Origin of the sequence: Flavobacterium sp. (genome assembly GCF_031537875.1) — a bacterium.
Lineage (GTDB): Bacteria > Bacteroidota > Bacteroidia > Flavobacteriales > Flavobacteriaceae > Flavobacterium.
Genome location: NZ_JAVKNB010000010.1, coordinates 403,701 through 445,473 on the forward strand (window position 1 = coordinate 403,701; position 41,773 = coordinate 445,473).

Sequence of the window (41,773 nt, forward strand, 5' to 3'; positions counted from 1 at the left end):
AAGTTGAATTTATTATTTACTTAGATTATGGAAACAATTAGGAATAAACCAGTATTACTATTTGAGTAGTAGGGGAGTGTCATTAAATTTGATACTCCTAAGAATAGTACTTAAATATAGATCTCAAACCTTAATACCCAACCTTAATGAAAACATATTCAAATATGTGTGCAATTTTTGTACACATACAATTATTGATACTAGTAATTGTTAGTCTCTCATTTTCTAGTTGTGAAAATGAAAAAATTGAAAATTCTTTAGTAAATGAAGAATTTAAAATTGTGAATGGTCGTTTTGCTTTTCCTTCCAAATCTTCACTATCTTCAAAAATGGAGGAATTAAAAAATGTAGATATTACACTTGCAGAAAAATTTTTCGAAAAATATTATAAAAATGGTTTTCGTTCAAGTAAACCTATGGTTAATATTAAAAATAATGAACTAGTAACTATTTTAGAGAATGAATTTTTAGCAAAGAAACCTCTAACAAAAATCACTTCAAAAACTACCACAGATCCCGAAGAAGATAATAGTATTTCAGACCCTTATTTTGCAGCAGTTGTAAATCAAAATAATGAAATTATCGTAGGTGATTCTCTCTATAAAATTGTTAAAGATGTAGGAACACTTTCTGTGAAATTGAAAGATTCAACAGCCCTATATGATTATTTAAAACTAAATAATATTACCAACAAATCAAAAACAGCTCGCCTAATTGACCCTTGTGAATTGGCACAAAATAATGGAGGATATACTGAAGTTAATTCTAAAATAACAAGATATATAAATCCAGATGTTCCATCTTGTGGTAGTAATTACCCGGATACTCCAATGCCACAAATTCCAATACCACAAATTTCTCCTGAACAACAATTACAAAATCAAATAAATAGTTTACCTATATGTGAATTGGGGGATACCAGCTGGTTTCAAAGTTTATTTGGCACCAATTTATCTTGTATTGACTCTTTTGATAGCAGGCATCGAATTAAAACCGAGTTTTGGAATCAAAATTGGGGAGTATATAATTCGATTGGAGTTCAAGTTAGAACTCAAGTTAAAACTCTTTGGATTTGGTGGGCATCTGATGCAGATGAGATTTATTTAGGTATAAATATGGTATATTTAAAATTCAATTTTCCACAACCTAAAATAGAATCTTATAATCCTTTTCCAGATAATACAACTTATACACCCAATGTTTATATGTACAACAATAACTATCAAATGAAAAATAATAGTGGTTATTATAGTTTAGTAAATTTATCGGGTAAACCAGAGCTCCCTTTTTTTAAATTTGGAAATGATAATATTCTAAACATTTATATACGTCAATTGCCTAATCCTAATATTCAAATAAACAGTCAAGATAATATTAAACAACTATATCAATTAGGTTTGGATTATTTGGGGAAGTCCTTAAATTCTAAAAAAGATTTTGTAGTAACTCATCAAAAAAATCAATACGAAGTTGAAGTTATTTATTTTGGAGAACAATATAAATCAAAAAACACTAATATAGTTAAGAGAACTTTTGACAGTCAAACAAAGGAGATTTTAATTAGTTATACAACGGACGGTAGTTTTCAAACGAATCTAAGTAGTTTTTCTCTAAAAACTTCTAATTCAGGAAACTTTAGAGATTATACCGATTATAAATTAGATTTTTATGGTTTAGCACGTATGGGTAGCACGTGGAAGGGTAGTAGAGCTAACAAAAATCTTAAATAATATGAAAAAGAATATATTTCTAGTATTGTGCCTTTATTTAGTTAATAATTGTGGGTATTCCCAAAAAAAAGATTCTGATAGCAGATGGTATTTTACCTCTGATTTAGAATTGATTAAACACGGTAAATTAGATTACAATTATAGTGGTTACGATAATTCTAATACTAAATATAGTGCTATAACCAATATTAATCCAAATGCTGTAGCATTTGGATTAACTGGTACAATTAATTATAAAATCTTCAATCGTTTTAGTTTAGGACTCGCTACTGGATTGAAAAGATATAATAAACCCAATTTTTCGATGGTTGAACTAGGGGTTATTTTAAAATATTTTTTTTCAGAAGATTTCGGACTCTATGCATACGGTTCTCTTACTTCTGAAACAAGTCTAATTAAGAATCAATTTAATTCGGGAACAAATGCTCGTTTTGGGATGGGTATTCCGATTGTTAGAAATGAAAGTTATGATATCAATTTAAGTTTTTTTAAAGAGCAAAATTTCTTGAGACTTGATGAATCAAGACCTTTGATAGGAGATATAGCTAATGAAAATCCAAGTACTCTAATTTATAGAGGATCATACGGAATGGGTATTGGTATAAGTTTTTAATTTAAAAAATAAATTACATGAAACAATTTAAATCAATAATAAGTCTAATTTTAATTTGTATTATAACATCAACTTTACAAGCTCAAGATAGTAGTTCGGTTTCAACAACTACTATTTTTAAAGTTAATTTGGTATTACCAGGTATAGTTTATGAACGAAGTATAAGTCCCAAAAACACTTTAAACACAACATTGTTTTCTGGATTTGCAATTAATGGAAGTAGTAATTCAGGTCCAAAGTGGCATTTTTTACCTACACTAGCAGAAGAATTTAGAAATTACTATAATCTTGATATTAGAAATAAAAAAGGGAAATCGATTTATAAAAATTCTGGAAGTTATGTAGGAGTAAGAGGCTATCATATTTTTGAGTCAGTTTCGACAAATTCGAACAATGGCTATTATGAATCAACTACTGGAGCCTCAATTCTTTGGGGATTCCAAAAAACATTCAAGCGCAATTTTAATATAAATTTTAACACGGGTGTTAATTATGATTTTAGATCAGAAAAAATGGGAGCTCCAATTTTAAATATTACTTTAGGTTGGGTAATCGGGAAATAAATTGTTTATGAAATATATTTTTTATTTTTTATTACTTGTAGTATCATTAAATACAAATGCACAGCGTGTTAGAGCTTTTACAGGATTAGGAGTTTATTTGGACAATGATTTCAATAATTCTACTTTTCTAGGAGCAAAGATAGGAACTGAATTCAAAATCACTTCTTTTTTGAAGCCTGAAATAGAAATTAATTATCATATAGGGACATTACAAGATGTTGAGATTCGTGACAGTCAAGGTAATTTGTCTAACTTTTTTGTTAAAAAAGTCTCGGCTATCAATTATGGTTTCTGTCCAAAGATATCTATTGGCGATTCTGATAATGAAAAAGGAACGGGACATTTCCTGATTTTACCAAGATATACTATTTCTAAAATTGAGGCTACTGGAAATTATACAACAATAAACCAATCCAATTTGTCTAAATCTATTGAAGAGAAAGAAATAATTACAAAATGGGAACATTCATTAGGAATTGGAATTGGAATTGATGTAGGGGTTTCAAATAATTACGATACGCTCGCTCTGAATTTATATTATAATGGAATAGATATGGGAAGTGCTTTGAATAGCTTAAGGCACAATGGAACTGCAAAATTTTCTACCAAAAATGTAATTGGCTTTGGTATAAACTATTATTTTAGTTTTAAGAAGAGATTGGAAGTAAAGTAAAATTATAATTTTTAGGTTTAAATTTCAGTATTGGCTAAGTAATAGTAAGATAATTTAACAAGAAATCCTTACAAAAAATGTGAGGATTTCTTTTATTTATACCAATTTTTAATCAATGGCTCTTTTTGTAATATCTCCAAATGCATCAATACGGCGGTCTCTAAAGAAAGGCCAATTTTGACGTACATTTTCTTGTAAATCCAAATCCACTTCGGAAATTAAGATTTCTTCTTTATCGTGTGAGGCTTGCGCCAAAATTTCTCCTTGTGGTCCTGCAATAAAAGAAGATCCCCAAAACTCGATTCCAGCAGTATCAGGTAAATATTGTTCTAAACCAATACGGTTAGCAGCTGCAACATAAACGCCATTCGCTACTGCGTGACCTTTCATTACGTTCATCCAAGCGCCGTGTTGATTGACTCCGTACTCTTCTTTTTCTAGTGGATGCCAACCAATTGCAGTTGGGTAAAATAAAACTTCAGCACCTTGCAAAGCGGTTAAACGGGCTCCTTCCGGATACCATTGGTCCCAACAAATTAAGGTTCCAATTTTTCCTTTATTGGTACGGAAGGCTTTGAAGCCTAAATCACCTGGTGTGAAATAGAATTTTTCGTAGAAATGAGGGTCGTCGGGTATGTGCATTTTTCGGTACAAACCAGCTTCTGAACCGTCCGTATCAATAATATAAGCACTGTTATGGTAAATTCCCGCCATTCTTTTTTCGAAGAAAGGAACAATAATTACCACACCTAATTCTTTGGCTAATGCGCTAAACGCAATAAACGAAGTACTGTATAAAGGTTCTGCTAGCGCAAAATTATCTACATCTTCACTCTGACAAAAATAATGGCTGCTGTATAATTCCGGAAGCGAAATCACTTCAGCACCTTGACTTGCTGCATCGCGAACCCAACTCAAACATTTCTTCAAGTTGTTTTCGGCAACATCATTCAGATTCAATTGAATGACCGCAATTTTGTATTTTTTGTTTGGCATGGTTTAAAAAATTAGACCGCAAAAATAGTTATTTTTATAAAGAGTACACGAAAAGGAATTCAGAAAAATTAACGCTCTTTTTTTGTTTCTAAGTAATAGTCCGAATATTCAAAATCGCTTCGTACCTTTGCACTTTAGAATTGAAGAAATGTTAGCAATAGGAAAATACAATACGCTTACCATATTACGGGATACCAAAGTAGGTTTGTTTTTGGGAAATCCCGAAAAAGATCCTGAAGGAGTTCACGATGTTCTTTTACCTAATAAATACGTTCCAAACGAATTTGAAATAGGAGAGGAGTTAATTGTTTTTGTGTATTTAGATCACGAAGAACGCCCCGTTGCCACTACTTTAGCGCCTTATATTTTATTGAATGAATTTGCGCTTTTGCGTGTCAATTACATCAATCAAATAGGTGCTTTTATGGATTGGGGAATGGAAAAAGATATCTTAGTTCCGTTTAAAGAGCAAGCGCGCCCAATGGAAAAAGGGAAACGCTATTTGGTGTATTTGTACATGGACGAAAAAACCAATCGTTTGGTGGCTTCAAGTAAGACCAATCAATTTTTAAGTAACGATCATTTAACGGTTGAAAAAGGAGAAGAAGTGGATTTGATTGTTTCCCACATCACTGAAATCGGAATCAATGTGATTATCAATGAACAACACAAAGGGTTATTGTACAAAGATGAAGTGTATGATGATAGTATTCGTACTGGAGACCGAATGAGAGGTTATATCAAAAACATTCGTCCTGATAATAAAATAGATGTTGCGTTACAAGTGCAAGGATATCAAAGTATTGAACCGAATGCGGAGAAAATTTTAGATGAATTGAGAGCAAGTCGTGGATTTTTACGTTTGAATGATAATTCGCATCCAGAAGATATTAAAACGGTCTTAAAGATGAGTAAAAAGACCTTTAAAAAAGCAATCGGCGCTTTATATAAAGACAAATTAATCGAAATTAAAGACGACGGAATTTACTTGGTTAAAGAGTAATTTCAAATAGTATATCATTACCAAAAGGCAATTCATTTTATTGAGTTGCCTTTTTTTGTATTGAACCACGAACTTTAAGTTTTCTTTTTAGTAGAGAATATAAAAAATGACTTATTTTTACACTCAAATCAAAGAAACATGAGTAAAATAGATTGGCAAACCGTTAGAGAGTTTGAAGATATTACCTATAAAAAATGCAATGGAGTAGCGCGAATTGCATTCAACCGTCCAGATGTGCGTAATGCATTTCGACCTAAGACCACTTCTGAATTATTACAAGCTTTTCATGATGCGCAAGAAGATACTTCGATAGGCGTGGTTTTACTTTCAGCCGAAGGACCTTCTTCAAAAGACGGAATTTGGTCTTTTTGTAGTGGAGGAGACCAAAAAGCGCGCGGACACCAAGGTTATGTGGGGGAAGACGGTTACCATAGATTGAATATTTTAGATGTGCAACGATTGATTCGTTTTATGCCTAAAGCTGTTATATGTGTTGTTCCAGGTTGGGCTGTAGGTGGCGGTCATAGCTTGCACGTGGTTTGTGATTTGACCTTAGCGAGTAAAGAACACGCTATTTTTAAACAAACGGATGCCGATGTTACCAGTTTTGACGGGGGATACGGTTCTGCTTATTTAGCCAAAATGGTGGGACAGAAAAAAGCCCGTGAAATCTTTTTCTTAGGTCGTAATTATTCGGCACAAGAAGCGTATGAAATGGGAATGGTTAATGCGGTTATTCCACACGACGAATTAGAAGATACGGCTTACGAATGGGCGCAAGAAATCTTGGCTAAATCACCAACGTCTATCAAAATGTTGAAATTCGCCATGAATTTAACAGATGATGGTATGGTTGGTCAGCAAGTTTTTGCAGGCGAAGCGACTCGTTTGGCTTATATGACGGAAGAAGCTACAGAAGGTAGAAATGCCTTTTTGGAAAAAAGAAAACCGAATTTCGAGAAAAAATGGTTGCCGTAATTGGGTTTTTAAGTTGAGCATTACATGTGTAAACTTTATTAGCCTATTTTTTTAAACTTATAAACAAAAAAATGAAACACTGGATAGAAGCTGCTCGATTGAGAACCTTGCCCTTATCGGTTTCTGGAATTATTGTAGGGAGTATGTATGCGTTGGCTAATCCAACGGATAATGTGTTGACTCCAACCGAAGTATTTAATTGGAGACTTTTTGCGTTTGCTATCTTAACGACCTTAGGATTGCAAATCCTTTCTAATTTTGCCAATGATTATGGCGATGGAATGAAAGGAACTGATAATGAAGACCGAGTGGGGCCTAAACGAACCATTCAAAGTGGAGTTATCACACCTCAAGCAATGAAACGTGCTATTATCTTGACTTCAGGATTGACATTATTGTCGGCTATTGTGTTGATTTACTTGGCTTTTGGAGCACATAATTTAGGCTATTCCTTATTTTATTTAGTATTAGGAATTTTAGCGATAGCTTCAGCAATACGTTATACGGTGGGTAATTCTGCTTACGGGTACCGTGGTTTTGGAGATGTATTTGTGTTTGTGTTTTTCGGATTAGTGAGTACGCTTGGGGTTAATTTCCTGTATTCCAAACAATTGGATGCTATTTTAATTTTGCCAGCTACGGCAATTGGCTTTTTAAGTGTAGCGGTGCTGAATTTGAATAATATGCGTGATGTTGCTTCAGATAAAAAATCAGGAAAGAATACGTTGGTAGTAAAGATGGGAATTGAAAACGCTAAAAAATACCATTATTTTTTGGTTGTAGGAGCGATGGTTTTGGTTTTGATCTTTGCTATTTTAAGTGATTTTCATTTTGATCAATACTTGTTTTTTTTGGCTTATATTCCTTTAGTGAAGCATGTAATAACTGTTTATAATAATCAAAATTCCAAATTATTAGACCCTGAATTAAAAAAAGTAGCATTGAGTACATTTGCGCTATCCGTTTTGCTAGCCTTGTGTATGATTTTCTTTTTTTCGGATCTAATTGTAAATAATTCGTAAGAGATGAAAATAACGTATTACGGACATTCGGCTTTAGGAATTGAGGTGGCAGGGAAATACATTTTAGTAGACCCATATATTTCACCGAATCCATTAGCAGGAGGTATTGATATTGCTACTTTGGAAGCAGATTTTATTTTGCTAACGCATGCACATGGCGATCATATTGCAGATGTGGAAGTTATTGCAAAGCGAACCAATGCTACTATAGTCGCTAATTTTGAAATTGCAACCTATTATGGGAATAAAGGATTTGCAACACATCCGATGAATCATGGTGGGAGTTGGACTTTTGATTTTGGCAAACTAAAAATGGTCAATGCGGTCCATTCTTCTTCTTTTCCAGATGGAACTTATGGTGGAAATTCGGTAGGGTTTGTAATCGAAGGCGAACATAAAAACATTTATATCGCTGGCGACACCGCTTTAACAATGGATATGAAACTGATTCCAATGCGTACGCAATTGGATTTAGCTATTTTACCTATTGGTAATAATTTCACCATGGATGTGGAAGATGCAATCATAGCTTCGGATTTTGTGGAATGCGACAAAGTTTTAGGAATGCATTATGATACTTTTGGATATATCAAAATCAATCACGAAGAAGCGCTACGTCAATTTTTTCAAAAAGGAAAAGATTTAATGTTGTTGCCTATAGGTGATAGTATTGAATTATAAATACAATCTAAGGTGCTACTCTTGAAAATTAAGATATGTTCAAAAAAATAAGTTTACTCTTTTTCTTTTTTATGACTTTACCGGTGCTGTTTGCTCAAAAAGACGGCTATTGGGACAAAGAACGTTCTACTACCAAAGAAGTAGTGGTTTCGGCACGTGATCGTATTTTAATTCAGATTGACGATTTGCCTACAGGAACGACCGAACTGATTTATCGCATTACTTTATTGGATAAAAACCAACAAATGGCGAATAGTTTGGTTTCGGTATTGAAGGCGATTCCAGATCCAACAGGTATTAGTCAAGGTTCCGCAGGGGCGGTTTTTCTATTATCTAAAATTTCTGGAGATGATAAGTGCAAGTATGCAATTTTTTCTAAATCGGATGTGGCAACAAAATACGCGACTACTGGAAATACTAGCGAAGCTTGTTTGATACAAGACGAGTCAGTAAGCAAAGACGCTAAGCGTTTGTCAATGGATAAATCAGCTTGTTTGAAATCGAATGCGAATTCCAATGTATTGTGGTTTGGGTTTGAAAGTAAAAACTGGATCATGAATCAGAAAATTGTATTGGAAGTCGTTCCTTGGGTAAATTACAAACTGAGCCGAGGATGGACCAAAGAAAATCGCAAAGCCATAATCGACCAGTGTAAAACGTCTAATTTGGCGCAAAAAATGCCCAATTCAAATGATTTTTGCGTTTGTGTTTCAGATAAAATCCAAGCGCAATATACGTTTCAAGAGTTTCAGAAATTACTGAATGAAGAACGTGCTAAAGCTTTCAAAGATTTTGGAACGCTTTGTTTTAACGAAACAGGCGCTTCTAATACAATGAATGCTGATTTGCGTTCCCAAGCTACCATTTTAGCTAAAAAAGGGAATTACGGCGCTGCAATTGCTAAAATGAACATTATAATCAATAATGGCAAAGGAGCTGTTTTGGATTACAACACCCTTGGATATTATTATTTGTTGACCAAACAATACGGAAAAGCGTTAAAAGTGCTTAAAGAAGGCGAGCAATTAGATGCGACAGAATTGTTAATTCAGTTGAATTTAGCACACGCCTATTTATTAAATGGCAATTACAAATCAGCTAAATCAATCCACAAGACGTATTTGAATCAAAACGTGAACGACAGTTTGAGTTGGGTGCAAAAAACAAAATTGGATTTTGAAGCTTTCCATAAAGCAGGAATTCAAAACGATGATTTTAATGCTATTTTAAAAATTTTAGAATAATTTCCTTTGAAAGCAACCTATCACAAATACATTCTTCACTTCAAACGCCCTTCAGGTACTTCTAGAGGCGTAATGACAGACAAAGAAACCTGGTTTATTGTTCTAGAACATAACGGTAAAAAAGGTATAGGTGAGTGCGGTATACTTCGAGGATTGAGTTGTGATGATCGTCCCGATTATGAAGAGCGATTAGCTTGGACTTGTGCCAATATTCATTTGGGTAAAGACCAACTTTGGGAAGCGCTTTTGGAATTCCCTTCGATACAATTTGGAGTAGAAATGGCGTTCCAATCGCTGAATAGCGAAACGCCCTTTTTGCTTTTTCCTTCGGCTTTTACACCAGGTCAAAAATCGATTCCAATTAACGGCTTGATTTGGATGGGAGAAGAGTCATTTATGAAAGAACAAATTGAGGAAAAATTAGCGACAGGTTTTCAATGTGTTAAATTGAAAATAGGCGCTATAGATTTTGAAAAAGAACTCCATTTATTACGGTTTATTCGAGCTAATTTTACCGCTGAACAAGTTGAAATACGAGTAGATGCCAATGGTGCTTTTGATAAAAACGAAGCTTTAAATAAACTACATCAATTAGCTGAATTTAAATTACATAGTATCGAACAACCTATTGCTAAAAATAATACTGACAGGATGTCAGAACTGTGTAAATCCACGCCTTTTCCAATTGCCTTAGACGAAGAGTTGATAGGTGTCTTTGGCTTAACTGAAAAAGAAGCGTTATTACAAAAAATAAGACCGCAATACATCATTTTGAAACCTAGTTTTGTAGGCGGATTTCGAGGGACACAAGAGTGGATTTCGTTAGCCGAAAAACACCAAATAGGTTGGTGGATTACCTCGGCCTTAGAAAGCAATATTGGTTTAAATGCGATTGCACAATGGACTTTTTTGCAACACAATATCATGCCACAAGGATTAGGTACGGGTGCTTTGTATACGAATAATTTTGATTGTCCTTTGGAAGTTGCTCAAGGGCAATTGTGGTACAACAATACGTTGGATTGGGAATGTTCTTGGGTGTAGTTCGTTTATACTTTTCGTACTGCTTTTTTGAATTGTCATTCCTCTGAAATAATTTTCGTTATATTTGTTTTGAGTTGGCTCAAAGTCAGGAGACTTTGAGTAGAAAGAATTGTAGTAATTTAAAGACCACGCGAAAGGATTTACTTTGTCGAATTTTATTTCGCTCGGTAGCTGAGGGCTTTTTGAATTATATAACCACGCGAAGGGATTCGCGCGGGAGCGGGGATAATCACGATTTTTTTGCAAATGAAATTTTAGTACATAATAGAAGTTAATATGAAATTTTTATACAACATATTTAAAAAGAAAGAGAATCCTTTTTACACAATTTTTAAACAGGTTATACCAAAAGAAATAGATTTAGGTAATTCTAGAGTATACCATATTAAGTCGTTTGAATTTACAGATTCAAATATGAAAATGTTTTATGAAAATATGGATAAAAAGGATTTTTATAACATCTTGGATAAACTTGAATATAATTCACAGTCAAACAATGTAGCTCTCTATTATATTGTAAATCCAAACGGTAAAAATGATATTTATCTGGTTTCTGACCCGTTTGAATTATACGAAAAAGAATATATAATAAATCATTTTAATGGAATTCTTGATGAACAAGTTATGAAGTTAACTACTGTAGTACAAATTAATTTGTAAGACTAATTGTACCTACTCCTCGCTACCGCACTAATCCTTTCATGAGGTGTGTCAGTAGCTAACATAGATAAACCCCCCGCTCCCGCGCGAATCCTTTCGCGTGGCAATTGAAACACTATAGCTCGGATTTGCACACGAATAAAGTGAACTAAAGAAGTCAATCCGTGCCTACAAACAAAAACAATTTTAAAAGAGCAACTTCGGTTGCTTTTTTTGTACTGAAAAAATAAACGGGTATTCTAGCCCCGATAACAGTGGCATCCCCCGCTAGGGGATATAGCGAATAGCGGGACAGTAGGGGTTAAGAAGATAAAATGGGTGCTTCATTAGAAGTCAAAAAAAAATGACCTTAAAATAAATTAAGGTCATTGGTAATTTGTGGGGAGAGCAGGATTCGAACCTGCGAAGTTTTCACAGCAGATTTACAGTCTGCCCTCGTTGGCCGCTTGAGTATCTCCCCATTTCCTAGACTAGGCCGTTTTGTTTGTCTAAGCGGTTGCAAATATATAAACAGTTTTGATGTTTGCAAATTAAAATAGTACTTAATTTTGCTATTATTTTTAATCTATTGGTATTGAATAAAATAAAAAAATCTCCCATTGGGAGATTTTTTTATTTTCACTAGTTGTAAGCTTTATTTAGCCAAAAGTTCAGCAATCTTGTTGCGTAGATCAGTACCTCTTAAGTCTTTTGCAATTACTTTTCCAGAAGCATCTAAGATGAAAGTTGCTGGAATAGATTCAACTTGGTATTGTTTTGCAATAGGCTCTTCCCATTGTTTGAGGTGAGAGATTTGCGTCCAATTCAAATGATCTTTTGCAATTGCTGTTTTCCAAGCCTTAGCTTCGTTATCTAAAGAAATACCAACTATGTTAAGCCCTTTGGAGTGAAACTCCTTGTAAATGGCTACCATGTTTGGGTTTTCCTTGCGACAAGGACCGCACCAAGAAGCCCAAAAATCAACAATGGTGATTTTACCTAAACTCTCTTTTAAAGAAATTTCTTTTCCGTCGGGATTAGGCGCTGAAAAATCGGATCTTCATTTAGCTCCACCAACAGATGGTGCTACTGCAGCTGGTCCACCTTTTAGTTTGCCTAATGCTTCTTTAACTGCTTTTCCAGGTTTTGTATTTTGCAAAGACTCTTCTAATTTATTGAACATCGCTTCTGCTTTCTTAATATCAGTGCTTGGGTCATTTAAAACACCTTGCAAGATTAGCACAGAAATAAATGATTTTGGATGTGTTTCAGCATACGTTAAGTATTTTGCTTTTGAAGCGATACCTACTTCTTGTTGAATTTTACCAAATTCTTGCATCAATTTATTGATTGTAGCAGTGTCTTTAGCTTGTTGAGCAGCTTGCATTGCAGGCGTGTTTTTAGTTTGAAAATCAACTAATTTATTTTGAATTTTGTTAAGCTCTTCAGTGAATTTAACGTATTCATCATTGTTATACGTTCCTGAAACTTTTGATTTTTGGATACTATCTTTATTGATTTCAATAGTTACTTCTTCGCCATTTTCTAAAATGAATGGAATTGGAGCCTGAGCACCTTCTAATTTGATGGTATAAAAAGCAGGTTCTGTAATTTTACCTTTCATTTCAAATTTACCATTCTCTACTTTTACAGTATCTTTTGCAACTACTCCTGTTTCGTCTTGAGTTTCAAGAATAACTGTTTTTCCGTTTTCGATTCCTTTTGCAGTACCAGAAATGATGTATTCACCTTTTCCAACTTTGCTACAAGCAACTAATACTACAGTAGCAGAAAGTAATAAAATTATTTTTTTCATTATGAATTTGTTAAATGATTTAAGTTGGCAAAAGTATCTAAAATTATAAAGTATCACCACTTTTTGAACTTAAATTTTTGTTATAGTTTTTGTTTTAAGTTAAATTAAGATGGTCTAGGTCTTAATTTGGATTTGGAATTAGCACTTTAATAAAAAAAGCACCCTAAAATAGAGTGCTTTGGTATCATAAGTTGAATTGGTCTTATTCTTGGTTGATGGTTTTTCTCCAAGTAAAGTTATTCAAGATGTGTCTTTTAGCAAAACGTCCTGGAGAATCAGCATTCACCATTTTTACGTAAGTAGCTTTTGGTACACTAATGTATTCGTACACACTTCCATTAGAGAAATTGATAATTAATCGTCCATCAACAAATTTGTAATCTGTTATAGTAGAAGTTGCGATAGTCTCCGTGTACTCAGGTAAGTTTTGTTTAATCGTTTCAGGATTGATGCTTACAAGAAAGTGATAGGCCTCAATAATTTGTTTACTATTTTCTTCTGCCGCTTTTAAACCTGCTTCATCTCCTTGAAATTTATCAGGATGGGCATCTTTCATCGCATTACGATAAATGGTTTTTAAATCTTTAAGCTCGACAGTTTTGTCTACATTTAATAACTTACGGTATTCAACTATTTTTTTCATAAATAAAGATAACTATTTGTCTTTTAGTTTGTTTTTATCGGATTGGATATCCAAAAACGACAAATTTTTTGCAAAGGTACACTTTTTTTTAAGTTTTTGGTTTTAGCCCAAAGAATATTCTTAAAAACAAGGGGTAAAACAGAATTAGTATTGGGGCTTGTTATTGGATTTGTCAAAGTTTTTTGACTTTTTAGGGTATTTGTTGTAGCTAATATCGCTTGGATTTTCAATGATAGATTTGATTGTGATCCAATCGCCAATTGCATGATTTGTTGACGCTAATTTATAATCCAAAAGGTATTCTCCACAAAAGTAGTTACCATTTTCATCTTGTTCCATTATTCCTGTATAAACTCCTTTTTGTAGCATTTTATCGTGTGAAGATTTAGACATAATCTCGATTTTTATATTTTTTAGACTGCAAACTTAATCAATTATTGTTTGTTTAGGCTGAAAAGGAGATTCTACTTACTTTTGTACTATGGAAAAACAATTTCGTCCAAGCCCGAATGCGTTTAAAAATACCTTTTGTGTTTTTAGCGAATTACCACTTTCTGCTATTGAAGGATTTTCGGTTCAGTATGAAAGCAAAGCAGGAAGTTCGTATTATTACACAAAAGAAGGAATGTATCGTTTGTCCAATCATTGGGGGAGACTGGCGAATAGCAAATGGCGGTTAGAACCAATGGAACCTGAAACGAGTTCAAAAATTAAATTGGGTTTTGCACCCTGGACCAATTTTTATCCCGATAATGCAATTGAAAATTTGTATTATTTGGAAGCCAATTTCGAAAAGAAAACGGTAAATTACCAACATAAAAACAATCCCAATTACAATCAAAAAGCTGTGCTAAGAACGAGTTTTGAAACGACTAAGAGAATAAAACAGATTCGGAATTTATTTGAACTAACCTCTTGGGCAAAGTATTTTGAGTATGATGATTTAGACGATTTGAGAATGAAGATTATTAATGGGCTTATCTATACTGAAAAGTCTTTGGAAGAAATTAAACGAGAACAACTCTAATCTATGTATGGGAAGAAATAACGAAAGAAATATCAAAAAGCATAACGATAAATTGCACAAAGAGCAAGATAAAGTTAAAAAAGCAGCAATGGCTCGAAAAGAAAAATTGAAGCAAATTACCAAACAATTCAACGCAAACAAGCAAGACGAATCAACTAATTAAGATATGGAAAACAACGATTTCAATTTGTTACAACAAGAAGTGCAAAAAATAATTGATTTAATTGCGGCTAAAAATGGTAAAGAAGCCAACAATAAATTAGTGGAGATTAGTCAGCAACTAGATGATTTTCTTGATTTTTCGGATGATGATGCCGACTTAATCGAAATTAGTAAATACCAAGTGTTGCTGAATCAATTGCATCAAAAAATTAACGAGCTCAATTAATGGCAATGCAAAGTTGTTTTTGTGGTTCGGGAATTTCATTTAACCAATGTTGCCAAACCATTCTTGAAGGAAACCAACATGCTAAGACTGCCGAGGCTTTGATGCGATCCCGTTATTCTGCCTATGCAATCCACAATGTAGATTATTTAATTGCATCAACTCATCCTTCTCAAAGAGCTAACTATTCGAAAGATGAAATTACATTTTGGGCAACCAGTAATCAATGGCAGCGACTAGAAATATTGGCTGTTACTCCAACTACTGTAACTTTTAAAGCCTATTATTTAGACTCCAATAAACAATTACAAGTGCATCATGAGCATTCTCGATTTGTATTTGAAAATGGAGAATGGTTTTATGTGGATGGCGATTATTTTGAAGGCTAAACTATTTGATTTTTTCGAGTTCTAAATTCAATCGATTTTGTTCGGCTTCTAAATCTTCCAATTCTTTTTCAAAATCTTCGATTTCTTTTTTTATTTTTTTTAGCTCTTCACTTTTCTCAGCCGAAGTTCGCAATACTTTAAAATCACTCGCTTTGGCTAGTTTTTCTTTTGCAGTATCTAAATCGTCTTTGGTGACAGCCATTTCATTTTCAATGGCAGCAATTCGGTCTATTATTGTTTGTTTTTTCTCTTTTGCAGTTCGTTCTGCTTCTGCTTTTTCTTGCTCTTCAAGTAATCTTTTTTGTTCCTCGATTTCTTTTTGTTGTAGCAAAAACTGTCTGTTTTCGAGTTCGGTTTTTTTGTTTTTAGCGTCCAATTCTTCGCTACGGTTGTTTTGGATAATGTTAAATACAACTGTAGTGATTATGAAAATGATGGCTACAACGGCAATGAATCCATTTTTGGACAACCCTAAAAAAGCAGCGTTAGAAGTTGATTGAGTAGGTTTAGGTGTGACAACTTCTTCCACTTGAAATGGAGGAGGAGTAACAGTAACTAATTCATGCAGTTCTTCCACATCTCCGGCATACTTCCATTTTTCCATTCCCTCAAACCAGACCGGAGTAGTTTTGGTGATTTTCAAGGCTCTTAATTCGTCAAAACTAAAAGGGCCTGAACTTTCTGTCCCGTTATGTAAAAAGTATTTTTTCATAGTTGTTTTTTATTATTTCCCGATACAATATCTTATTCTCCTTTATTTAAAAGGGTTTACTAGGTTGAAGGTGTACAATAGGTGTGCTGATTTTGATAAAAATCAATACTTTATTACAACCCAAAATAAGTAAAAAAAATTAATTTTTTATTTCTATCTGCCAATCTACGGCATTAATTTTAGATTTTAAAGCTAATAATTCAGTAATTAGTATTTCAAATGAAGGTGAATCACCATAAATCATTTGCTCTTGCATTGTTTTATAATCTGTTTTCCAAGCTTCAATAATTCCTGATGGCGGAATTATATTTATTGTTTGGGGTTGATGCAAATTATAATCTACTTCAGCTACTCTTGTGAATTTATAACGATGTCTTACAATGGTTTCATACAGTTCTTTATCACGTAATGCAGTTGCTGCAAATTTAGTTTTCGATAATTGATATACATCATATAAATGGCGACTTAGTCGCTCTACTCTAATTTTTTCTATTGGTTTACTAAATTCCTCATGCAATAAAAATATTTTTTCTAAAAAGGTGCGTTCTGGGTTTACCGTTGCAATCGTACCGGCTTTTTGAGAAAACTCTGCATTAGGGTAGTGTATGTCAATTAGAGAAGAGATACTTTGTTGGCTATAAGGTTCTCTTAAGGAACGACATCCAATCTCAATTTGCACTCTCGGTTGAATATAACCAGGAATTGCGATGCTATTGGGATAATACAAATTAATAATTACTGGATCCTGATCGGATTCAGTTGTTTTAATAATTTCCCATTTTATATTTTCAAAGCCTCTTTTAGTAAATTCAGCTTGAAGTTCAGGATAGAATGTTTCCGAAACATATGTGTTAGCTGCCTTTCGTAATGCAGTAATTTGTTTTTTTGAAAGTTCTCCTTCAAATCCTAAAAATTTTCTATCAATTGCTAAATCTACATCTTCAGAAAAACGGTCTATAAGATTCCATGCTTTGCTTAACGAAGTTCCCCCTTTAAAGACAAGATATTCGCTTACCTCCATTTCAAAAATAACAGCTAAAGTTTGTACGACCCACCAATCTTTTTCTACGGCGAATACAGCTAATTTAGACTGATTACTAATCTCTTGTAAGATATAATCTTTTTCGTTTTTAGGGAGTGTATTAAAGTGTATCATTTACAAGGCTTTTTTCATAATTTTCTGAATCCAAATTGGAGCTAACTCGATATCTTGTTTTAATAAGTTTACATTTTCTTTTTTAAGTAGTGCTATAATTTTATCTTCTTCACTTGGAGTTATATTGTCTATTCCAATTTCCCTTAACGCTTGTATTACAAGGCTACTAATTTCTCCTTTTGCCAATAGATTCTTTGGAGTTGTTTTTTTAAATTTGATTGATCGCTTCCCTATTTTAATTTCTCTGGGCGCACCATCGGTAAGGAATACTAATTTCATAGGTACTTGTGTACTTAAACCCAAAGCGTTTAGTGCATATACACCTGTTGGGACAATTCGAATACGATCTCTTTTAGCAATTCCTTTCGCAACTTCTTCTGCAGAAGGTAGTACCTCACCAATATATTTACTTTCTATTGGGCGGGTGTATATTCCTTGTGCAATGCGGCGTATGATTTCTTTTTCTTCTAGGCGTTGCAGTGCTTTCCGTATTGATTCCGAAGAACCTAACTGACTGAAATCATCGGGAAAAAACAAAGTTCCTTTACTTTTTGCTTTTATTTTTTTTTCTATTTGAAATTCAACGCTTTCCATATATCGAGATGAATATATTATATTCCAAAAGTAACCTATTTTGCTCTATTTACAATAATTTTTGTCACAAATTTAGCAAATATTTGTGACGAAAAATAGTTGTATATAAATTCAACTAAATGAAAAGTGTATATTTGAATAGTAGCAGAATTTTGTAAAAAATAGCTTTAAAAGTATTTGAATAAAGAAATATCACTTAAATTTATAAGATAATTAATAAACCCAAATCCCATGCAAGAAGAATCTAATCACCCAAATGAAAATCAACCAGAAATCGAATTTAACTATCATTATAGTGTAGGAGTTGTAAAATCCCTTAAAGGAAAAATTCTTATCGGCCATGTAGAAGAAATGTACCCAAGAGTACACGAAAAACTCTTTTTAGAAGGATCACTAATGCCTTACATTGAACCTAAAATAATCAAACAACTAGAATTAGAATGTGATTATAGAATGCAGGGTTATCCAATTAACGGATTGGCTGAAATAGCTCGTAACGATGTCTATAATATGATAAAAGACGATTTAGGACCTTATGAAGAAATGGAATTAGCAAAAGAGTTTGATATGGATATAAATCCTATCATTGATTCCCAATCTATTCAATAGAATTATTTTTTTTTGATTTTAAATAGTCCAAGTAATCCACATTGCTTTTAAACGATAGGAAATAATAAAACAAACTCGATTTTTCTATAGGTTGGAGTGTTTTTCTAAGTTTTAAAAAACCAGCTATAGTTTCTTTTTTAAAACCTAGTTGGCGTTGTAAGTCTTTTGCATTGATACGATACAATTTCATTTGACTAATTACCCATTCTATAGTGATTTGGCTTAAATCTAAAGAATAAACTACGGGTTTAATTATGATTGGTGCTTCAAATAGTTCTCTTCCCAAAGTGAACAACTGTTTGTTAGAAAACAGTTGATTATACACCACTTCAGCTTGCCTCACAATAACTAAATCTTCTTTTGGGAATTCAAATTGAATTCCTATTTTTTTTAGGTTGGCAATGGTTTCTTTTTGTGATAGGGTCATGAGTTATTTAAATATTTTTAATGCCGAACGTGAAAGGATTAGCTTCGCTGAACTTCGTTTCGCGCACGAGCGGGGAAAGTTTCTTTTTGTGATTGGGTCATAAGTTATTTAAATATTTACTAAAATAGTTTAATGCCCAACGCGAAAGGATTCTCGTCCGAGCAGGGGGCTCTTTAGTAATATTTGTAGGTATTGCCATAATTATCTCATTTAAGTATGTATTCTTCCCAAAATTCTGCTTCTAAATGACCTATTTTATCTTCCACAAATGCAATTCCTTCAGCCGATAGTTGTCCCACTTTTTCAAATGGTCCCCAGTTTTCAGGTTTATAAAGTTTTGCAGGTACTAGTTTGCTGTTTTTATAAGTTACCTTAAAATCATTTCCGTTTTCATCTGTGTTGATAAAATGAGATTCATCCATTAAAATATTAACATGATACTTATTTGTTGAAGTCAGAATACCAGCCAGAAATTCATCATCTGAATATCCTATATAAAATATTATGTAATGATAACCAGCTTCTCTCGTTCTATCATTGGCTTCTAAAACATCTCCTATATTTCTATCCATTATTATTTTCTCTTTTTATTTTTTTTAATTCTTCCTTTTTAAAACTTTCATTGACTAAAGTCATCCAGCTCCAACCGATTAATCCAATAAAAAAAGAAATTAAACCAGCTCTAAAAAACCAATTAGAATATTGTCTATATTCTTCGGCATGTTTGATAAGTATTTTAATTTTAGCTTTATCACTTTTAATATTTAATTCTTCAATTTCAATATCCTTTTTTAACTTATCAATATTGTTGAAAGTACTATTAAATTGTTCCTTTAAAGTTTTTATTTTATTTGAAGTATTTAAATTTATAGATATTTTCTTTAGACTATCGATTTTTAATTCAATAGCTTTTGAAGTTAAATTAAAAGTTTCCATTTCGTTTTTTAGGTTGGAAATTTTGATATTAATTAGTTCTACTTTTTGGTCATATTTAATTTTTTCTAATTCTAATTCTTGTTGTTTTTGTAACGGATAAAAAAGACTGATTACAACCAAAACAATACCATTAATAAATAGAAATTTAAAAAGATTGTCTGTGTTCCAAGAAAATAAGCTTGACATTTCCATGACTAATCAATTTGGTTTATTCTAATCTTTCTCGCTTGTAATTCCAAGTAAGTACTGTTTATTGTATCAATATCGGTTTGATTAACTTCTTGAAGTTGAATTAATTGCTGGATATCTTCAGGAGTAAAATTATTTGGAAGGGTAACAGTTCCTGCAAAATTTGCAGATAATAAAAATGCTAATAAAGCAAGTGATTTCCCATTTTTAAAGATAAATTCAATTTTACCTGGTGATTGCAAATTTAATTTAATTGATCTGTTATTTTGAATTGTTTCAAAATTGAATTGATTATCAATTGATTCGGTTAATTTATTTACAGAATCAATTAATTTTAATAAAGAGTAAATATTAATATCTTCCTTTTTTTCAATGTCAATGACAAAATGGTAATGATCATCTTTTACAAACAAATTTTCCATTGTTTTGTCAATGTAACTCTCATAATTTTTTATATTACTTATTGCATGTCTAGTTTTTACAATAGCATAAAAAATCGGGTCTAATTCAGAAAAGTTTAAAAACTTGTGCCATTTAACTTTTCTTCTTTTTGTATATTCACAAGTGTTATCATTAACATCATTATATATTTCTTCTTCTTCTATTGTTCCAAACCCTAAAATGTTTGAGCCTTCATTCGGCATAACAATTATATCACCAACTTTGAATTCTTTAAATCTTTTAATTTTATTATAAATTGCTGTAATTTTACTTCTACCTGATGGAGTCGAAGGATCAATTTCTTCTCTACGTGCAATTTTTTCTTTTATAATATATCCGTTATCTTGATTGTTATTTAAATCTTGGGTTGTAATGTAATTCCAACCAATTCCTATAAAATTTAGTTGTCTAAAAGCCTCAAAATTATCTCCACTATCAGTTCTAACAAACCAATAGCCCTTATTGGTTTGTAATTCTTTTACTTGTTTTAATAAATTTTCAATCATAATTTTTTTTAACTTAATAATTTAATTTTTTGATATACAACATGAAGTTACAATCTAAGTGTAGTTTTACAATTGAACTTTTTAAGAAATCTTAGGTAATATATCTTTCAATATTTCACTCAATTTATCTGAATTTTGTATTATTCTAGATTCTAGAGCCCTCTTGTTTTTAAGCCCTAATTCTGTTGCAAATAATCCTAATATGCCTTTGTTTCTACTTAATTTCAATAAATTAATCAATTTTTCAAAAGAATTATTACCTTCCATTAACTCATCCCATTCCTTTTTAGTTTCATCAAAGTAATCCTTAGGAATAATTGTGATTGGATTTTCTGAAAAATCATTAATTTGAGTGAAACTATTGATTTTAGATTCGAAAATTAATTTGATTTTTTCTTTAGTTCTATTTGTTTGCCAATGTAAACTGGCATTTAACCATTCAATAGATTTTTTAATAAATTCTTGTTCTTTAAATGATTCTGAAACACCTGTAATTTGATAAAGGAATATAGCCACATCAGGTCTTAAAAACAAATTTTCAATGATTGCGACAGGTAGCGCATGGATTGATTCTGACTTTAATTCTTCTAATTTTTCATTCGTTCTGCCATCCGCATCAATTAATCCAAAACATTTTAACCGCAAGTGCTTTTCTAGCCTATTACCTGCTTTTGTTAACTTAATAACTTCTGCACAATTATGAGCAAGGATTACTTTAAATTCTGGGTAAACACTTTGATAAATTCTATCTAATGATTTTTTTTCTATTTCTCCTTCTACAAATAGTATCGGTTTTTTAGAACCAACTATAAGATTCAAAATGTCCTCTGGAATATCATCATTTTCTTCAATTTTTACAATATCCCATTTATCGTCATTTCCATTGTCATTAGTTCTAATGAAATCTTTAATAGCATATTTTTCGGCGATTCTAGAAGTAATAAAATCAATATCATGAGTTATATAAATAAAAGCACAATCTTTTCTTTTGGATTCAATTTTATCAAATAAATCCGAAATTATTGATTTATGAATATGTAAATCAGGTTCATCAATAATAATTATTGAGTTATGGGGAGAGAAAAGACATTGACCAATAATATATAAAATACTTCTTTCGCCTTCACTTAATTTTGATAACGAAAAAAATGATTCATTTTTATACACTATTATTTTTAAACCATCTCGTGTTAGTTGCTTATTTGAAATCAATTCATTCCAAATTGAAAGAGTTTCTGATAATACAGTAATTGCTTCTTCCTCAGTTATGTTTTTCTGATTTAATTGCGCACCTAGTTCGGCCTCTTCTGCAAGAAAAGCTGTAATTAAATCATTGTAATCATTTTGAATGGTACCTACAGCATTATTCTTTTGTAAATTGTTATCGAATTGGTGGGTATTACCATATAATAATTTATTAATCGAATCTTTTGAACTTGAAATTTGAAGATTTTCATTTACAACCAGTGAACGATGCGCTGCAATTCTATGTGAAAAATCAAAAGAAGTAACTTGTGATGATTCTAGATCAGATTTTAGTTTTTCTATTTCACCTTCTAATAATGTTTTTTTTTGCCTTTCTGACTTTAGTTCAATTTCTATTTTATTAATAAGATATTGTCTTGCACTAGTTAATGTTTCGGGTTTTGATTCATCAATTTTCATCAAATCAATTTCAAAAACAATTTCTCCAAATGATATTGTTCCTCCTTCAATCTCATCAAGACTTTGAATCGGCATTGAACCAGATAACAATCTATTATTTTTAAAAGATACATTTTCAACTTGAATTTGATTCTTGAAAAACAAATCCAATATTTCTAACCTTGTTTTAACCTCCCCATTTCCTATAGGTATAAGACCTTTTTGGTATGAACTACCATACTGAACTAAATTGAAATTTTCTATTTGCTCAGTTTGTAAAAATTGACTAGTTAGATTTTCAATATTCGAATTAGTTAAATTTAGCTCTCTATCTTTATTAATTATTTGATGATTAATTTGTTCTAAACCAATTGTTGTTTTATTAAAAACAGCTTTATTAATAAACTCTCCAAGTCTTGATTTTCCTGAACCATTTGCGCCAAGAAACACTACTTTTTCAGATGGATTTATTTCAATTTCTAATTCATCTGAACTAATTAAGGGTATTTTAAATTTCATTATAGAGGCTTTTTAATTTAATTATTTTATTTTTTACTTCTCTTCTCCTTCTTGTCCTGAGCTTGTCGATGGGCAAACAACCCCGCAGTATATTTCTCATACAACTCAAACAAAAATTCCATGCGTTTGGCTTCGCTCTTGAAGGCTTGTTTGCTGTAGGCGGCATCAACGGCTTTGTCTAGTTCGTTATGAGCTTTTACTAAAGCGGGTGGCATGGTTAAGGGATTGTATAAATCGGCTAATGAACTAGAAGGGAAAGAAGCTCTAACATCTAAAACCTGTTGTGCTTTTTCTTCAATCGTTTTTATGTGTTTTTCAGATGGATTCTCTGGCCAAGGATAGTTGTTATAAACAATTGTATTTGAATAGCTATATCTACTCTCCAATCTACCACATATATATTTCATCCAAGTCATATGCATAATTGAAGTAATTATTCCGAAGTTATATAAAGTAGAATTAGGTAGAGCAAATACTTTATCAGTTATTATATCTTCTGCTGTCATATAACCAATTGGAATATATTTTCTATTTTCAGATGAAACTTTTGGTATCAATAAGAAATTATCATTAGGTTGTCTTTCTTCGCCAAATAAATATGGGAATTCAGCCATCTGGACTGTCTTTTGACGATTGCTTTTTAATCTAAACTTTTTTATTTCATTAATTTTAGATTTTAAAATATTTGATTTTGCTATTATTTCGGGTGAAACATTTTTTAACCAAAAACACCATTTTATTTTATTGTTTATAAACTCATCTGCACTCCAAAACCTTTTAATTAATATTTTTAGATCAGGTTCGATTTTTAGAATATCATTTTTCTCTTCATCTGTTAAAATAAGATTCCCTCCATCAAGTAAAGCACTACCAACACCAATTTTAGGATTATTTGATATTGGATTAGTTCTTGGAGTAATAATTATTTCTTTCGCGTCAATTAAATATTGATTTATATTTTTTGCAAATACTTGGTGAGGTTCTCCAAATATGTTTTCATATTGAAAAATTGTTTTATTATTTGTTTCAAAGTTTGCAAAACCAATTATTACTACATGCACGCCGGCATTTCCTCTAGCTTCATTACTCCATTTAAAAGTTTGATGAGCAAAGTGAATTTTAATTTTAAAGTTAGCAAACAAATAATTCCATAAAATTCCAACCTGTTCACCTTGAATAATTGAATTAGTTGATACAAATGCAACTTTAATACTTGTATTTAATATAAAATTACCCGCTTTAGCATACCATGCAGATACATAATCCAACATACCAAATGACTTTAAGTCAAAAAATATAGTTTTTATGTCTTCTTTTTGTTCGTTATTCTGATATGAAGTTCCTAAAAAAGGTGGATTACCAATGATAAATGAAAGTTTATCTTTTGAAACTACTTCTTCCCAATCAACCCTTAATGCATTCCCATGCACAATTTTGGCTGATTTTTTCAAGGGCAAACGTGCAAAGTATTGTCCAAATTCATTACTAATTTGCATGTTCATCTGGTGGTCAATTAACCACATGGCTACTTCGGCAATACGTGCTGGAAATTCTTCATATTCAATGCCGCACATCATATCCACATCCAAAAGCATTATTTCTCGAACATCAAGAATACCTTGCCCAGATTTGTATACGGCTCGTAAAATCTCTAATTCTAATAAACGTAATTCCCGATAGGTAATCACTAAGAAATTCCCACAACCACAAGCGGGGTCTAAGAATTTGAGTTGGCTTATTTTTTTATGGAATTCGGGCAATTTGTTTTTATTGCCTTTGATGTTTTCAAACTCTGCCCATAATTCATCTAAAAACAAGGGTTTAATCAGTTTTAATATATTGCTTTCACTGGTGTAATGCGCTCCTAAGTTTCTACGTTCTTTCGGATTCATAACACTTTGAAACATGGAGCCAAAAATAGCCGGTGAAATTTTACTCCAATCGATGTAACAACAATCCAACAAGGCTTGGCGCATTTTGCTATCAAAACTGGCCATCGGTAAAATTTCCTCAAACAATTTTCCATTCACATACGGAAAGTCGTTCAATTGCTCGTCTAAATTCTTGAATCGTTTGTCTCTTGCTGTATTTAATACTTGGAATAGTTCTTGAATCTTAGAGGCTAAATCGCTTCCATCTTCAGCGGTTCTTTGTAAAATATAGTCTTGAAATTGTTGTTTTTCAAAAATGGTGGTATCCTCGGCAAACAAACAGAATAAAATCCGAACCAAATAGACTTCCAAGGGATGTCCTTCATAACCAATTTCTTCCAATCGGTCGTGGAGTTTCCCCATCAACTCCGCGGCTTTGATATTGGCTGGGTCTTGTTCTTTGAAGGTTTTCTTTTGATAACCCAAAAGATAACCAAAGCTTTGCACGTTTTGAATTAATTCATCAATAGTAAATTCTAAAGTGGTTTGTTCTTCAGTATCGTACAATCTGAAAATATGGAAATCGCATACCAAAACGTATTTTGGTAATTCGTTTTGTTTTAAACCGTGTGTGTAATCAATGGCTTGTTGAAAAGCTTTGTCCAGGTTTTTGCCCCGACTTTTCATTTCTACTAAAATAGTTCCTTTCCAAAGTAGGTCGATGTAGCCATCGGCATCGGATAGTTTCTTTACTCGGTGTTCAAAGGTTCCAATCTTTTTACGTGTTATTCCAAAGACATCAAAAAAAGCGTCCAAAAAAGGTTTTGCATCCGCTTCTTCATTGGTAGTGTCTTTCCATTCTTTGGAAAATTTAACTGCTCGGTCTTTAATTTCGTTCCAGCTTAGTGCCATCTGTTTGTCGATTTAATTGAAATTAAATTTCCAAATAGAATAGCAAACAAATCTCTCAGAAGTACTTCCTGAAATTGTTCTTCTTTGCTGTTGCGAATAGTGTACTGGATAGTGGAGTTATGAAAATACAAACAGTATTTTTCATAGGCTTGGAGTACCGAAACGGAATCAAGTTGGCTCAAGAATTTCTTGAGCACTGGGGGCTGGGATAGGGGCATTACTGTAAAATTTGGGTATTAGATCTTCCCCAAATATAACACTTTTCTTATTTCCCGATACAAAAATTAGCAAAAATATTACCAAGTAACTCATCATTAGTAACTTGTCCTGTAATCAATCCGAAGTGATACAACGCTTCTTTAATATCCAAAGCCATTAAATCACTAGATAAGTTGGATTCCAATCCAAATTTGACTTTCTGAATTTCATCCAATGCTTTGAGTAATGAGTCGTAATGACGCGTATTGGTCACAATGGTCTCATTGTTGCGTAAAGCTCCAGTGTTGACAAAGGAAAGTAAGGTGTTTTTGAGTTCGTTTATGCCTGTTTTTTGTTTGGCAGAAATAGTTTCCAGTTTCAGGTTTAAGGTTTGAAGTTCTTGGCGAATCGTTTCAATTTCTTCCTTTGAAAGTAAATCCACTTTATTGATAACAACAATAATGGTTTTTAGAGGATATTTATTTTTAATTTTTTCAATTTCAATTTTCAAAACTTTTAGGTCAATTCCCCCTTTGGGGGCTAGGGGGCTCATATAAAGTACTACTTGTGCTTGTTCTATTTTTTCAAAAGTCTTTTGAATCCCAATGCTTTCGACCACATCTTTTGTTTCGCGGATTCCAGCGGTATCTATAAATCTAAAGCCAACGCCTCCAATAACCAATTCATCTTCAATAGTGTCGCGTGTGGTTCCTGCAATGTCCGAAACAATAGCGCGCTCTTCGTTTAACAATGCATTTAGCAAAGTAGATTTACCTACATTGGGTTCGCCCACGATAGCCACAGGAATTCCGTTTTTAATGACGTTTCCTACTGCAAATGAGTCAATCAGTCTTTTGAGAACAAATTCGATTCGGTTTAACAATTCATGAAATTGAGATCGGTCAGCAAATTCGACATCTTCTTCAGCAAAGTCCAATTCCAATTCGATTAGCGAAGCAAAGTTCAATAATTCTTCACGCAGTTTGGCAATTTCGTTAGAGAATCCGCCACGCATTTGTTGCATTGCGATTTGGTGCGAAGCTTCGTTATCTGACGAAATTAAATCCGCTACGGCTTCGGCTTGTGATAAATCAAGTTTGCCATTCAAGAAGGCTCTCAACGTAAATTCACCTGCATTGGCCATGCGGCAGCCTTTTCGAAGTAATAGTTGAATGATTTGTTGTTGAATGTAAGTAGATCCATGACAGGAAATCTCAATGGTGTTTTCTCCTGTATAAGAATTAGGCCCTTTAAAAATAGAAATTAAAACTTCGTCTAAGGTCTTTCCATCATCAATAATATGTCCTAAATGTAAGGTGTGGGTTTTCTGTTGTTTTAAATCTTTGTTTTTGATTGATTTAAAAACACTTGCGCCAATTTCAATGGCATTTTGCCCAGATACCCTAATTATTGCAATTGCTCCTGCTCCCGAAGGTGTTGCTAAAGCTACGATGGAATCGTTGTACATCATTTTTTATTATTCTATGATGCAAATATAATAAAACTCCAGCGGTATATTTTATTATTGTTGTGTAGGCAATTATTTGTGTTAAATAAATGTAAATAACTGATAATTATCATGTTGTATTGTTTTTATATTGATTAACTTAGAGCTAAGAAATTATAAAAACACTATAAAAATGAAAAAGATTCTATTTCCCACAGATTTTTCTGAAGCTGCGAATAATGCTTTTGTTCATGCTTTAGAATTTGCAAAACTAGTTCATGGCGAATTGGTTTTATTGCACACATTTGAATTACCCGTATTTGATAACCAATTTTTCCCAGAGAATTATGCTGCAATTTATGATTCGGTAGAATTAAGCGAATTTGATTTATTTAAGGATGAAATCCCTAAACTGAGGGCTATTGCTGAAGCGCATCATTTGGACAAAATAAAAATGTCTCACCGATTGAAAGACGGTGATTTAGTTGCTAATATAAAAGGTGCTATCAAAGAGGATCAAATTGATTATGTGGTAATGGGAACTTCTGGAGCTACAGGTTGGGATAGTTTTTTTATGGGGACTAATACGGCATCAGTAGTTACTGCTGTTGGAGTACCTGTTTTTTGTGTCCCTTCGGATGCGCCCGTTACTAAGATAAAAACGATCGGCTTTACTACACGATTTAGAGCCAAAGATAAAAAGGCATTACGAACTATCTTGGAATTAGCACATAAAGCCAAAGCCAAAGTGAAATGTTTGTATGTGAAAACTTCTGATTCAGATGTTTCTAAAGAAACAATTGCTAAATGGGAAGAGGAATTTAAATTGGAGCCTGTTGAGTTTTTTGTAATCGATAGTGATGACATCCAAGCAACTATTTTGGATTTTATTATGTATAAGGATATTGATGTTCTGACATTATTACCTTATAAAAGAGGTTTCTTTGAAGGTATTTTTAAACCGAGTTTGACTAAAAAATTAACCACAGATTTTGAAATTCCAATTTTGTCAATCCCTATGGTATAACCCATTTATATTGAACTATTCAAAAAAGAAAAACCGCTATCTTTTAAAAATATAGCGGTTTTTTTATTTCAATTTTGGTTGTTAGTTCTAAGCATTCAACATTACTGGCATAACCAACATGGTAACGGTTTCTCCTTCTTCTAAACCATCTACTGGAGTAAGAATTCCGGCACGGTTAGGCAAAGACATTTCTAACATAATCATATCTGATTGTAAGTTGGTCAACATCTCAGTTAAGAAACGAGAGTTAAAACCAATTTGCATATCGTCTCCTTGATAATCACAAGTCAATCTTTCTTCAGCTTTGTTAGAGTAATCAATATCTTCAGCAGAAACGTTTAATTCAGCACCCGCAATTTTCAAACGAATTTGGTGGGTAGTTTTGTTAGAGAAAATAGCCACACGACGAACAGAACTTAAAAATTGAGTACGGTCAATCATTAACTTGTTTGGATTTTCTTTTGGGATAACCGCTTCGTAGTTTGGATATTTTCCATCGATTAAACGACACATCAACAAATAATTGTCAAATGAGAATGTAGCGTTAGAATCGTTGTATTCAATTTTTACTTCAGCATCCGAAGCACCTAATATACTTTTTAAAATATTCAAAGGTTTCTTTGGCATAATGAAATCAGCTACTTGCGAAGCTGTAACATCGGTACGTGCATATTTTACTAATTTGTGAGCGTCTGTTGCCACAAAAGTCAAACCTTGAGGAGAGAATTGGAAAAATACTCCTGACATAACTGGACGTAAATCATCGTTTCCAGCAGCAAAAATAGTTTTGCTAATAGCTGTTGCCAATACATCAGCAGGAACTAAAGTAACCGAAGGTTCATCTAAATTTACTGATTTTGGAAATTCTTCACCTGGAGCATACGCCAAAGCATATTTACCAGAATTTGAACTAATTTCGATAGTACTGTTTTCTTCTACTGTGAAAGTTAAAGGTTGTTCTGGAAATGTTTTAAGGATTTCCAAAAGCAATTTGGCAGGAACAGCAACATTTCCTTGACTGGTAGAATCAATGTCTAAAGTAGCCGACATGGTAGTCTCTAAATCAGAAGCTGAAACAGTCAATACATTGTTGTTCAATTCAAATAAGAAATTATCTAATATAGGCAAGGTATTATTGCTATTGATAACGCTTCCTAGAACTTGTAATTGTTTTAATAAGTACGAACTCGATACTATAAATTTCATCTGTTATATTTTATATTTTTTGGGATATACTTTTTTACAAATATATCTTAAACTAGTTTAGTATGGAAAATTTTTTATTAACATCTATCTACTGTATTTTCTTTTTCTAAGGAAAGTAAAAACAAAGCCAAAGAGGGTCAATACAACTATTGGTAGCCCGATAGTTAGGAATTGTGTAAAGGTATAGTTTTCATAGACCTTTTCTTTGTCTAATAACGGCAAGTCTAAATCTTTGGAACGAATGTTAATAAGTCCATTATCGTCCAATAAATAATTGACACAATTCATCAGAAAATCTTTGTTATCGTATAAATTTCCAGAGCGTTGATCGTAGCCCAACTCCACAGGAAGCAGGTTTTTGTCCAATTGGTTTTTAATCACATCCCCATCCGAAATTACAATCATTTTACCCGATTTACCTTTGGTTTGAAAATTATTTTGATCAAATGCCAACACTCGATTTTCAAACATCGAATGGAAATTACCTTGTAACAGCACCGCTAGTGGTATGTTTCCTTTGTTTAAATAATCTGCGGGAGTTGTTTCTTCGTTCACTATATTCAAATTGATTTCTGTCGGTGTACCAATACGTTTTGAATAGAGTGACGATTGTAATAATACCGTTTTCTTAATGCCGTTTTTTAAAGTGTCAATGGCATTGGCAAAATCAAATTTGATTCCTCCCAAATTTTTTACAATAGGGTGTTTACTTTGTGGATGAACTAGCGGAGCAAATTTCCAATTGAATTCTTGAAATTGCGTTGCGCTTCCTTGTTCTCCCGAAGCTAATTTTATTGGGCTACCTTGTTCGTCTTTGACTAAATCAGGGTAAATTCGGACTCCATATTTAAAGAAAAAATCATTTAAATTCAAATCTCTTGGAAATGCTAAAGCACTTCCTGTAGGGCTATACAAACTGTCCATTTCAGCCACTACTTGATCGACTAACCAAATCGTTTTCCCGCCATTTACAATGTATTGATCCAATACTTGTTTTTCGCCTTCAGAAAAGGCTTCTGTGGGTTTGGCAATGATAGCTAAATCGTATTTTTTTAATGCTTCAAGGGTATTGGTAGGGTGTTGGGCAACCGAATCTAAAGTAAAAGGACCAATGTGGTAACTTTCTTTGGTTTGCAATAAAAATTTAGCAATATAGGCTTCGTGCAATTCGCCATTTCCTTTGATGATGGCGATTTTCTTTTGTTTATTTTGGGTAATTTTATGCAGCGCATCGGCAATGGAATATTCTAAATGTTGTACTGATCCAATTACTTTATCCGTAGTCGAAGCTCCCATAATATTTTTCAGTAAAGGAATATTGACTTCTTTGTTATCATAAACGGCAATTGCCCAAGGAAAAACCATAGCTTGGGATTGCTTGCCTTTGTCGTCCACTGAAATATTGATAGGTGTAAGTCCTTTACGGTACAATTCTTTGATATTGTCCATACTTTTTGCTTCATCTTCCAAAGGATCAATAAATTCAAAAACAATATTGGAATTGTACCCTTGAAATTCTTCTAGCATTTGTCGCGTTTCGAGCTGTAAACGTTTGAATTCAGAAGGCAATTCACCTTGCATATACACTTTGATATACAACGGGTTTTTAACCTGTTCAAGAATTTGTAATGAAGTAGGAGATAGGGTGTATCTTTTGTCTTTCGTTAAATCAAAACGGTAGAAAAAGAAACTTCCTATTGTATTTAAAATCAATACAATAATTATTGTGATTCCTACTGATTTCAGCCTGTTTTTAGTTGCAGTATTCATTAGGATTGAAATGATTTTAGTTGATTAACAGTAAACGATAAAAAAACAACGATTATACTAGTAAAATAGAGAATATCTCGGCTATCCAAAACACCTCGACTCATACTCTTGTAATGGTCTTGCATCCCTAAATAAGCGATTGTATTTGAAAAATTAGGGCTTAAAAAAGCCAATCCTTCAAAGCCAAAGAAGAACAGAAAACATAAAAAAACAGCAATTATAAAGGCAACAATTTGATTGTCAGAAAACGTCGAGGTAAAAATGCCAATAGAAGCATAGGCGCCAATTAAGAACAACAATCCAAAATACGACCCTAAAGTGCTTCCCATATCAATATTTCCTTCGGGCATTCCTAAGCTAGAAATGGCGGCTACATAAATGAAAGTAGGTACAATTGCCATACAAATTAAGAGGACTGCGCCTAAGAATTTACCATTTACAATCTCCCAAACGCTCAAGGGTTTGGTCAGTAATAATTCTAAAGTGCCTTGCTTTTTTTCATCTGAAAAACTGCGCATGGTAACCGCAGGAATTAAAAAAAGTAAAATCCAGGGGGATAAAGTAAAAAACGGACTTAGATCAGCAAATCCCGAATTTAAAATATTATAATCGCCTTCAAAAACCCAGAGGAATAGTCCGTTCAGAATAAGGAAAATGGCGATGACCAAATACCCAATTGGCGACCCAAAGAACGATTTTATTTCACGTAATACTATTGATTTCATATAAAAGCCCCACCCTAACCCTCCCCGAAGGGAAGGGAACCGATTGTGGGAATTAGGTTCAAAATTATTTATTTTATCAATTTATAGTAGGTTGCTCATTCCCCCTTGGGGGTTTAGGGGGCTTATTTTATCCACACTCCAAGCCTCAGGTTTGTCGTTGAATAGTTTTTTGGTAAAATCCCAAATTTCATTGAAAAGCGCTGATTTTCTATAGTTTTCCAAATCGTTTTCACTTTCCCAATAACTATAGGTAAAGAAAACAGACGGATTGTTTTTGTCTTGATATAATTCTAATAAACGATTTCCAGGGAAATTTCGAATTTGATTTTTTACCAATTCAAAATTGTCTAAAAATGTGGAAATATTTTCCTGGTGGAAACTCAATTTTACAATGCGTACCAACATAAAGCTGTTAATTTTTAAACTGAATTAAAACGACATCTCTGTAACTCAAACCAAGCAAACTATTAGCCGACCCAATTTTTGAAGGATTACTTCTAAAAATAGCAATTTCAAGAAATCCTGCTTCGTTGAAAATGGCTAGTTTTTCGCCTTCATAATTTTTTATAGCATATTTTTCATTGGTTGCAATTGCGGAATAATTGGGTAAAATGGTTTTAATATTCTTGGTTTTCATTACAATTTCGTAAGGTCTTCCTTTGGCCACATCCAAAAATTGTTTTTTAGAAATATTGGTTACCACGTTTCCAAAATGATCAATATAAATCACATTTCCTTTAATAGAGTTGAAGTCGTTAGCCACACTTGCTTGAAGTCCCGTCACAGATTTTAATTGGGTTATTTCTTTCCCAATGACATTGAGCAAACCACCTTTGGATAAATGACAGGCCACTTTTACAAAAACATCTAAATCAGTAGCATCATTGTGCAAACGATCATGAATGGTAATAGCCACCATTTTTTGCGGCACCACTTTTTGAGTAAGCATGCTCAAAATTCCATTATCAGCACCAATGAAATACTGATCGTTCCATTGTATAGCGATATGCTGGTTTTCTTTGTTTTGTTCGCTATCAACACCAATGATATGTACGGTTCCTTTTGGGAAGCTACTATACGATGCACCAATAATATAACTGGCTTCTAAGGTGTTGAAAGGGTCTATGTCGTGCGAAATATCAACGATGGTTACTTCGGGGTATTCAGATATAATTTTCCCTTTGAGAGTACCTACAAAGTGGTCTTTCAAGCCGTAATCGGTAGTAAGGGTAATTATTGACATAATTTTGTTTATAACTATTGGGGTTGGGTAAGCCTAAATTTCATTAAATTTGAGAAATGCAAAGCTAACAATAGTAAATTCAAAAACGAAATAAAGAAAAATATTTTCTAACTCGTTAGATTAATTATTTTAGTAATGATTTTCAACTTATAAATATATTAAAATTACTGCTTTTGAACGAAAGAATAATTGAATTAGTCGACATTGCTCCAAAAGAATTTTGGGGTGCTCAAGATGCTCATCTGGAAACCATTAAAAAGTATTATCCAAAGCTGAAAATTGTTGCTCGAGGAACTACTTTGAAAGCTTTTGGCGAAAAAGAGGTGCTGGATGAATTTGAAAAACGATTTCAAAGATTGATGCTCCATTTTACTAGATACAACAATATCGACGATAATGTAATTGAACGCGTAATTTTAGGAGATGGTCAAGAGGATCGAAAAATTCAAGGGCATGATAAAATCTTGGTTCACGGAGTAGGAGGAAAGCTCATTAAAGCATTAACACCCAATCAGCAATTATTAGTAGATACTTTAGGTAAAAACGATATGGTTTTTGCTGTTGGGCCAGCAGGTACAGGCAAAACCTATACGGGAGTTGCAATGGCAGTTAAAGCTTTGAAAGAAAAAGAAGTGAAGCGAATAATTCTAACTCGCCCAGCAGTAGAAGCGGGAGAAAATTTAGGTTTTTTACCGGGTGATATGAAGGAGAAACTAGATCCCTATATGCAACCTTTGTATGACGCTCTTCGTGATATGTTACCCAATGAAAAATTAGAAGATTATATTTTAAAAGGTATTATACAAATTGCCCCTTTGGCTTTTATGCGTGGGCGAACTTTGGATAATGCTTTTGTAATTTTGGACGAAGCACAAAATACGACCCATTCGCAAATGAAAATGTTTCTGACTCGTATGGGGAAGAATGCTAAGTTTATGATTACTGGAGATCCAGGTCAAGTCGATTTACCTCGACGAACAATTTCAGGATTGAAAGAAGCACTTTTGGTTTTAAAAGATGTCGAAGGTATTGGAATAATTTACTTGGATGATAAAGACGTAGTTCGACACCGATTGGTTAAAAAGGTAATAGAGGCGTACAAAAAAATAGAGAATAACGATTAAGGAAGTTGGAATAAATTTAGAATGATAAAAGAAAATATAAAAGTCGTTATTACTGATTTAGATGGTACTTTGTTGAATAATCACCACTCTATTTCGGATTATACTCAATCTGTTTTTCAAGAATTACACCAGCAAGATTATTTGATAGTTGTGGCTACTGGTCGCCATCATTTAGATGCAATGCCTTTGGTTGAAAAGTTAGGGGTGCCGTTATATTTGGTCACATCAAATGGGGCTCGAATACATTCTCCTGAAAAAGAATTACTCTTTTCAAGTAATATGAATAGCGATACAGTGAAATCTATTCTATCCTTAGATATCGATCCAGATATTACAACGGTTTTATTTAGAGAAGATATTTGGCAAACCAACAAACACAATGATAAGCTGAATAGTTTTCAGAAAAAGGTAACCTATCATCCAGAATTAGTTGACTTTAAGGAATTAAACGATTACGAAGCGATTAAAATTTTCTTTACACACGAAGACCATGCTAAACTGCAAACAGTTAAAGAATTAATTTTAGCGAAACATCCAGATACGTTCAATCATGCCTTTAGTTTGCCTATATGTTTGGAATTTATGGATAAATCGGTAGATAAAAGTGTTGCGATTGCCAAGATTTTAGAAAAGGAAAATCTAGATTTTCACCATGCTATTTCTTTTGGCGATGGCTTTAATGACGAGATGATGCTTAAAAATACAGGCAAAGGATTGATTATGGGAAATGCACCGGATACCTTAAAAAGCAAGTTGTCTCATCTAGAAGTTATTGATACTAATCACGAAGATGGAGTAGCGAAATACCTTTCAAAATTATTTTTAAACAACTAATTAATATCATAATGAAAAAAAATATACTACTACTTATTTGCGTTTTCACTTCTTCTTTTTTTCAGGCTCAAACGCTGAAATTAGAAGAAATTATGAAAGGAAATGGTTTTATTGGGAACCTACCCGAGAACGAAAGATGGTCTTTAGACGGTTCTAAAATTTATTTCGATTGGAATCCAAGTAATGATTTAGGTAATTCGACATATTATTGGAAAAAAGGAATGAAAGTTCCTCAAAAGGCCACTGCTGAAGAAGCTCAGTTTTCTAAATTTAATTTCTTAAATAGAGAAGGGTCTAATGTTTATTATTATGCTGACAAAGGACAAATTTTTTCGTTTGCTGTAAGTAATAAAAAAATAAAAAAGCTATATCAAAGTAGTTCTCCTATTTCTAATTTGCAATTAGCGTCTCAAGAAGGAGTTTTGTTTTTTAAACAAAATGATAACCTATTTAAATTTGATACCAATGCAGGGACTTTACTTCAAATCTCCAATTTCAAAAAAGGGAAAGCTGATGAAAAACAAAAAGCAAATGAAACTTTCTTAAAGAACCAACAAAAAGAATTGTTTCAATTTATCCGAGATCAAGAAGAAAAAGAAAAGTGGAATGCGGATAACGAATCTCCAAAATCCGATTTTCCAAAACCGTATTTTTTCGGGAAAAGTAGTATGGATAATAGTAAAGTTAGTCCAAAGGGCAATTTTATTACTTTTAGACTAAGAGAAGAAACGGAAGTAAAGTCTGAACAGATGGAAATTTTTGTTACGTCTGATGGGTATAATAAACCAAAAGATACAAAATCAAAAGTGTCAATAAATAATTTTGTGAATACAAAATTCGGAATATATAATGTAGCCAAAGATTCAGTTTATGTAGTTAATTTTTCATCATTAAGTCATATTCAAGATATACCTGAATATTATAAATCATATGAGAGCAATAAGAATTTAGAGAAAAAAGATAAACTTATAATTGCACAGGCTCCTGTATACAATAGAGACGGTTCGTATGCTATTGTAGAAATTAGAAGCCAAGATAATAAAGACCGTTGGTTGGTTAATTTGAATTTAGAAACCGGAACTTTTAAAGAAATAGACCACCAACATGATGAAGCTTGGATTGGAGGTCCCGGAATCCCATCGTATGCTTTTAGTTCGGGAACTTTAGGGTTTTTAGCAGATAATGAAACTCTTTATTTTCAATCAGAAGCAACGGGTTATTCTCATTTATATACCTATAATTTGAGAACGAATAAAAAAATACAATTGACTAAAGGGAATTGGGAAGTCCGAGGAGTGGTTCTGTCTAAAGATAAAAAAGCATTCTATTTAACCACCAATCAAACACATCCAGGGAATCGAGGATTTTATAAAATGAATGTTTCGGATGCTGTTTTACAACCAATTTTAATCAAAGATGGTGCTCATGAAGTGAGCCTTTCTCCAGATGAAAAAAGTTTGTTAGTTCGGTATTCGTTTAAAAATAAACCATGGGAGTTGTTTATGGCTTCTAATAAAAAAGGGAGTGCTTTAGAACAAATCACATACTCAACCACCAAAGAATTTGAATCGTACAATTGGAGAACTCCAGATGTGATTACATTCAAAGCACAAGATGGAACATCTGTAAATGCTCGTTTGTACAAACCAAATGCAGAAAAATCCAATAGAGCTGCTGTGATTTTTGTTCATGGAGCAGGGTATTTGCAAAACGCCCATAATTATTGGAGTACGTACCACAGAGAGTATATGTTTCATAATATGCTTACTGATTTAGGCTATACGGTTTTAGATATTGATTATAGAGGAAGTGATGGTTATGGACGAGATTTTAGAACTGGAATTTATCGCTTTATGGGAGGTAAAGATTTATCTGATCAAATTGATGGAAAAAAGTTTTTAGTTCAAAATTGTGGTGTAGATGAAAAGAGAGTTGGGATTTATGGTGGGTCATACGGTGGATTTATTACTTTAATGGCAATGCTTACAGCTCCTAAAGAGTTTACTTCTGGAGCAGGTTTACGTTCTGTAACTGATTGGGCACATTACAATCATGGTTATACGGGTAATATATTAAACTTTCCAGAAACCGACCCTGATGCGTATAAAAAAAGTTCGCCAATCTATTTTGCGAATAATTTAGAAGGTAATTTATTGATGCTTCATGGTATGGTCGATGACAATGTGGAGTACAAAGACATTGTACGTTTATCGCAACGTTTTATCGAGTTGGGTAAGAAAAAGTGGAGTTTAGCCAGTTTTCCTGTAGAGTCACACGGATTTAAAGAAACCTATTCTTGGGTGGATGAGTATACTCGAATTTTAGACTTATTCAATTCAACTTTACTAAATAAATAGTTTTTTAGACTTCCATTCTCCATGAAATAATGCTAAATTTGCAGCAATTACAAACAACACAATTATATAATGAGCCATACCATAACAACTACAAACTTTAATTTTCCTGGTCAAAAAAATGTGTATCGTGGAAAAGTTCGCGAAGTTTACAATATAAATGACGATTTATTAGTCATGATTGCTACAGATAGATTGTCGGCTTTTGATGTGGTTTTGCCAAAAGGTATTCCTTATAAAGGGCAAATTCTAAATCAAATAGCAACCCAATTTATGAAGATGACACAAGACATCGTTCCTAATTGGTTAATTGCAACGCCAGATCCTAATGTGGCTGTGGGGTATTTGTGTGAGCCTTTCAAAGTAGAAATGGTAATTCGTGGTTATGTTTCAGGACATGCTGCAAGAGAATATGCTGCTGGGAAACGAACTCTTTGCGGAGTTACTATGCCGGAAGGATTGAAAGAAAATGATAAATTCCCAACTCCAATAATTACTCCTACAACCAAAGCGGATAATGGTTCGCATGACGAAGATATTTCTAGAGAAGCAATTTTGTCTAAAGGAATAGTCTCAGAAGAAGATTATTTAGTTTTAGAACAATACACAAGAGCTTTGTTTCAAAGAGGAACTGAAATTGCAGCCAGTCGTGGATTGATTTTGGTGGATACCAAATATGAATTTGGTAAAACCAAAGAGGGACAAATTGTTTTGATTGACGAAATTCATACTCCCGATTCTTCTCGCTATTTTTATGCAGAGGGCTATCAAGAAAGACAAGATAGAGGAGAAGAACAAAAACAATTATCTAAAGAGTTTGTGCGTCGCTGGTTGATTGAAAATGGTTTTCAAGGGCAAGAAGGACAGCAAATTCCAGATATGAATAATGCTTATATCGAATCGGTTTCAGAACGGTATATTGAATTGTACGAAAATATCTTAGGTGAGAAATTCGTAAAAGCCGATATTACTAATATCAATGAACGAATTGAAAAGAATGTTGTAGCGTTTCTAAAAAACAGATAAACGTCTTTTTCTTCATATATAAAAAACCGCAATTCATAATTTTTGAATTGCGGTTTTTTTAGCCCCGATAGCAGAGGAAATCCTTTTCCTTTTTTATTTAAAAAGGAAAAAATTGCAACGGATAGCGGGATTAGCTCCTAAAGCAATCATTATTTGAAATACGAAAAAGTTGCTTCGTTTTCTATTTTCAATAAGGTTTCATAAATCAATTTAATAACATTTTCCACGTCTTCACGATGTACCATTTCTACTGTGGTGTGCATGTAACGTAGAGGAAGCGAAATTAAAGCCGAAGCCACACCGCCATTACTGTATGCAAAAGCATCTGTATCAGTTCCTGTAACTCGTGAAGAAGCCAATCGTTGAAACGGAATGTTTTTCTCGGTGGCAGTATCAAGGATCAATTCTCTTAAATTGTTTTGCACGGCAGGAGCATAAGTGACTACTGGTCCTTTACCAATTTTAGTTTCTCCTTCAATTTTCTTATCAATCATTGGAGTAGTAGAGTCGTGACAAACATCGGTTACAATAGCAACATTCGGTTTGATAGTTTGTGTTATCATTTCGGCACCACGCAATCCTACTTCTTCTTGAACTGAATTAGTAATGTACAATCCAAAAGGTAATTTTTTACCATTTTCGTGTAACAATCGTGCTACTTCAGCAATCATAAAACCTCCCATACGGTTGTCAATGGCGCGGCAAACAAATTTATTCTCGTTCAATACCATAAATTCGTCAGGATACGTAATTACACAGCCTACGTGAACACCTAGTTTTTCAACTTGTTCTTTGTTTTCGCAACCGCAATCAATAAAAATATTATCGGTTTTCGCCACTTCTTCTTTACCTCTGTTGCGGGTATGAATGGCAGGCCAACCAAAAACACCTTTTACGATTCCGTTTTTAGTGTGTATGTTTACTCGTTTCGAAGGTGCAATCTGATGATCAGAACCTCCGTTTCTAATCACGTAAATCAAACCATCATCAGTAATATAATTGACATACCAAGCAATTTCGTCAGCATGACCTTCAATTACTACTTTATAAGGAGCATCCGGATTAATGATTCCCACAGCAGTTCCGTAAGTGTCTGTTATAAAGGTGTCGACATACGGTTTTACATAATCCATCCAAATTTTCTGACCTTCGGCTTCAAATCCAGTTGGCGATGCATTATTAAGGTAGTTCTCTAAAAAGCTAATCGAGTTTGCGTTTAATATTGATTCAGTGCTCATAAAATTATTTTTTTTGCTAAATTATAAATTTGGCATTACAGTTGTGTATAGAATGTCTAATTTTGCCATTAAATTTTTCAACCATGAAGAGTATTCAATTTATCATTTGCTTATTATTTATTTCTACCGCGGTTAACGCACAGATAATTAAAAAAGACACCGATCAAATGGGGTATGTTTTAACAGAAAACGATACCATTTTGAATGATACTATTGAACTTCCCGAAATTATTGTTCGGAAAGAAAAGTTAGACGTAGAAGCATTGAAACAATTTCAGCTCCTTCAATTTCGTGTATATAAAGCATATCCGTATGCTAAAATCACCTCCGAAAGATTAGTAGCCTTAAATAAGGGAATGGGTAATCTTAAGACCGAAAAAGAGAAAAAAAAATATTTTAAGATTGTCGAAAATTATTTGACTAACGAATTTGAAGATAAGCTCAAAAAATTATCACGTAAGCAAGGTCAAATTCTAGTAAAATTGATTCATCGTCAAACAGGAACGACTACTTATGAATTAATAACCAATCTCAAAAGCGGTTGGAAAGCCTTTTGGTCGAATGTTACAGCCAGAATGTTTGATATTAATTTAAAAACAAAATACGATCCCTACGAGAATAACGAAGACTACTTAATTGAATCAATATTGGTGAATGCCTTTTTAAATGGGAGATTACAAAATCAACCGCCAGCAGTTAAGGTAGATTTTGACAATTTAAGCGCCACTTGGCAAGCAAAAGTAAGTGCGGCTAACAAATAATCCCTTTTATTAATTTTTAATTCGGGCGTTCCCTTTTTGCTTCGTTGCCTCGCAATGACAGGTCGGGCTATCCGCTGTATCTTTTTAAACGGAGACTTCGAGAGCCTCAGTTCCCTTTTAAAAAGGATGTCGCTACTATCCCTAACGCGGGTGCAATATCAATAATAATAACAATTTCAAAGTTCAACATTCAACATTTAACCCTCTTCATGTCTCTTAATTTCTTAATGGTTCACAAATCTTATATTCCCTTATATTCCTTATATGGTTCAATAACAATTTCAAATTTCGTTATTCAATATTAATTCCTCTTCATGTCTCTTAATTTCTTAATGGTTCACAAATCTTATATTCCCTTATATTCCTTATATGGTTTAATAACAATTTCAAAATTCAAAATTCAACATTTAACCCTCTTCATGTCTCTTAATTTCTTAATGGTTCACAAATCTTATATTCCCTTATATTCCTTATATGGTTCAATAACAATTTCAAATTTCGTTATTCAATATTAATTCCTCTTCATGTCCCTTAATTTCTTAATGGTTCAAAAACCTTCTATGCCTTATATGGTTTAAAAACCTGCGAATCTGCTGTAAATTTCAATAATACCACTTTACGTCTATTGAATTCAAAAAAAACTTTGTTGTTTACAAAACTTTAAATCAGCGAGTTAAGAAAGAGGAAAAAAATAAAGTTTAAAAAAGCTTGTAAAATGTGGATTTAGGTTGTACTTTTGCACCCGCATTAGAGGCGACGTTCTTACTTAAATATTGAAAAGCGAGTTGAAATACAATAGGAAGAAATTTTTATAAAAAGATTTGCTAGAGATAAAAAAGTAATTATCTTTGCCCTCCC

General features: G+C 32.9%; 43 protein-coding genes, 1 tRNA gene and 1 pseudogene. 22 read left to right on the top strand and 23 right to left on the bottom strand.

Going from position 1 to position 41,773, the window contains the following annotated elements; all coding sequences use genetic code 11:
* Nucleotides 1-146: 146 nt before the first annotated feature.
* From RMR09_RS07020 to RMR09_RS07035, 4 genes are read left to right on the top strand one after another with little or no spacing between them, the layout of a single operon-like run.
* Entirely contained in the window at nucleotides 147-1,730 is a 1,584-nt protein-coding gene (locus RMR09_RS07020; protein ID WP_310595087.1) for a hypothetical protein, read from the top strand.
* Between the two features lies 1 nt (nucleotide 1,731).
* Nucleotides 1,732-2,343: a hypothetical protein gene (locus tag RMR09_RS07025; protein ID WP_310595088.1), complete on the top strand. Its 612-nt coding sequence runs from the start codon at nucleotides 1,732-1,734 to the stop codon at nucleotides 2,341-2,343.
* A gap of 17 nt (nucleotides 2,344-2,360) precedes the next feature.
* The gene (locus RMR09_RS07030; RefSeq protein WP_310595089.1) at nucleotides 2,361-2,906 is read left to right on the top strand and encodes a DUF3575 domain-containing protein; all 546 of its coding nucleotides are present in this window, start codon (nucleotides 2,361-2,363) and stop codon (nucleotides 2,904-2,906) included.
* A gap of 7 nt (nucleotides 2,907-2,913) precedes the next feature.
* Nucleotides 2,914-3,579 carry a hypothetical protein gene (locus tag RMR09_RS07035; RefSeq protein WP_310595090.1) on the top strand — a complete coding sequence of 222 codons (666 nt, stop codon included), beginning with the start codon at nucleotides 2,914-2,916 and terminating at the stop codon, nucleotides 3,577-3,579.
* Between the two features lie 108 nt (nucleotides 3,580-3,687).
* Here the strand turns inward: RMR09_RS07035 and RMR09_RS07040 are convergent, their stop codons facing one another.
* A complete protein-coding gene (locus RMR09_RS07040; protein WP_310595091.1) occupies nucleotides 3,688-4,575 on the bottom strand; it encodes a carbon-nitrogen hydrolase in 888 nt (295 codons plus the stop codon).
* A gap of 148 nt (nucleotides 4,576-4,723) precedes the next feature.
* Here RMR09_RS07040 and RMR09_RS07045 point away from each other — a divergent pair, with 148 nt between their 5' ends.
* The 7 genes from RMR09_RS07045 (at nucleotide 4,724) to RMR09_RS07075 (ending at nucleotide 11,207) form a co-directional block, all read left to right on the top strand.
* Nucleotides 4,724-5,578, top strand: coding sequence for a S1-like domain-containing RNA-binding protein (locus tag RMR09_RS07045; protein WP_310595092.1), 855 nt, complete (start codon nucleotides 4,724-4,726; stop codon nucleotides 5,576-5,578).
* Nucleotides 5,579-5,716: 138 nt separating this feature from the next.
* Nucleotides 5,717-6,556 carry a 1,4-dihydroxy-2-naphthoyl-CoA synthase gene (locus RMR09_RS07050; protein ID WP_310595093.1) on the top strand — a complete coding sequence of 280 codons (840 nt, stop codon included), beginning with the start codon at nucleotides 5,717-5,719 and terminating at the stop codon, nucleotides 6,554-6,556.
* A gap of 71 nt (nucleotides 6,557-6,627) precedes the next feature.
* Nucleotides 6,628-7,578 carry a 1,4-dihydroxy-2-naphthoate octaprenyltransferase gene (gene menA, locus RMR09_RS07055; protein WP_310595094.1) on the top strand — a complete coding sequence of 317 codons (951 nt, stop codon included), beginning with the start codon at nucleotides 6,628-6,630 and terminating at the stop codon, nucleotides 7,576-7,578.
* A gap of 3 nt (nucleotides 7,579-7,581) precedes the next feature.
* The gene (locus tag RMR09_RS07060; protein WP_310595095.1) at nucleotides 7,582-8,259 is read left to right on the top strand and encodes a metal-dependent hydrolase; all 678 of its coding nucleotides are present in this window, start codon (nucleotides 7,582-7,584) and stop codon (nucleotides 8,257-8,259) included.
* A 35-nt stretch (nucleotides 8,260-8,294) separates the two neighbouring features.
* Complete coding sequence (locus tag RMR09_RS07065) at nucleotides 8,295-9,503, top strand: tetratricopeptide repeat protein (protein WP_310595096.1); 1,209 nt, start codon at nucleotides 8,295-8,297, stop codon at nucleotides 9,501-9,503.
* Between the two features lie 6 nt (nucleotides 9,504-9,509).
* Nucleotides 9,510-10,547 carry an o-succinylbenzoate synthase gene (locus tag RMR09_RS07070; RefSeq protein WP_310595097.1) on the top strand — a complete coding sequence of 346 codons (1,038 nt, stop codon included), beginning with the start codon at nucleotides 9,510-9,512 and terminating at the stop codon, nucleotides 10,545-10,547.
* A 276-nt stretch (nucleotides 10,548-10,823) separates the two neighbouring features.
* Nucleotides 10,824-11,207, top strand: a complete 384-nt coding sequence (locus RMR09_RS07075) for a hypothetical protein (protein ID WP_310595098.1) — start codon at nucleotides 10,824-10,826, stop codon at nucleotides 11,205-11,207.
* A 379-nt stretch (nucleotides 11,208-11,586) separates the two neighbouring features.
* On the opposite strand, the gene RMR09_RS07080 is transcribed toward RMR09_RS07075, so the two are convergent.
* From RMR09_RS07080 to RMR09_RS07100, 5 genes and pseudogenes are all read right to left on the bottom strand, one after another.
* Nucleotides 11,587-11,667 (bottom strand) — tRNA-Tyr (locus RMR09_RS07080).
* A gap of 174 nt (nucleotides 11,668-11,841) precedes the next feature.
* Nucleotides 11,842-12,228: pseudogene (locus tag RMR09_RS07085) on the bottom strand (peroxiredoxin family protein); the annotation flags it as partial.
* An 18-nt stretch (nucleotides 12,229-12,246) separates the two neighbouring features.
* Nucleotides 12,247-13,002, bottom strand: coding sequence for a DUF4369 domain-containing protein (locus tag RMR09_RS07090; RefSeq protein ID WP_310595099.1), 756 nt, complete (start codon nucleotides 13,000-13,002; stop codon nucleotides 12,247-12,249).
* 202 nt (nucleotides 13,003-13,204) lie between these two features.
* On the bottom strand, nucleotides 13,205-13,645 hold the full coding sequence (locus RMR09_RS07095) for a KTSC domain-containing protein (RefSeq protein WP_296687460.1): 441 nt from the start codon (nucleotides 13,643-13,645) through the stop codon (nucleotides 13,205-13,207).
* Nucleotides 13,646-13,789: 144 nt separating this feature from the next.
* Nucleotides 13,790-14,038 (bottom strand): hypothetical protein, encoded by a 249-nt coding sequence (locus RMR09_RS07100; RefSeq protein WP_310595100.1) that lies wholly within the window; start codon nucleotides 14,036-14,038, stop codon nucleotides 13,790-13,792.
* Nucleotides 14,039-14,126: 88 nt separating this feature from the next.
* Here RMR09_RS07100 and RMR09_RS07105 point away from each other — a divergent pair, with 88 nt between their 5' ends.
* The 4 genes from RMR09_RS07105 to RMR09_RS07120 are packed head-to-tail and all read left to right on the top strand — an operon-like array spanning nucleotide 14,127 to nucleotide 15,446.
* Nucleotides 14,127-14,672 (top strand): hypothetical protein, encoded by a 546-nt coding sequence (locus tag RMR09_RS07105; RefSeq protein WP_310595101.1) that lies wholly within the window; start codon nucleotides 14,127-14,129, stop codon nucleotides 14,670-14,672.
* A gap of 7 nt (nucleotides 14,673-14,679) precedes the next feature.
* Nucleotides 14,680-14,835, top strand: a complete 156-nt coding sequence (locus RMR09_RS07110; RefSeq protein ID WP_310595102.1) for a hypothetical protein — start codon at nucleotides 14,680-14,682, stop codon at nucleotides 14,833-14,835.
* 3 nt (nucleotides 14,836-14,838) lie between these two features.
* Entirely contained in the window at nucleotides 14,839-15,060 is a 222-nt protein-coding gene (locus RMR09_RS07115; RefSeq protein WP_310595103.1) for a hypothetical protein, read from the top strand.
* A gap of 5 nt (nucleotides 15,061-15,065) precedes the next feature.
* Nucleotides 15,066-15,446, top strand: a complete 381-nt coding sequence (locus RMR09_RS07120) for a YchJ family metal-binding protein (RefSeq protein WP_310595104.1) — start codon at nucleotides 15,066-15,068, stop codon at nucleotides 15,444-15,446.
* Between the two features lies 1 nt (nucleotide 15,447).
* Here RMR09_RS07120 and RMR09_RS07125 read toward each other — a convergent pair whose 3' ends face one another.
* The 3 genes from RMR09_RS07125 to RMR09_RS07135 form a co-directional block, all read right to left on the bottom strand.
* A complete protein-coding gene (locus tag RMR09_RS07125; protein ID WP_310595105.1) occupies nucleotides 15,448-16,158 on the bottom strand; it encodes a GYF domain-containing protein in 711 nt (236 codons plus the stop codon).
* Between the two features lie 139 nt (nucleotides 16,159-16,297).
* Entirely contained in the window at nucleotides 16,298-17,314 is a 1,017-nt protein-coding gene (locus RMR09_RS07130) for a nucleotidyl transferase AbiEii/AbiGii toxin family protein (protein ID WP_310595106.1), read from the bottom strand.
* Nucleotides 17,315-17,908, bottom strand: coding sequence for a DUF6088 family protein (locus tag RMR09_RS07135; protein WP_310595107.1), 594 nt, complete (start codon nucleotides 17,906-17,908; stop codon nucleotides 17,315-17,317). It abuts the gene before it with no gap.
* Between the two features lie 231 nt (nucleotides 17,909-18,139).
* Between RMR09_RS07135 and RMR09_RS07140 the strand changes: the two genes are divergently transcribed.
* The gene (locus RMR09_RS07140; protein WP_310595108.1) at nucleotides 18,140-18,517 is read left to right on the top strand and encodes a hypothetical protein; all 378 of its coding nucleotides are present in this window, start codon (nucleotides 18,140-18,142) and stop codon (nucleotides 18,515-18,517) included.
* Here the strand turns inward: RMR09_RS07140 and RMR09_RS07145 are convergent.
* The 8 genes from RMR09_RS07145 to mnmE form a co-directional block, all read right to left on the bottom strand.
* Nucleotides 18,507-18,944, bottom strand: a complete 438-nt coding sequence (locus tag RMR09_RS07145) for a hypothetical protein (RefSeq protein ID WP_310595109.1) — start codon at nucleotides 18,942-18,944, stop codon at nucleotides 18,507-18,509. The genes RMR09_RS07140 and RMR09_RS07145 overlap by 11 nt on opposite strands.
* Before the next feature lie 206 nt (nucleotides 18,945-19,150).
* Nucleotides 19,151-19,516, bottom strand: coding sequence for a hypothetical protein (locus tag RMR09_RS07150; RefSeq protein ID WP_310595110.1), 366 nt, complete (start codon nucleotides 19,514-19,516; stop codon nucleotides 19,151-19,153).
* On the bottom strand, nucleotides 19,509-20,072 hold the full coding sequence (locus tag RMR09_RS07155) for a hypothetical protein (protein WP_310595111.1): 564 nt from the start codon (nucleotides 20,070-20,072) through the stop codon (nucleotides 19,509-19,511). The genes RMR09_RS07150 and RMR09_RS07155 overlap by 8 nt, the downstream gene beginning before the upstream one ends.
* 2 nt (nucleotides 20,073-20,074) lie before the next feature.
* Entirely contained in the window at nucleotides 20,075-21,016 is a 942-nt protein-coding gene (locus RMR09_RS07160; protein ID WP_310595112.1) for a hypothetical protein, read from the bottom strand.
* Nucleotides 21,017-21,097: 81 nt separating this feature from the next.
* Nucleotides 21,098-23,179, bottom strand: a complete 2,082-nt coding sequence (locus RMR09_RS07165) for an AAA family ATPase (protein WP_310595113.1) — start codon at nucleotides 23,177-23,179, stop codon at nucleotides 21,098-21,100.
* A 26-nt stretch (nucleotides 23,180-23,205) separates the two neighbouring features.
* On the bottom strand, nucleotides 23,206-25,962 hold the full coding sequence (locus tag RMR09_RS07170) for a DNA methyltransferase (protein WP_310595114.1): 2,757 nt from the start codon (nucleotides 25,960-25,962) through the stop codon (nucleotides 23,206-23,208).
* Nucleotides 25,953-26,180 carry a hypothetical protein gene (locus RMR09_RS07175; protein WP_310595115.1) on the bottom strand — a complete coding sequence of 76 codons (228 nt, stop codon included), beginning with the start codon at nucleotides 26,178-26,180 and terminating at the stop codon, nucleotides 25,953-25,955. Before RMR09_RS07175 ends, RMR09_RS07170 begins: the two co-directional genes overlap by 10 nt.
* Before the next feature lie 47 nt (nucleotides 26,181-26,227).
* The gene (gene mnmE, locus RMR09_RS07180; protein WP_310595116.1) at nucleotides 26,228-27,631 is read right to left on the bottom strand and encodes a tRNA uridine-5-carboxymethylaminomethyl(34) synthesis GTPase MnmE; all 1,404 of its coding nucleotides are present in this window, start codon (nucleotides 27,629-27,631) and stop codon (nucleotides 26,228-26,230) included.
* A 169-nt stretch (nucleotides 27,632-27,800) separates the two neighbouring features.
* Here mnmE and RMR09_RS07185 point away from each other — a divergent pair, with 169 nt between their 5' ends.
* Nucleotides 27,801-28,634: a universal stress protein gene (locus tag RMR09_RS07185; protein WP_310595117.1), complete on the top strand. Its 834-nt coding sequence runs from the start codon at nucleotides 27,801-27,803 to the stop codon at nucleotides 28,632-28,634.
* A gap of 87 nt (nucleotides 28,635-28,721) precedes the next feature.
* Here the strand turns inward: RMR09_RS07185 and dnaN are convergent, their stop codons facing one another.
* The 5 genes from dnaN to RMR09_RS07210 all read right to left on the bottom strand — a co-directional run bounded on the left by dnaN (nucleotide 28,722) and on the right by RMR09_RS07210 (nucleotide 33,578).
* Nucleotides 28,722-29,840, bottom strand: a complete 1,119-nt coding sequence (gene dnaN / locus RMR09_RS07190; RefSeq protein ID WP_310595118.1) for a DNA polymerase III subunit beta — start codon at nucleotides 29,838-29,840, stop codon at nucleotides 28,722-28,724.
* A gap of 84 nt (nucleotides 29,841-29,924) precedes the next feature.
* Nucleotides 29,925-31,610 (bottom strand): gliding motility-associated ABC transporter substrate-binding protein GldG, encoded by a 1,686-nt coding sequence (gene gldG / locus RMR09_RS07195; RefSeq protein WP_310595119.1) that lies wholly within the window; start codon nucleotides 31,608-31,610, stop codon nucleotides 29,925-29,927.
* A complete protein-coding gene (gene gldF, locus RMR09_RS07200) occupies nucleotides 31,610-32,335 on the bottom strand; it encodes a gliding motility-associated ABC transporter permease subunit GldF (protein ID WP_310595120.1) in 726 nt (241 codons plus the stop codon). The genes gldG and gldF overlap by 1 nt, the downstream gene beginning before the upstream one ends.
* Nucleotides 32,336-32,416: 81 nt before the next feature.
* Complete coding sequence (locus tag RMR09_RS07205) at nucleotides 32,417-32,740, bottom strand: antibiotic biosynthesis monooxygenase family protein (RefSeq protein ID WP_310595121.1); 324 nt, start codon at nucleotides 32,738-32,740, stop codon at nucleotides 32,417-32,419.
* Between the two features lie 7 nt (nucleotides 32,741-32,747).
* Entirely contained in the window at nucleotides 32,748-33,578 is an 831-nt protein-coding gene (locus RMR09_RS07210) for an SAM-dependent chlorinase/fluorinase (RefSeq protein ID WP_310595122.1), read from the bottom strand.
* A 173-nt stretch (nucleotides 33,579-33,751) separates the two neighbouring features.
* On the opposite strand from RMR09_RS07210, the gene RMR09_RS07215 reads away from it, so the two are divergent.
* From RMR09_RS07215 to RMR09_RS07230, 4 genes are all read left to right on the top strand, one after another.
* Nucleotides 33,752-34,702, top strand: coding sequence for a PhoH family protein (locus tag RMR09_RS07215; protein ID WP_310595123.1), 951 nt, complete (start codon nucleotides 33,752-33,754; stop codon nucleotides 34,700-34,702).
* Nucleotides 34,703-34,723: 21 nt separating this feature from the next.
* Nucleotides 34,724-35,536, top strand: a complete 813-nt coding sequence (locus tag RMR09_RS07220) for an HAD family hydrolase (protein ID WP_310595124.1) — start codon at nucleotides 34,724-34,726, stop codon at nucleotides 35,534-35,536.
* 11 nt (nucleotides 35,537-35,547) lie between these two features.
* Nucleotides 35,548-37,893 carry a prolyl oligopeptidase family serine peptidase gene (locus RMR09_RS07225; protein ID WP_310595125.1) on the top strand — a complete coding sequence of 782 codons (2,346 nt, stop codon included), beginning with the start codon at nucleotides 35,548-35,550 and terminating at the stop codon, nucleotides 37,891-37,893.
* A 69-nt stretch (nucleotides 37,894-37,962) separates the two neighbouring features.
* On the top strand, nucleotides 37,963-38,916 hold the full coding sequence (locus RMR09_RS07230; protein WP_310595126.1) for a phosphoribosylaminoimidazolesuccinocarboxamide synthase: 954 nt from the start codon (nucleotides 37,963-37,965) through the stop codon (nucleotides 38,914-38,916).
* Nucleotides 38,917-39,065: 149 nt separating this feature from the next.
* Here RMR09_RS07230 and RMR09_RS07235 read toward each other — a convergent pair whose 3' ends face one another.
* Nucleotides 39,066-40,154, bottom strand: coding sequence for a M42 family metallopeptidase (locus RMR09_RS07235; protein WP_310595127.1), 1,089 nt, complete (start codon nucleotides 40,152-40,154; stop codon nucleotides 39,066-39,068).
* Nucleotides 40,155-40,237: 83 nt separating this feature from the next.
* Between RMR09_RS07235 and RMR09_RS07240 the strand changes: the two genes are divergently transcribed.
* Nucleotides 40,238-40,915 (top strand): DUF4294 domain-containing protein, encoded by a 678-nt coding sequence (locus RMR09_RS07240; RefSeq protein WP_310595128.1) that lies wholly within the window; start codon nucleotides 40,238-40,240, stop codon nucleotides 40,913-40,915.
* The last annotated feature ends 858 nt before the right edge of the window (nucleotides 40,916-41,773 follow it).

Coding starts and splice junctions, on each gene's coding strand:
- RMR09_RS07185 (WP_310595117.1), top strand. CDS start 27,801: ATGAAAAAGATTCTATTTCCCACAGATTTTTCTGAAGCTGCGAATAAT.
- RMR09_RS07235 (WP_310595127.1), bottom strand. CDS start 40,154: ATGAGCACTGAATCAATATTAAACGCAAACTCGATTAGCTTTTTAGAG.
- RMR09_RS07120 (WP_310595104.1), top strand. CDS start 15,066: ATGCAAAGTTGTTTTTGTGGTTCGGGAATTTCATTTAACCAATGTTGC.
- RMR09_RS07220 (WP_310595124.1), top strand. CDS start 34,724: ATGATAAAAGAAAATATAAAAGTCGTTATTACTGATTTAGATGGTACT.
- RMR09_RS07095 (WP_296687460.1), bottom strand. CDS start 13,645: ATGAAAAAAATAGTTGAATACCGTAAGTTATTAAATGTAGACAAAACT.
- RMR09_RS07045 (WP_310595092.1), top strand. CDS start 4,724: ATGTTAGCAATAGGAAAATACAATACGCTTACCATATTACGGGATACC.
- RMR09_RS07150 (WP_310595110.1), bottom strand. CDS start 19,516: ATGGATAGAAATATAGGAGATGTTTTAGAAGCCAATGATAGAACGAGA.
- RMR09_RS07035 (WP_310595090.1), top strand. CDS start 2,914: ATGAAATATATTTTTTATTTTTTATTACTTGTAGTATCATTAAATACA.
- RMR09_RS07130 (WP_310595106.1), bottom strand. CDS start 17,314: ATGATACACTTTAATACACTCCCTAAAAACGAAAAAGATTATATCTTA.
- menA (WP_310595094.1), top strand. CDS start 6,628: ATGAAACACTGGATAGAAGCTGCTCGATTGAGAACCTTGCCCTTATCG.
- mnmE (WP_310595116.1), bottom strand. CDS start 27,631: ATGATGTACAACGATTCCATCGTAGCTTTAGCAACACCTTCGGGAGCA.
- RMR09_RS07145 (WP_310595109.1), bottom strand. CDS start 18,944: ATGACCCTATCACAAAAAGAAACCATTGCCAACCTAAAAAAAATAGGA.
- RMR09_RS07135 (WP_310595107.1), bottom strand. CDS start 17,908: ATGGAAAGCGTTGAATTTCAAATAGAAAAAAAAATAAAAGCAAAAAGT.
- RMR09_RS07110 (WP_310595102.1), top strand. CDS start 14,680: ATGGGAAGAAATAACGAAAGAAATATCAAAAAGCATAACGATAAATTG.
- RMR09_RS07165 (WP_310595113.1), bottom strand. CDS start 23,179: ATGAAATTTAAAATACCCTTAATTAGTTCAGATGAATTAGAAATTGAA.
- RMR09_RS07125 (WP_310595105.1), bottom strand. CDS start 16,158: ATGAAAAAATACTTTTTACATAACGGGACAGAAAGTTCAGGCCCTTTT.
- RMR09_RS07175 (WP_310595115.1), bottom strand. CDS start 26,180: ATGCCCCTATCCCAGCCCCCAGTGCTCAAGAAATTCTTGAGCCAACTT.
- RMR09_RS07105 (WP_310595101.1), top strand. CDS start 14,127: ATGGAAAAACAATTTCGTCCAAGCCCGAATGCGTTTAAAAATACCTTT.
- RMR09_RS07205 (WP_310595121.1), bottom strand. CDS start 32,740: ATGTTGGTACGCATTGTAAAATTGAGTTTCCACCAGGAAAATATTTCC.
- RMR09_RS07060 (WP_310595095.1), top strand. CDS start 7,582: ATGAAAATAACGTATTACGGACATTCGGCTTTAGGAATTGAGGTGGCA.
- RMR09_RS07100 (WP_310595100.1), bottom strand. CDS start 14,038: ATGTCTAAATCTTCACACGATAAAATGCTACAAAAAGGAGTTTATACA.
- RMR09_RS07115 (WP_310595103.1), top strand. CDS start 14,839: ATGGAAAACAACGATTTCAATTTGTTACAACAAGAAGTGCAAAAAATA.
- RMR09_RS07040 (WP_310595091.1), bottom strand. CDS start 4,575: ATGCCAAACAAAAAATACAAAATTGCGGTCATTCAATTGAATCTGAAT.
- RMR09_RS07090 (WP_310595099.1), bottom strand. CDS start 13,002: ATGAAAAAAATAATTTTATTACTTTCTGCTACTGTAGTATTAGTTGCT.
- gldF (WP_310595120.1), bottom strand. CDS start 32,335: ATGAAATCAATAGTATTACGTGAAATAAAATCGTTCTTTGGGTCGCCA.
- RMR09_RS07230 (WP_310595126.1), top strand. CDS start 37,963: ATGAGCCATACCATAACAACTACAAACTTTAATTTTCCTGGTCAAAAA.
- RMR09_RS07075 (WP_310595098.1), top strand. CDS start 10,824: ATGAAATTTTTATACAACATATTTAAAAAGAAAGAGAATCCTTTTTAC.
- RMR09_RS07170 (WP_310595114.1), bottom strand. CDS start 25,962: ATGGCACTAAGCTGGAACGAAATTAAAGACCGAGCAGTTAAATTTTCC.
- RMR09_RS07160 (WP_310595112.1), bottom strand. CDS start 21,016: ATGATTGAAAATTTATTAAAACAAGTAAAAGAATTACAAACCAATAAG.
- gldG (WP_310595119.1), bottom strand. CDS start 31,610: ATGAATACTGCAACTAAAAACAGGCTGAAATCAGTAGGAATCACAATA.
- RMR09_RS07050 (WP_310595093.1), top strand. CDS start 5,717: ATGAGTAAAATAGATTGGCAAACCGTTAGAGAGTTTGAAGATATTACC.
- RMR09_RS07225 (WP_310595125.1), top strand. CDS start 35,548: ATGAAAAAAAATATACTACTACTTATTTGCGTTTTCACTTCTTCTTTT.
- RMR09_RS07030 (WP_310595089.1), top strand. CDS start 2,361: ATGAAACAATTTAAATCAATAATAAGTCTAATTTTAATTTGTATTATA.
- RMR09_RS07155 (WP_310595111.1), bottom strand. CDS start 20,072: ATGGAAATGTCAAGCTTATTTTCTTGGAACACAGACAATCTTTTTAAA.
- dnaN (WP_310595118.1), bottom strand. CDS start 29,840: ATGAAATTTATAGTATCGAGTTCGTACTTATTAAAACAATTACAAGTT.
- RMR09_RS07025 (WP_310595088.1), top strand. CDS start 1,732: ATGAAAAAGAATATATTTCTAGTATTGTGCCTTTATTTAGTTAATAAT.
- RMR09_RS07210 (WP_310595122.1), bottom strand. CDS start 33,578: ATGTCAATAATTACCCTTACTACCGATTACGGCTTGAAAGACCACTTT.
- RMR09_RS07240 (WP_310595128.1), top strand. CDS start 40,238: ATGAAGAGTATTCAATTTATCATTTGCTTATTATTTATTTCTACCGCG.
- RMR09_RS07140 (WP_310595108.1), top strand. CDS start 18,140: ATGCAAGAAGAATCTAATCACCCAAATGAAAATCAACCAGAAATCGAA.
- RMR09_RS07020 (WP_310595087.1), top strand. CDS start 147: ATGAAAACATATTCAAATATGTGTGCAATTTTTGTACACATACAATTA.
- RMR09_RS07065 (WP_310595096.1), top strand. CDS start 8,295: ATGTTCAAAAAAATAAGTTTACTCTTTTTCTTTTTTATGACTTTACCG.